Below are 57,671 nucleotides of genomic sequence, written 5' to 3'. Positions count from 1 at the left end.
GAATTGCTCCACGATTCAGATGCTGGTCGCTTTGAAGCCGATCTACGATGCTGTCGGCATCGAGCGAATCAACGTCTGCACCTATCAGGCGGTATCCGGAACCGGAAAAAAGGCCATCGAGGAACTCGGCAAGCAAACCGCTTTATTGCTTAACGGCAAACCGATCAACCCCGAAGTCTATCCGAAGCAGATCGCTTTCAACGCCATCCCCCAGATCGACGTCTTCATGGATAACGGCTACACCAAGGAAGAGATGAAGATGGTATGGGAAACCCGCAAAATCATGGGCGACGACAGTATCCGGGTGAACCCGACTACGGTGCGGGTACCCGTATTTTACGGCCACTCCGAGGCGGTCCATATCGAGACTCGGGAAAAAATCACCGCTGCGCATGCGCGGGAATTGCTCAGCCGTGCTCCGGGAGTGGCGGTGATCGACGAACACAAGCCCGGCGGCTATCCGACTGCGGTTACCGACGCAGCCGGGCACGATGCCGTTTATGTCGGACGCATCCGCGAAGACATTTCCCACCCGCGAGGTTTGGATCTTTGGGTCGTAGCCGACAACGTACGAAAAGGCGCGGCGCTCAACAGCGTACAAATCGCCGAGGTGCTGGCAAAAACATACATCTAGGCTAAGCTTTCCTTCAGCAATCTAGGCAGCTCCCGCCACCATGAATGGCGGGAACGATTGGACAAAGGAGCGGCAATAAGTGCGTAAGTTATCAAAAACCTTGGCGATGATGAGTCTACTGGCCCCAATGGGAGCGAGTGCGCTAGGTATTGGAGACATCAGGCTACGCTCCGCCCTGAATCAGTCGCTAAACGCCGAGATTCCGCTAGTTCTTTCCGGCGGGGATTCCCTGGCGGACGTCAAAATCGCTTTGGCGTCCCCGGAAGCGTTTGCCAAGGCCGGCTTGGAACGGCACTATTTTCTCACCAAACTGCGTTTTACCGCCGTGCAAAAACCCGATGGCAGCTATGCCATCGAGGTGAGTTCGAACGATGTCATGCACGAACCGTTCGTCAGCTTCTTGGTAGAGGTCAATTGGCCGCGCGGGCGCGTAGTACGTGAATATACCGTACTGCTGGACCCGCCTGCCACCTTCTCTGATCGCGCGCTCGTCGACTCACGATCTCCATCGGTATTCGAGCAACCGAACGATGACCACCCGCAAACTGCGGATGCCCAGGTTTCGCCCCGCAAGTCCCAGCCCCGTGCTTCGACGGCAAGCGCTTCATCCGAGTCTGAAAGTCCGATCCAAGGTTCTGAATACGGGCCAGTCAAAAGAGATTCCACGCTTTGGGAAATCGCCAAACAGGTAAATCGCGACCCAAGCATCGCTCAGGAACAAATGGTCGTCGCCCTTTACCGGCACAACCCACATGCGTTTTATGGAGACACGCCGGACACTTTGAAGGCAGGAGAAACGCTGAAAATTCCCGATCGCGAATTTGTTCTGCAATTCACCAGCTCGCAAGCGCGGGATGAGCTTTATCGATCAAGCAGTCGGACTGGGAAAGTCGCAAGCCGCAGTAACAAGGCACAGAGCTTGGGCGCTGTGACGGGCTCCGCGACACAGCCGACGCAAACTCAGCTCAAATTGTTAGCCGCATCCGATACCAAGACGAAAGATGAAGAAGCGGTCGCAGGAAGCACGGATGGCGCCGGGAAATCCAAGGGAGAAATTGCGCTCGAAATCGCAGAGACGCTCAAACAGGAAAACGAGGATCTCCGTTCCCGCCTGACTCAGCTCGAGCAGCAACTGACGGAGATGCATCGTCTCTTGACCCTGAAGAACGAACAGATTGCGCTGCTGCAAGAACCACAGGCACAACAACCTTCGACCGAATCGGCGAAGAAAGAGCCCCCTAATCCGGAACAGCTAACAGCTCAAACGACACCGGCTCCGGAAGCACAGAAGCCGGTGGAGCCATCCACCCAGCCGGCGAATCCGCCGACTTCTCCAGAGACGGTTCCAGAAACGCCTCAAACACCCCAACCCACCGCCGTCCAGACCGAGCAGCCGAAGGTCGAGGCGCCTAAGCCCGTTCCTGCCGCGCCGCCGCAGCCTGAACAGAGCAGCATTTGGGACGACTTGTTCGATCAGCCGACCTATCTCGGTGCCGCAGCAGGAGGTCTGATGTTGCTGGCGGTCATACCATGGCTGCTTGCCCGTCGCCGTGCGGCCATGATCGAAGAGACCGAAAGCATCTTGCTTGCGACCGAGAAAGAAAACCTGCAAAAGGCGAAAAAAGCGGAGTCCAAATTCAACTCCACAATCTCGGAACCGACGACCGCTACAAAAACCTCTTTTCTGAGCGAATTCACGCCGAGCGATTTTGACGCCTTAGGAGCCGAGGCGGACGAAGTCGACCCGATTTCGGAAGCCGATGTATATCTCGCTTACGGCCGTTACAAGCAGGCGGAGGATTTGATCCGGAACGCGATAGAGCAGTACCCCGAACGAGACGAATGCAAGCTCAAGCTTCTGGAAATTCATTACGCCACCGAGAACCGAGAAGCTTTTGAGCGTTTCGCCCAGGAACTCAAAAGACAAGGTAAAGACGGCGATGCCGACTTCTGGGAAAACGTGGTTGAAATGGGACGGGAATTATGTCCCGGAAACTCGCTGTTTAGCGCGTCGCCATCGTCCAGCCGACCTTTGGCTCTTGATGCGAATGCAAGGGATATCCTGGGCTCTATCGATCTTACCGATGAACTCATCGAGGATCTGAAGCGCTTCGATAGCGAGGTGGCCGAAACATCGACATCCGCAGAGGAAAAGCGTGTTTCTCTCGACTTCAATTTCGATGCGCAAAACCCAGATGAAGATCAGGCAATTGCCGCCGAGCACCCCGTCATGGAATTCGATGTCGACGATCTTCGGAGCGAAACCCCTTCCGTCGTCACAGCTCAGCCTGAAGATGAATCTCCAGAACTCGAAAATCTCATCGTCTTTGAGACCGACAAGCCGGGGTCCAATTCCCGAAAAGAACCCATAACACAGGGTTCGGAGAACAGCATTGACGATATCTTGCTCGAGCTAGCGGCCAATGCACAGCACAAAGACAAGCCGGAGTCTGACGACGCCTCATCCGGCAATGAAATGTTTGATTTCGATTTCAGTTCCTTCGGCCTTGAGGACTCTGAAGCCAACTCAAAGGAGCCCGAGAGTGAGCTGCCGAAACTTGACAACCTGATTGCTTTTGACGCGGGCAAACTGAAAGCTCATCCTGAAACTAAAACGCACGAAGAAGCGGATCAATCCATAGACGACCTATTGCATGAGCTGAATAAAAGCAGTGTACCGCAAGATGACGTATCCAAATCGGACCGCGTAGCGTCCATTTCGAATCTCGAAACATCGGATTTCAATTTCGAGCTTGACTTGGCTTCGTCTGTTCAAGCGGAAAGCGAAGCGCTAAACACGGAAAATCTGGAGAATCTTTCAGATGAGAACGAGGATCAGTACGCGCCGTTGACCGACATGGACCAGTTGGAAACCAAACTGGATTTGGCTAAGGCTTATGCGGACATGGATGATAAGCAGTCGGCGCTGGACATGCTCAAGGAAGTTCTGGAAATGGGCAATGAGCAACAGAAAACGGAGGCGAGAGCGCTGATGGGCAGATTAAGCATACAAGACGCTCAGCCGGAACCCATATCTCTCGCTAGCCCTGGCCGCCGGACCTAAAATAGACGCCTAAACCAAGAGTCGACTCCTTCCGGTGGATTCGACAGCCGACCGCATGGCGAAACGTCTGTCGGGGCAGAACCCGCAATAAACGGATAGCGAATCGCACTGGGGCAGCTTTCATCTGATCTCAAGCCATTTGCACGATCGATCCAAACGAAATCGACGTTTTCGGGCGGCTCCAGCTCAAGCGACTCCTTACTCACTTTTTGCATGGTAGATGCCCAAACCGGTAACGCGCCCTGGGCGCCGGTTAGCTTTGCCGGCTGGTTGTCGTCACGCCCGACCCAGACTACGCCCACATAATCGCCGGTAAATCCAGCAAACCAACTATCTCTGAGATCATTGGTCGTTCCAGTTTTTCCGGCGCAGTCGAAATGGGAAGGCAAATAGGCATAGGCAAATTTCCCGGTACCCTCCCGCATGACTTCCTGCAGGATCGTATCGACCAAATAAACTGCCGCTGAATCGATTGACTGCTTGACACTGAGGCCGTATCGCTGCAGGGTCTTCCCCTCTTGTGAAACAACCGCCTGAATCGCCCTTAGCGGAACCACAAAGCCGTCGCTGGCCAGGGTTTGATACATTTGGGCGACTTCAAACGGGGTTAGCGAGGCGGTGCCCAGCAACAGCGACGGAACCAGCTCCACCGACTTCTCAACCCCTAATTTCCGTAAGGTTTCCGCGGTACGGGCAATCCCGACATCCATGCCTAAATTAACTGTCGCCAGATTAAAGGAATGCGCTAAGGCTTTATGCAAAGGAATTATGCCGTGCTCCCGATTATCGTAATTCTTCGGTGTCCACGGCCGGCCGCCGGGATTCCTGATCCGAACCTCCATGTCTTGCAGCGGCGACATCAGCGTGTAGCGTTGCGGATTCTCCAATGCCGTCAAATAAACGACGGGTTTATACAGTGAACCTATTTGGCGTTCTGCGTCCAATGCGCGATTGAACCCGGAATTCTGCGGGTCTCTTGATCCCATTAAAGCGGCTACTTCGCCGGTAGCGCGGCGAGTAAACACAACGGCGGTTTCCAGTTGCGTCGTCCGGGTCTGTTTGTCGAGCTTTTTCAGCGTTGTCTCGACGGCCGATTCAAGATAGTGCTGCGCGAATATGTCGAGTGTCGTGAAAAGCTGGAGCCCTTCCGAGGTCAAGTCTTCGGGACGATATTCCTGCTGCAACTGACGCTTGACCAAATCCAGGAAAGCCGGATAGCGGCTGATGGCTTGGTGCGGATTCTTCACCACATCCAGAGGCTTTGCCTTAGCCTCCTCGGCCTGGCTCGCTGCAATCTGCCCTTGTTCCACCATCTCGTCCAATACCAGGTCCCTACGCTTCCTTGCCTTTTCCGGCCATCTAAACGGGTCGTAATAGGATGGCCCTCGCACCAGAGACACCAACAGAGCAACATGATGCAGTTCCAGCTCTTCCAGCGATCGGCTGAAATAGTACTGGCTGGCCAAACCGAACCCGTGTATCGCTCGGGCACCGTCTTGACCGAGATAAATTTCATTTAGATAAGCTTCCAGAATTTCATCCTTGGAATAACGCGCCTCCAATACCAATGCCATGACCAGCTCGTTAAGCTTGCGCCACCAGGTGCGCTCAGAGCTTAGAAAAAAGTTCTTTACCAGCTGCTGAGTCAAGGTGCTGCCTCCCTGCACGATTCCCCCCGCGCGAATGTTGGCCCACATCGCCCGAAGAATGCCGCGAGGCGAAATTCCGAAATGCTCGTAGAAATCCCGGTCTTCCACCGAGAACAGGGCCTTTAAGAGAAGCTCCGGCGCTTGATTGAGCTTGATCAATATACGATCTTCCTTCAGAGCCGGATAAAACGTCCCGATTTGGACCGGGTCCAAACGAAACAATGCCAGGGGCTTGGCGTCTTCGGGGTCGCTAACCGAACTTATTTGCCCGGCATCGAATCGCACCCGTATGTTGCGAGAGTTTTCTAGTTTGTCCCAGAACCGAAAATCGCGCGTCTTCAGCGTATACTCGGCACCCTTCCTGAAATAAGTACCCTGCGATGACAAGCTCGGATCGTTTCTGTATTTCAGCTGCTCCAATAACCATTCGAGCCGATCGGCACTCATCTCGTAACCGGCGAACAACTCGACGGGGCTGGCGTAAACCCGGGCCGGCAAAGACCAGCGCTTACCCTCGAATTGCTGACGGACCGTGTGGTCCACATAGGCCAGATATCCGACGATGATCGCGATCACGAAGGGAGACAAATACAGTGCGATGCGCCGAAATGACGCGTTCAGAAAAGACAAGATGGACGACCGTTTTTTGCGTGGCGTCTTGCCGCGTCTGGTGTTTTGCATGGGATAAAAAATATGCCCGTCAGGGCTTAATCAACTGGACCGGAAACTAAAAACAGCGGATTCGGCTAGGCAGCTTGAGTCGACTGCGAAGAACCGGCGATCTCGTTAATCGAGATAGTCGTTTTGTCGAGTAGATGGGGTTCCGGCTTACCGATCAGATAACCTTGGACATAATCTATGCCGAGCGTTTTTAAGAGAGAAAGAACCTTCGGGTTTTCCACAAATTCGGCGATGGTCCTTTTTCCCAGCTTCCGAGCGATATCGATCATTGCCTTGACAAGTACCTGGTCTGTTTCATCATGAAGCAGGTTTTTTATGAACTGTCCATCGATTTTCAAATAATCGACTGGAAACTTTTTGATGTAATCGAACGAACTAAAGCCGGCACCAAAGTCATCCAAGGCAAAATGGCATCCCAGCGCCCTTATGCGGGCAATCATTTCCCGAGTTTGCTGATAATTCGCGACAGTCGCGGTTTCGGTAATCTCGAATGCAAGCCGAGACGCGGAGATCCAGGTCATTTCCAATTTTTGTTTAATCAGGGGTAACAAGGACTGATCTTGAAATGCAACACCCGACAAATTTATCGTTAGACTGACATGCGACTGGTGTTCCGGCAGAGAGGCCAGGAAATCGATTGATTTATCGACCACCCACAGGTCGATATGGTGAATCAAACCCATGCGCTCGGCGACCGGAATGAATTCTCCCGGCGAGAATATATCCGAACGCTTGCCCCTCATCCGGATCAAGACCTCGTAGTGCGTAATGGCACCGTCCTTGACCCTGACAACCGGCTGAAAAACCAGAAAAAACCGATTTTCCATCAAGGCTTCCCGGATCAGCGGAACCCATAAGATGTCGCTTCGCCGCGTGCAAGCCTCGGTATCTTTGTCGTTATACAACTGAACCATGTTACGCCCGTTCGCCTTCGCTGCGTAACAGGCCTGATGCGCTTCGGCAATCAGCACACTCGGATGACTGGCCATCCTCCGCGATTCCAGCAGGGCCACACCGATACTGGCCGATATATGATAACTGTCTTGTCCGGTAACGAAGCGAAAACCATCCATGGCTTGGCGGAGCCGTTCAGCGATGGACAATGCCTCCTGCTGTTTGACGTTTTCTAGAAAGATACAAAACTCGTCAGCTCCGATCCTGGCTGCGATGTGGTCCGAATCGAGCGTGCCGTGCAACAGGCTGACCGTCTCCACTAATAAACGATCGCCGGTCTCGTGTCCCTCAAGATCATTGATCATGTTGAACCGATCAAGATCCAGGTACAGCAATGCACCTTCCTGATCGAAGTTCCGGCACCGGTGGATGGCTAGCTGAAGTTTCTTTTCCAAGCTGCGGCGATTTGCAAGGCCGGTCAACTCATCGTGGGCCACGAGATATTTGAATCGGGCCTCCATGATTTTGCGTTCGGAGAGTTCGTTTAAAAGTTGCTCTTCTTGGCTACGTCTCAGGTGACGCTCGTTTCTGAGTATCAAACTCATGTTAACCAAGGGGATAAAATCGCGTCCGCGAATAGGCTTGGTAATTAGACTGACGCCTTGCCTGCTCAGCTGGGTTAGGCGGCGTACTTGCGTGCTGTCCAATTCGACCGATTCTTCAGTAAAAATGATAGCGGGAATGCCGATTCCCTCGTCTATCGAGGAAAAAGACAGGCAAAACTCGTCAATCTGACATTCGGGCAGGCTACTATTAAGAATAATAAGTCCGATTTCTTCAGGGCTCCGCTGGAATTTTCTCAATTGCTCAAGAAGCTCTCTTCCATTAGAGACCGCTACGAAATTCACGAAACCGGCTTCGGATAGGATTAACTCGACTTGGGCACGATGACGCTCATTATGCTCACCGATAATAATTAACTTTTCGCCGAACTGGTTGGTTGGCGTCATAGCACCCGATAAAAACCTGAAGCTCAGTTAGAATAAAGGAGGCAATTGGAACTCGCGTCACATATAAAGTCTTCCATGAACCAACTGCGATATAGATGCCACTTATCGGCGTATCAGTCAAATCAAATTAACGACAGGATAGTATTAGGTATGCGCATCAAGAGCTAAAGCGATGTATGCATTCACCCCGCTTAGCGTCCGCGTAATTTTGAATGGGAACGTGCAATTAGCTTCCCCGCCGGAGTTATTCTTAAAACTGAATGAACTACTGGATAACCCGGGGGCCGATCTGCGCGATGCCGGCACACTGATTGAAAATGATCCTGGTCTCACAGCAAGGCTGCTACGGGTCGTCAATAGCGCCTTTTATGGAATTCCGACCAAAGTCACCTCCATTCATCGTGCACTCAATATCGTCGGCATCCACGAAATTCGGAGTTTGGTATTAACTACTTTAGTGATCGATAAATTTTCATCTTTAACCAATACCTTGATGACAATGAAGGAATTCTGGGCCATGAGCGTGCGCTGTGCGCTATTGGCAAGATTATTCGCGAGTTGTCATCCCTTTGGCGAACGTCTAAAGGCCGTATTTCTATGTGGACTATTACATGAAATAGGGCGATTGGTCGTATATCACCGCCTTCCGGAATTGGCCCGTGCCGCGGCACTTTTAGCGGAATCGGAGAACATAAGCTATCAGGAAGGAGAAAGACGAGTTATCGGATTCGACCATTATCAGGTCGGCGCCGAATTGGCTCGGCTATGGAAGCTGCCGGAGATCATCGCCGTGACTATCGAGCACCACGATACGCCGGAAAATGCCGACGTGTTCAGTTGCGAAGCAGCCCTGGTCGCTCAGGCACAATCCTTTGTTTATTCACGCTATTCTAACCATGCATCACGCGACACCACAGTAACCGACATGGACAAGCCGAGTCTTTTCGGCACTGACATCGCAACTGCGAATGAGTTGGCCCAAAAACTCGACGAACAATTCAATCAAGTATTCAAGCTTATTTATGCCGGTTGAGCGACTTTTTCCTTTTACCGCAAGTGCTCTGTAATCAAACCAGCCAGGACGCGGCCATGTTCCGGACTATCGTTCAGTGCTGGGATTAACCGATACTGGGCACCACCCGCTCTTTCAAAGACCTCCTTGTTGGTAATGCCGATCTCCTCCAAGGTTTCCAAGCAGTCCACGGCAAATCCCGGGCAAACGACATCGACGTCCTTAACGCCCTTTTGCGGCAGTGCTTTTAGCACATCGACGCAATAAGGCTGAAGCCACCGCCCCGGGCCGAAACGGGACTGAAAAACTAACTGCCAAGCATTCTCCGGAAGCTTCAGTTCAGCCGCGATCAGCTTTGCGGTCGTACGACATTGCTCATGGTAAGGATCGCCTAGGGAGCGGCTTCGTTCCGGTAAACCGTGAAATGAAAACAACAAAAAATGAGGTCCGCCATTGTCGCGCCAGAAATCTTCGATTCGGTTCGCCACAGCCCGGATATACGCCGGATAATCATGATAGTCGCTGACGAATCTGGTCTCCGGAACATATCTCCAATTCTTCAACACCGAGGCGACCGCATCGAATACGGTCCCGGTACTCGGTGACGAATACTGGGGATACAACGGCAAAATCAGAAGTCCATCGACCCCGGCGCTATTCAACTTCTCCAATTTTTCCCGAATTCCGGGTTTACCGTAGCGCATCGCCACCTCTACCAGGATTTCCCCAGCCGTTCTCGCCGAGATCTCGGCTTGCACCGATCGAGTCAAATCCGTGCTGAACACCAGTAACGGGGAGCCTCTGTCGGTCCAGATCGACCGATACGCTCGTGCCGACTTGGATGGCCGCACCCGCAAAATCACGCCATGAAGGATCATCCACCAAATTGGCCTCGGCAGTTCCACGACACGGGAGTCCCATAGGAACTCGCCCAGATAGCGTCGGACTGCGGCCGTGGTTGGAGCCTCGGGCGTACCCAGATTGACCAAAAGCACACCCCAACGGTGGGATTTCCCTGCTTCTGTCACGCTATTTTCTGTTGATAAGATCCAGAAACTCCGAACGGGTACTGATTTGTTTGCGGAACAAACCCAGCATGGATGAGGTGGTCATAACCGAGTTTTGTTTCTCGACGCCTCGCATCATCATGCACAGATGCTTGGCTTCGATTACTACGGCAACCCCCGCGGGATCGATCGCGGTCTGAATGGCGTCCGCAATTTGTTTGGTCAATCGCTCCTGGATCTGAAGACGGCGAGCGTACATTTCGACGATGCGCGCGATCTTGGAAAGCCCGATCACCTTACCCTTAGGCAGATAAGCGACATGGCATTTACCGATGAACGGCAGAAGATGGTGCTCGCACAATGAATACAATTCGATGTCCTTCACGATCACCATATCCTCCGTATCCGCCTCGAAAACGGCATTATTGAGGACACGCTCGAGGCGCTGATTGTAGCCGCTATTGAGAAAACGAAAAGCCGCCGCCGCCCGCTTAGGCGTATCCACTAGTCCTTCTCGGGTAATATCCTCCCCAAGAGATTGTATGATTTGGGAAAAAAGATGCTCCATTACGTTTTGCATGATTGATGTCGCTAATAGTGATCGGTAAGTATATCGCGCAGGAATGCGCCATGTCTTTCTCGATCAAACGCATATTGACTCTTCGCAATAGCGGGTGGCTTCGAGAAGCACATCCGCTCCCGCATTTGCTTTCGTCGCATGCTGGCTAAGATGCCGACGCCATGCCCGCCCGCCGGGCATACCGTGATACAACCCTAAAATGTGCCGAGCGATGGCTTGTAAACGTACGCCCCGCCCCAATTCCGTTTCGACATACGGCAACAGCGCTTCGACCACTTGACGCCGGGAGCGGACCGGACGGTCATCGCCGAAAAATCGCCGGTCGGCCTCTGCAAGCAAGTACGGTTGATGGTAGGCCGCTCGTCCTATCATCACACCGTCGAACCGCTCAAGATGCAGCCCCGCCTGATCCAGATCGACGATACCGCCGTTCAGGATGATTTCGAGTGCCGCATAATCGTCTTTGATTCGATCGACCACATCGTATCTTAGCGGTGGTATTTCCCGGTTCTCCTTAGGCGATAAGCCTTTAAGCCACGCTTTTCTGGCATGGATGACAAAGGTGTGACAACCGCCGGACGAGACGATCTCGACGAAGCGCGCGAGATCCTCATAGGAGTCCTGCTCATCGATGCCTATTCGGGTTTTGACTGTGATCGGAAGCGATACGGCACCGGCCATCGCGGCCACGCACTCGGAAACCAACTCGGGGTCGGCCATCAAGCATGCACCGAACCGCCCATTCTGCACCCGATCGCTCGGGCATCCGACATTGAGATTAATCTCATCATATCCATACGCTTCGGCAATTCTCGCACACTCGGCAAGATCCGAAGGGTTGCTGCCGCCTAATTGAAGCGCCAACGGCTTTTCGGCGGGGTGGAAGCCGAGCAAGTGGTCGCGATTCCCGAACAAAATCGCACCGGCGGTGACCATTTCGGTATAAAGCAGCACCCGCCGAGAAATTAGGCGTACAAAATAGCGAAAATGCCGATCCGTCCAATCCAGCATCGGGGCTATGCTCAAAACTCTCTGCATATGGATGGTCGTCTTAAGGAAGTGGAAAACAGGCTGTAGCCTTAAGGATTGATTAGCAAGCGATTACCGGTAGAATGAATCGCGGCTTTTTCGACAAAAATACAATGGGAATTTCTTAGATCGGGACTGTGAAAGCCACTCCTTGTTTCCAGCCAGGACACACTAGACTGTAGCTATTTGTCGCATTCGATGTTCAGAGTATCGTGTCGGAATTTAACTTCTTTGACCTTAACACTTGATAAGTCATGAAATCGCGGCCGGCCGATTTCGAACGGATACTCTCCAATTTGCACGCGTTAAGGCGTTACCCGTCCGAACCTCTTCTTATCGATCATATTCAAAATAGTTTCGAGTCGCTGACCCAAATTCATAACGCGAGGGAAACCCGTTACCGCGCCCTTGTTCAACAACTTCTCCGTTATGTTGAACAGTTGGTTTCCGACAGAAGCCAGTGGCTCGCGCGACGAATCGAGTTTCTCCAAACTCTGCTCAGTCCGTCTTTATCCTTAGCGGAATTAAACACCTTAATTAAAGGCGTTGAAGACCTCAAACATTCTTTGTTCCATTCCAATTTTGCCTTTTCCGATCGAATCATAGGAGACCATGAACCCTCGCCCGACAAACCGGACGTGATTGCACAAAGGGCTAAGGCCACAGAAATCCATGTGAGGACTTCCGAAAAGACATCACATAACATGGACCCCGCGCCGCCGCCTCGCGAAGGACAAAGCGTAGGAATGGCCGAAATCCACAAGTCGTTGACGGCAAGCCTTAACGAAGTTGATGATGCAAATCTACATTCCGGCCAGTTGCTGAAGAATATCGCTCAGGCGTTGAGCCATCCCGAAAATTTTTTGCTCACCGATACGGCGCGATCTGGACTTCTAAAGCAGACCGACGCTTTGTTAAACGAACATCAACATCAGGCCAAACAAATCGACATTATCCGAGCTTATCTCGATTTGCTGGAGACGAATAATCGAAAGACCGATCTGGAATTCACACGAGTTCGCCAACTGAGCCTTACGGATGAATTAACCGGGCTTTCCAATCGGCGAGCCTTCTTGAATCGGCTGGAGGATGAGATCGGACGCGTGCAACGTTACTACACCCCTTTGGCCTTGGCCATGGTGGACCTCGACGGATTCAAGGAAATCAATGACCGTTACGGCCACGCTGCAGGCGATGAAGTTCTCAAAATTTACGCCCAAAAAATCCTTCCTGCATTTCGCCGTCACGACCACGTAGCCCGTTTCGGCGGCGAAGAGTTCATCGTACTGCTTCCCAACACCGAGCTGGATGGCGCTTTATGGGCGCTCAAGAAAATTCAGGCGCAGGTCCACCGAACCACGTTTTCAATTGGCGGCACGGCCATGGCTTTGCCGACTTTCTCCGCCGGCATCACCGTGTACGTGTCAAACGAATCGGCGGATTCCTTCATCAGGCGGGCCGACTCTGCAATGTATCGCGCCAAGGGGATGGGGAAAAACCGGATCGAAGCCGAGCATGTCAAAAAGGGGCATCACGAGAATCGTGACTCGTCGAACACCTAAATATTCCTGAGGTCCAGACCAGGCATCAATCGCCGGGCTTCTTTGCCAGCATCGGAACAGCGGTCATTCCCGAGTGGAGGCGATACGCCCGACTCCGCTGTCTCAACCAATAGCCACTGATGAGAACAGTGGTCGTTGCGAGACTGGCGGCACAAAAGTAAAGCAGGTTCTTTACCTGCAAAACCTCATCCATAAGCTCTTCGTTACGGACTACTCCCGAACCGGATAACCGCCGGAAACGGGAATGCTCGATCTCGGTGTTGTCGAACGCATTGGCTCCGCCGGCTTCGGCATAACCTTCCAACAGCACCAGATCGCTCTTTAATTGTTCAAAGGCCTCGAGATCCGCGGAACTGACCGCTCCCGCCTCAATGTTCTTCTGAAGGGTTTTAAGTCTCATTTCAACCGATTCGGCCAAGAGAATGCCGAACTTGCGTTGCAGCGCTTCCATTTGCTGGTTGATCGCCTTGATCCGGGCGTGACCTTCCGCTGGACCGGCTACCGTGGTTTCAAGACGCGCCGATAAATAATAGAGAATGACCAACGAACAGAGACAAACCGCAAGCAAGGCGACAAGCACTTGCGGAGCTCGCCACCAAGCGGCCGACACTGGATACCGAACCGTAGTCCCGGCGCGCAATGCTGGCGCAGTCGTCGACTCGCTCTGATATCTTTCGTACACCCCATCTCCTCCGCTATGCTGCCCCAGCTATCGCAAACCATCGTTATATTTGATTTGGGCCCCGAGCATTCTCTACACCACGCGCCATCTCGATGACGACGGAATGCGAGAAAGCGGACCAGTTGTTCGATTCGATAGCTGTTCAACTATGGCAGAATAAGCCCTATGGGTCAATTGATAAGCGCGACGATACCATCGCCCGCTTCATCTCGCTCACCGCTCGCTCCAGCCCGACGAACAGCGCCCTCGCCACGATGGAATGCCCGATATTGAGCTCCTCGACTTGGGGAATGCGGCAAATTTCCCCTACGTTGTGATAATTCAATCCATGCCCCGCATTCACTCTGAGGCCGATTCCGGATGCATACTCTGCCGCCCGTGCCAAGCGGTGAAACTCATCTTTACTTTCCTTGTTCGAAGCGGCATCGGCATAGTGGCCGGTATGTAATTCGATCACGGGAGCACCGGTTTTCGCTGCCGCTTCGATCTGCCGAAAATCGGCGTCGATGAACAGGGAGACCTCCACCCCGGCTTCGCCCAGCGTTTCGCAAGCGGCACGAATTCGTTCGAAATTTCCGGACACATCCAGACCACCCTCCGTGGTCAATTCTTCGCGTCGCTCCGGAACCAGGCAGCACGCTTGTGGCCGCACGGTTTTTGCGATAGCGACCATCTCATCGGTTACCGCCATTTCCAGGTTTAGACGGGTCTCGATCATCTCTCGCAACAATCCGATGTCTCTGTCCTGAATATGCCGGCGATCCTCGCGAAGATGAGCGGTAATACCGTCGGCGCCAGCTTGCTCCGCGAGCAAGGCCGCCTGGATCACTTCGGGGTATTTGGTACGCCGAGCCTGTCGAATGGTGGCGATATGATCGATGTTTACGCCGAGTAAGATAGGGCGAGAGGTCGTCATCATGGTCTGCTTTTTGTGACTTGCTTGAAAAAGTCCCGGCTTTTAAGAGATTTTCCGTTGAGATAATAATTGATTACTCGTCGCATCAGATGCTTCGCCTCTTGAAGTTCATCCGGATCGTTCAGCGTCTTCCGCTCCAATGCAAGCAAGGTGGCACCTCCGACCGAATCCGCAGTCCTTTCGTCGTTCTCTACCGGACCTTCCTCGATTCTGTACACATATCTTTTTGCCGGATCGATCGGTTGCCCGGACGTTGCCTCCCGATCAAAGGCCATACCGTAACCCATCTCGCCCAGCAGAGAGACTTCGAACAATCTTAGAATCCGTTCCATGCCGTCATCTGCTGCGAGTTGATCCAAGGTATTCCGATATAGATCGAATACTTCCGGATGAGGATCGCGGGAAGGGAGAAAATTGAGAAGCAACTCGTTCACATAAAATCCGCAGAACAGCTTGGGCCCGCTCAACTTGATGCTGGTTCCTCCGATGGATTCCGCAGCCGTCAAGACTGGTAGATCGCCTTTTCCCGCCCAGGAAAGACGCAATTGAACGAATGGCTGAAGTAGAGAATGCAATCCTCTTTTGCTCTTGCGCGCACCTTTTGCCAGCAGGCGAAGGCGACCGAAATCCAATGTAAATACGTCGAGAAGAAGGCTTGATTCGCGATAAGGTCTACTGTGAAGGACGAATCCGTTCTGCAGCGAGATGCGGCCTTGGAAGTCCCGAGAAGCACCCTTGCTCGCGTCATTCGCTGTAGCCGAGGCTGTGCAAAGCACGCTCGTCATCCGACCAACCTTTCTTGACCTTAACCCAAAGCTCCAGGTAAACCTTGCAATCGAGCAAACGTTCCAGTTCATGCCGCGCCCGCTCGCCGACCTTCTTGAGCACTTCGCCGCTGCGGCCGATGATGATTGCCTTCTGACCCTCGCGCTCGACCCAAATCACCGCACTGATTCGCGTCAATCCGCCCTCGAGCTTGAATTGCTCGATCTCCACCGTCAGCGCATGAGGCACCTCCTGGGACAGCGAACGAAGCAATTTTTCCCGAATGACTTCGGCGGCAAAAAAACGCTCCGGCTTGTCGGTGATTTGATCTTCCGGATAAATCGGTTCGCCCTCCGGCAAGAGTTCGATGATCTTCCGCTCCAAAACGTCCAGATTCGTGCCCTTTAAGGCGGATACCGGAACCAAATCGGCAAACGAGTGGCGAGCCGCCGCCTCTTCCATAAAAGGCAATAAAAGCGCCTTATCCTCGAGCCTGTCGACTTTATTGATGACCAAGATGACAGGCACCCCTGCAGACTTGATCCTCTCCAGGACCAACTCGTCTTCGGAAAGCCACATCGGTCTGTCGATGAGCCAGACAATCACATCGACGTCAAGCAGGGCGGAGACCGCTGCGCGGTTGAGGTAGCGATTCATCGCCCGCTTTTGGCTGGCATGAATGCCCGGAGTATCGACAAAAACAATCTGTCCGTCTCTGGTGGTCTTGATACCGCAAATCCGATGCCGCGTCGTCTGCGGCCGGCGGGACGTGATGCTGATTTTTTGTCCGACCAGATGATTGAGGAGGGTAGATTTACCGACGTTCGGGCGCCCCACGAGCGCGACAAAGCCTGCTTTCATGGTTTGAGCCCCAGTTTTTCCGCCAGCGCAGTCAGCATCTTTTCTGCCGCTTGCTGTTCGGCCTTTTTCCGGGAAGGCCCTACGCCCTCGCAGGAAACCGGGATCAGCGACACGCGGCACTCCACGCAAAAGCTCTGGTCGTGCGGCTGACCGATGACCGTTTTGAGGGTATAGGTAGGCAATTCGAGTCCTCGCGCTTGCATCAATTCTTGTAATCGGGTCTTCGGATCCTTTTTCCAATCCCGCAGCGAAAGACGGTCTATCGGCTCGGCAAAGAGGTTTAAAATCCACTCCCGACAGGCATCCATCCCTTGATCGATAAGCAGAGCGCCAATGACGGCCTCCAGCGCGTCGGACAAAATCGAGTCGCGCCGATATCCGCCGCTCTTCAATTCGCCCGACCCCAGAACTAAGTAATCCCCCAGATTTAATTTACGCGCCAATTCCGCCAAAGAGCTTTGATTCACGAGAGTCGCGCGCAACCGGCTGAGCACGCCTTCGTCCGCCTCCGCGAACTTGTCATAAAGCCTTTCCGCGATCACAAACCCGAGCACGGAGTCGCCCAAAAATTCGAGCCGCTCATTGTTCTCGCTCTCAGCACTCCGATGAGTCAAGGCTCTCTTGACCAAGGCGGGATTCTTGAAATGCAAGCCCAGTTTTTTGGCGATCTTTTCCGGTTCCAAAATCACGAGTCCACCGGCGGGATACGAGTTAAGCACATAACGACCTGTCCGAGTGAGTGACAGCTCGGAGAAACGACCAATTTATGCGGGTCCGCGTCATTTGACGCGGATGGCAAGCACACAGAAAGCAGTAACTAGAAACGCTCTTCATCAATTCGATCCGACCTCGATAAGATCGTTAAAGTGCAGCAAAGCATCCACGTTTCCAAAAAGATGCTCGGCGACGTCATAAGCTATTTCAATCTTTAGATAAGATCCCTCCTTAATGATCTTCACATCTTTGGTCGATACCCGTTCGACCATGTTGATCTCCCAGCGTTTCTGTAGGAGAGTCAAGATTTCGTCTCTGGTTTTCGAAGCGAGATCGTTATCTTTCTTGAGCGATTCAAGCGACGACACGACCTTATAGTGCTCCAGATACACCGGGCCGATCTTGAGTACAAGCAAGGAGAAAAAACCGATTAAGAATAGAACGAACAAAAAGCCGATAAGCGTCAGACCGCTCTGCCGGGAAGGGACATTAGCCATTTTCGCGTACTCCGGGAGTTTTCGGATAGTTTCGGTACTAGAACCACTAATTCAATATAGTACCGAGACGATCAAATGCGATGCCGCCGTTCTCCCAGTCCCAACTCATCCAAATGAAAAACGCTTTTCCGACTAAATGGCTTTCCGGCACGGTACCCCAGTACCGGCTATCGTTGCTGTTGTCGCGATTATCGCCCATGACGAAATACTGACCTTCGGGTACCGTAAATTCCCCCTGCACCGAAGGCTGGCCTTCTCGAATCAGGATGTCGTGATTAACCCCTTTCAAGTCTTCGCTTAAAAGGCGCGCACCGGTCATGGCGTTGCCCTGCCCCACCCCTTGATATTCGGCGATGGTCGTTTGCTTGATGGCTTCTCCGTTTACGTAAAGCTGTTTGTTGTAATACGCGATGCGGTCGCCAGGCAAACCGATAACCCGCTTGATGTAATCCACCTTCGGGTCTTTCGGAAAACGGAATACCACGATATCGCCCCGCTCAGGCTCGCCCATCTCGACGATCTTCGTGTTCAAAACCGGAAGACGAATACCGTAGGTGTATTTATTGACGAGAATGAAATCGCCGATGAGCAGAGTCGGCATCATGGAACCCGAAGGGATACGGAATGGCTCCACCAAGAACGATCGCAGCAAGAGTACGATCAGAACGATCGGAAAAAACGAACGAGCATATTCCACGATAATCGGCTCTTTCGCCGAAGCCGTAGCCGGCTGAAAGCGCCGCAGCAACGCGTAACCGCCCCAAATGATCCCGGTCAGGGCGGTAGCCATGACCAAAAAAAACGAAAAATCGAAATCCATAAGCTGGGTCTTTTGTTGTTTTTCGGTACTAGGTATCTTTGTTTACGCGCAACACCGCCAAAAACGCTTCCTGCGGAATGTCGATCTTCCCTACCTGCTTCATTCTTTTCTTACCGGCTTTCTGCTTTTCCAGCAGCTTCTTCTTACGGGTAATATCGCCGCCGTAACACTTGGCCAGCACGTTCTTGCGCATCGCCTTGACTGTGGACCGAGCGATGATCTTCGAACCAATAGCGGCTTGAATGGCAACTTCGAACATTTGCCTCGGAATAAGATCCTTCATTCGCTCCACGAGATCTCGCCCCCGAGTTTGACTGATGTCCCGATGCACGATCAAAGACAGCGCATCCACACGCTCTCCGTTGATGAGAATGTCCAGTTTGACCAGCGGCGCTGCCTGAAAACGCCTGAACTCATAATCGAACGAAGCGAACCCGCGGCTCACGGATTTAAGACGGTCGAAAAAATCCAATACGATTTCGCTTAGAGGCAACTCGAAGCTGAGGGACACCTGCCCGCCCATGTACTGCATCTTTTTTTGTATGCCGCGCTTTTCGACGCAAAGCGTCATCACCGCGCCCAAATAATCCTGCGGCACAAGAATATTGGCTTCGATGATCGGCTCGCGGACTTCGGCAATTTCGTTGGGCAGCGGCAACTTGGACGGATTGTCGATCAGAATCGTCTCGTCGTCCGTTTTGAGCACCTCGTAAACGACGGTCGGCGCTGTCGTGATCAAATCGAGATCATACTCTCGCTCCAGCCGCTCCTGGATGATCTCCATGTGCAGCATGCCGAGAAACCCGCACCGAAAACCGAACCCTAAAGCCTGCGACGTTTCCGGCTCGTACTGCAGCGCGGCATCGTTGAGATGCAGCTTGTTCAGCGCCTCCCGAAGATTTTCGTAATCGTCGGATTCAACAGGATAGAGCCCTGCGAACACTCTCGGCTGGACTTGCTGGAACCCCGGCAGCGGGGCCTGGCAAGGGCGATCGGCCGCGGTGATCGTGTCCCCCACCGGCGCACCGAAAATATCCTTGATACCGGCCACGACGAACCCTACCTCGCCGGTTTGGAGTGTCTCCTTATCGAAGGACTTTGGGGTAAAGACGCCCAGCTTTTCCACCAAGTGGCTCTTTCCGGTGGACATGATGAGGATCTTCTGTTTCCGGGAGATGGAACCGTTAACCACTCGCACCAGCGAAACGACTCCCAGATAGTTGTCGAACCAGGAGTCGATGATCAGCGCTTGCAAAGGCCCCTCGGGATCTCCCTTGGGCGGAGGCACCTTGCTCACCAGCTGTTCAAGAAGATCATTGACACCGAGGCCGGTTTTCGCGCTGATTTTCAAGGCTTCGTCGGCCGGCAACCCGATAATCTCCTCGATCTCCTTGCAAACCCGCTCGGGTTCGGCTGACGGCAAGTCGATCTTGTTCAGCACGGGAATGACTTCCAGGCCCTGCTCGATCGCCGTATAGCAGTTCGCTACGCTTTGCGCCTCCACCCCCTGCGCTGCGTCGACCACGAGCAAGGCGCCTTCGCAGGCAGCCAATGATCGGGACACTTCGTAGGAGAAGTCCACATGACCGGGCGTATCGATCAAGTTGAGCTGGTAGGTCTCGCCATCCTTGGCCTTATAGTTGAGCGTTACGCTTTGAGCCTTGATGGTGATGCCGCGTTCCCGCTCGATGTCCATCGAGTCGAGCACCTGGTTGAGCATCTCGCGATCGCTAAGTCCTCCGCAAGTCTGGATGAATCGGTCTGCCAAGGTCGACTTGCCATGGTCGATATGAGCGATGATGGAAAAGTTACGAATATGCTGCTGATCAGCCACGGCCTCAATCCTTGAGCTTCAAGGCCAGGAACAATGAGCCGCCGCGTCGCTGGACCAGCACCGCAAGCGATTTGCCTTTTGGCAACTCCTTCACAACCTCATTGAAATGGTTTACGTCTTTGACGACTTGGTCCTGAATACGAAGAATCACATCGCCACGGCGTATACCCGCATCGTAGGCGGGCCCCGGGTTGACCGCTTGTACCAGCACGCCATGCCGCGGAACTTCCAATTGTTCTCGCTGCTCCACCGTCAAATTGGATACGCTAAGCCCCAAACGGTCGAACGTCTGAGCCCCCGGAGCCTCCTCGGCCCCCAAGAGCACTCCCTCATCCTCGGGCAAGGTGCCAATTTTGATCTTTACATCACGGGTAGAACCTTGACGGATGATTTTGACCGCTGCCGTTTCCCCCACTTTGGTCATACCTACCATTGGCGGTAGCGACGACGAACCAACGACCTCCTGTCCGTTGAACTCGATAATGACGTCACCGACCTGAATGCCTCCCGCCTCGGCTGGACTCTTCGACAATACTCTAGATACCAGAGCTCCCTGCGGCTTCTTCATCCCGAAAGATTCGGCCAACTCGCGCGTGACGTCCTGTACCTGCACGCCCAGCCAGCCCCGCGACACATGGCCCTGCGATTTCAATTGTTCGACCACCTGCATGGCGACTTCGATCGGAATAGCGAACGACAATCCCATGAAGCCGCCGGTACGGCTGTAAATCTGAGAGTTGACGCCGACCACCTCGCCCTCGAGATTGAACAAAGGGCCACCGGAGTTGCCCGGATTGATGGCCACGTCGGTCTGAATGAAAGGCACATAGTTATCGCTCGGGAGACTTCGGCCCTTGGCGCTGACGATGCCCGCCGTCACCGAATGATCGAAGCCGAAGGGTGAACCGATAGCCAATACCCATTCACCCACTTTCAGTTTATCGGCCGACCCCATTCTTACGACTGGCAGATGATCAGCCTCTATCTTCAGCAACGCGATATCGCTGCGCTTATCCGATCCGACGACTTTGGCCACCAATTCTCGGCGATCTTGCAATCGCACGACGATTTCGTCGGCATCCTTGACAACGTGGTGATTGGTCAAGACATAACCATCGTCCGAAACGATGAAGCCCGATCCCAAAGATTTCACCTCACTCGGCTGGCCACCACCTTCGCCAAAGAAGCGACGAAAGAAATCGTCAAATGGCGTTCCTTCCGGTATTTCGATCCCTTCCGGCAACTGGGGCTCAGTAGCGCTCACTTTCTGAGAGGTACTAATATTTACGACCGCCGCGCTGTTTTTCTCGACTAAGCCGGTGAAGTCGGGAAGCTGAGCAAGGACTCCCTGAGACGAAAGCCCTATGAGAAGGAAACAAAGCACGAGGGCTATCCACCTGGTTTTAAGCATACGAAACTCCCAAGTCTTCACGGACCTAAGCATGGATTTAAAAGCGGATTTGATATCAGCTAAGTTTACGGAGTATCACGGGGTGCAGTTTTTCGCGAGAAAGAACCCCTGTGAACTTCAAAAGGACAAAAGACAAAATCAGGCCAGTTACGCCTCCGAATGCGCTGGCCCCGTCGCTGGAAATAGCTGGTCTTAGCGAGGACGCGACGATGTCTCCCAATACCGCGCCAAAAAATAAGCCCAACAAAGGAATCAAGTATGCCCATAGGGACCCCTTTACCAGGGCGTCCTCCTGAATTCCGAGCACAACACGATCACCCACATGAACTTCGATTGGGGAAAATACCTGTAACCGAATTTTCGGTGCCCCGAGGTACTCGTCCACCACGCCAGACGCGCATTGCTGCGAACATCCGCCACACGCCGATTTGCGCGGCTTTTCGACCCAAACCTTTTCGGCTTCCGTGTGTAAGACGACTGCTTCTTCCTCAATCATGGGCGTCATTCACTTGAAGATGCACGCCCCCTGCGATGGCTTGCACGGTTTTGGCGGGAACTTCGCCCATCACGGTGACCAGATAGCGATCGATCTTACGAGAATGCGCATTTATGGCACCGACTTTCTTCTGATGTCCCTTGACGATATCGCCTCCTAACTCATCAATGTAAATTGAAACAGAAGAAAAACCGTCACTCAACAAGATATGTTCTACCGGATGCTCTGTCGGCGTACGAATCAGCCGAGTATACGAAATCATTTGAAACCCATCTGGCACGCTTCTAAGCGCCCATTTCAACGACCTGAGCGGCATCGCCTCACGCCGATTAACCTGCCAAGTAAAAGCATCGACCTTTGTGGATGCATTCAGTTCGGAGTCCGGGATGATTTCCTCGATACTCAGCGACGTGAACATCATCTGCTCGACCGCCTGGCCATTTTCGCCGATTAGCTCGAATTTGAGCGGCAACTTGGATTCCAAATCCACCCAAATCCGGCGAGCGTACCGAAAGTCATCTCGCGGCTCAATACTGATGACCTGTGACAAGCGCTGCGCAACGTATTCCTGCGCCTCAAGCTTAAAATCGTAATGTCGTGAAAGTTGTTTCAAGTCCTCTGGCAACTCCAGCAAAACCGAACGTCTTGGCGGTTTATTTTCGACAAAGACCGTTTTGGTGTCGGGAAAGTAGCAAGACACTTTTTCTGCATTTCGGACGACTTCCCGCAAGGGAGTGTTCATCGACACCAACCGTTCGTGCTCCGTACCCCCTGTAAACGCATGAACTAGCTGAAAGCTCTCGACGTGTTTATCTTTGAGATAAGCCACTACTCCCCGATAATTCAACTGAGTCACGGCTTGACGCATATCCATTAGCCAACGGACGGCATCACCGTGACGAGGTTCGCCGGTTCCGCCCAAAGCTTCGGCTGCAAACATCATTAGACAAATCTGCCATGCCAAAACTCGGCGTATGCGGAGCATGTCCACAGAGAGCGCAAAAAGTGAAACCATCAATTCGAACTTAGCGAGAAGAATCGTAGGTCACCAGGCGAGCATAGGGCAACAGACCTGGAGCGCCTGCCAAATAAGCCGTTTCGTAATGCGTAACCAGATAATCCTGGAACTGGGGATCAAGCGCTGAACGAACCTCATCGGGATCGACCAACTCGGTTTGCGCCAACACCTCCGGACCAGGCACCGGAGAATAATCCTTTACGGACTTCCCGACCAAAACCGCAACCACCGCCAAAGAGGCCGCTAATGCGGCCGTTACCGCTTTTTCACGATAGCGGTGCTTCTCCGGTCTTGGCGCAAGAATCGCCGGTTCGTTCGCTATAGTAGCCCGAACCTGATCCACGAAGCGATCATCGACGGGCAGGACCTTTCCCGACCGCATCACCTCGCTGACCAGACGGTAACGATGCCATTGCCTTCGAAGCGTGGCGTCGCTCTCTATACGAGCCATCAATGCCAGCGAATCGCTCTCACTCAACTCTCCGTCTAACAGTAATGACAGCTTTTGTCTCAGATCATCATCCGACATGGACTTGCCCCCTAACCGAGTAAAACTTTTAATTTCTTATCGATGGCTTCGCGCGCACGAAAAATGCGTGAACGCACGGTCCCCACCGGACAATTCATTACCTGAGCGATTTCGTCGTAGCTTAAGCCATCGAACTCTCGCAAGCTTATCGCCGTACGAAGTTCTTCGGGCAGCTCGTCTAGCGCAAATTGGATTACCCGAGCGAGTTCCTCACTTAACACTACTCCCTCAGGGGTTTCTTGATCCTTTAGACGTACGGCGGACTCGAATTGTTCCGCCTCCTCGATTTCGATCTCGTCCTCCGAAGGGCGGCGTGCGCGCATCGCAATGTGATTCTTTGCCGTATTGATCGCGATCCGGTACAGCCATGTGTAAAAAGCGCTCTCGCCGCGAAAGCTCGGCAACGCCCGATAGGCCTTTATGAAGGACTCCTGAGCGACGTCCAGGGCCTCGTGCGGGTCCTTGATATAGCGGTTGATCAGCTGCGCGATTTTGTACTGGTATTTTCGAACGAGAATGTCGAATGCCGTTTTATCGCCTCGCTGTACCCTCCGGACTAATTCCTCATCGAGTTGCTCGCCCATTGCGGGAAACCTTTTTCCCTATTTAACGGCGCACACGCACGACCAAAAGATCTGGGCTCTTATTTGAATACGGCGAGCGAATGAAAAACACGGCTTATTTGAGAGCTTCATTAAGAGTGAGATACGTGGCTTGACAGAAAACACTGTCAAAGACTGCTGCACAATTGCATTAGCTTGATTCTACAGGAAGAATTATCGTAGTTTCGCAAGCGCCATTCAATGCGTATTTCGCCGTATCCGCCACGACCCACACTTTTGACGACTCATCAGCACCGAATCGAGATTCTGCTTTAGGCTGCCATTCCCATGGCTAATTCAACGCCACCTGTTTTAGACAAGATACTTTTACAGTAGGATGGCGAAACCACCACGACACACACACTTCATGCCATCCTCAGTTCACGACGTTTTGATCATCGGCAGCGGCGCAGCCGGCTTAAGCTTGGCGCTACGCATCGCCGATCACGCGAGTGTCGCCGTCCTGTCCAAAACCGCCTTGACCGAAACCAACACGCTTTACGCCCAGGGCGGCATATCGGCCGTGCTGGATGCCGACGACTCGATCGAGTCGCACATACAGGACACACTGAACGCGGGTGCCGGCCTTTGCGATCCGGATATCGTGCGGCTCGTCGTTTCGCTAGGCAAAGAATGCATCGACTGGCTGCTGGAACGAGGTGTTCCGTTCACTGCAGCGGACGCGGAAAGCGGCGGCCACCACCTTCACCTGACTCGGGAAGGCGGACATACCCATCGCCGCGTTGTCCATGCTGCCGATGCCACGGGACGGGCTGTCGAAATCTCGCTGGCGCAACATATCCGCAACCATCCTAATATCGATTTATTCGAATACCATAACGCGATCGATCTGATAACCGAGAAAAAGGTCGGCCGTGACGGGAACCGCGTGCTGGGCGCCTATGTGCTCGATACCCACGACAATAAAGTAAAAACGCTCCGGGCCCGAGTCGTCGTTTTGGCGACCGGTGGCGCCAGCAAAGTTTATCTATATACCAGCAACCCCGACATCGCCACCGGGGATGGCATTGCCATGGCCTGGCGCGCCGGCGCATGCATCGCCAATATGGAATTCATTCAATTCCATCCAACCTGCCTTTACCACCCACATGCCCGCTCGTTCCTGATTTCGGAAGCGGTTCGCGGAGAAGGCGGAAAACTGGTGCTGCCGGACGACTCGCCCTTTATGCACCGATTCGATTCCAGAGAGGAACTGGCTCCCCGCGATATCGTCGCGCGCGCCATCGATCACGAAATGAAGCGCCTGGGCATCGACTGCGTTTACCTGGACATCAGCCACAAACCCTCCGACTTCATCAAGAGCCATTTCCCGACCATTTACGCTCGGTGCCTAGAGCTCAATATTGATATTACGTCGCAACCGATACCGGTCGTCCCGGCCGCTCATTACACCTGCGGAGGCGTGCAAACCGACCGCCACGCGCGCACCGACGTGCCCGGCCTTTACGCCGTCGGAGAAACAGCCTGTACCGGTCTCCACGGAGCCAACCGCATGGCCAGCAATTCCTTGCTCGAATGTCTGGCTTTCGCCAAGCTGGCGGCCGAGGATATCATCAAGGCCCTGCCCGAGATCCCTTCGCCTCCGGACTTGCCCGAATGGGACGAATCCAAGGTCACGGACTCCGACGAGGAAGTCGTCGTCGCCCATAACTGGGACGAAATCCGACGTTTCATGTGGGATTACGTAGGCATCGTCAGGACCAACAAGCGCCTGCAGAGGGCATTGCGCCGTGTCGAGCTGTTAAAGCAGGAAATCGCCGAATATTACGGCAATTTCAGGGTCACCAGCGATTTATTGGAGTTGCGCAATCTGGTCATCGTAGCCGAACTGATCATCCGCTCGGCCTTATTGCGCAAAGAGAGCCGAGGACTCCATTTTACGCTGGACTATCCTCGCACGAACGATGATGAGCCGCCACGAAACACGGCGATCTGTCCCTGATCATCGATCAGCGGCTCATGAACGGCATCCCCCGATCAATCTTCAAGCAACGCGTTAGTGGCGCGTTGCCGCCCGGCGGTACATGCTGACCGGCACGCGCCTGCCGCCCCAATCTTCGGGGCTTTCTTCGAACACGCCTGCGCAAGGCGTGTTGCATGCATTGCAAGCGCCTTGCGGCGTCAAATTCCATTCCGAAAGTTCGTACCAGTCGCGGCCAATGAGCAACTGGCCGCAGTGATGGCAATAAGTGCTGTCAGCCGTTTTATCGTGAACGTTTCCGACATAAACGTATCTAAGACCGTTTTTCATGGCGATGCGCCGAGCTCGAACCAATGTGTCCAGCGGCGTGGAACGCTTATCCATCATCTTCCAGTCGGGATGAAAGGCCGAAAAATGGAGAGGCACGTCCGGCCCCAACTTGTCGGCTACCCATTGAGTCAATGCCTCCAACTCACGATCCGAGTCATTCTCACCGGGAATCAGCAAGGTCGTTATTTCCAGCCACACGGACGTTTCATGCTTGATGTATTGCAGCGTTTCCAATACCGGTTGCAAATGGCCGCCGCAGATCTTGCGGTAAAACTCGTCGGTGAACGCCTTCAAATCGATATTGGCCGCGTCCATCACGCTGTAAAACTCGGCGCGCGGCTCGGCGCACATATAACCGGCCGATACCGCGACCGATTTGACGCCATGCTTTCGGCATTCCTTGGCAACGTCCACGGCGTATTCATGAAAGACAACGGGATCGTTGTAGGTGTAAGCGACGCTGCGACAACCCAGCTCTTTTGCCGCCAGCGCAATGGCTTCGGGGGAAGCCTGATCCATCAGTGAATCCATCTCGCGAGACTTGCTGATATCCCAGTTCTGGCAAAACTTGCACGCGAGATTGCATCCGGCCGTGCCGAACGAAAAGACCGGCGTACCGGGAAGAAAATGATTCAGCGGTTTTTTCTCTATAGGGTCGATGCAGAAGCCGCTAGAGCGCCCGTAGGACAACAATACGATCTTGCCGTCCACATTGCCGCGAACGAAACACAACCCCCGCTGTCCTTCATGCAACTTGCAAAACCGGGGACACATCGTGCATTCCACACGACCGTCCTCCAGCGTACGCCAGTAGCGCGTAGGAAAACCCTGCGCCGTTTCGATGGTCCGATTCATGATCTACACCCCATTCGTCAAATAAAATCGCATTTGTAAAATATGACCCATCGGGTGCCTGTCGACGTTTTGCCGTCGGCCGGCGTCGATCCCACAGAGGACTTTGCAATGAAGAACATACGCCAACCTGCCGTCGCGGGGCTTTTCTACCCGGATGACGAACATCGGCTTCGCGCTATGGTTCGGGATTTTCTGCTGGATGCAAACACAGCCGGGCCGCTGCCGAAGGCCATTATCGCACCTCACGCCGGGTACATTTATTCGGGCCCCATAGCCGCCAGCGCCTATGCCCTGATCAAACAAGGCAGGGATGTCATTCGTCGCGTTGTCTTAATCGGCCCTTCTCATAGAATCGGCTTTCACGGCATCGCCGTCAGTCATGCGGACAGCTTCGCCACTCCCCTGGGCAACATCCCTATAGACTGCGCCGCCATCGAAAAGATTCTCGATTTACCATTCGTCAAAAGGCTCGATGAGGCACACTTGCTCGAGCATAGCCTTGAAGTTCATATGCCTTTTCTGCAGGCGGTCTTGAACCAGTTCGAACTGGTTCCTTTGGTCGTGGGCATTGCCGCACCTTCCGACGTCAGCGCGGTACTCGAGCGGCTTTGGGACGATTCGGGGACTATGACCGTGATCAGCTCGGATTTAAGCCATTACCATGACTATGCCACGGCCAAGCGAATAGATCAGGCCACATCCGTCGCCATCGAAAGGCTTCGGCCGGAGGATATCGGTCATGAATCGGCTTGTGGACGGATAGCCGTCAACGGCTTACTCTACTTCGCCCGCGAGAAGGGTCTAACAGCCCGAACGCTGGACTTACGCAGTTCCGGCGATACGGCTGGCCCGAAAGATCGAGTAGTCGGCTATGGGAGCTATGTCTTTGCGTAACACAAACGGTTTCTTGAACTCAACGCACCGCCGGTTTCTGCTCGCGCTTGCGAAACGATCAATCGAGTACGGCTCGGTCCACGGACGACCGATTCCCGTCGAACAGCAAACGCTAGCACCTGAGCTCATCACCATGAGAGCTACGTTCGTGACGCTCGAAATACTAGGCAAACTCTGCGGATGCATCGGCACGCTTGAAGCCATTCGCTCTTTAGCCGAAGACATCGCTCATAACGCTTACGCCGCCGCATTTAGGGATCCTCGGTTCCCGCCGGTCAGACAGTGGGACATCGAGCGGCTTGATATCCATCTATCGTTGCTGACGCCGGCGGAGCCGGTGTCGTTCACGTCTGAGGACGATTTGCTACAACAATTGGCGGCGGGCGAGGATGGCTTGATCTTGGAAGAAGGGCTCAGGCGCGGAACTTTTCTGCCCTCGGTTTGGGAATCACTGCCGAATCCTCGGGCATTCTTGCAGCATCTGAAATTGAAAGCCGGTCTCCCCAAGGATTACTGGTCCGACTCGATCAGGATCTATCGTTATCGCACGGAAGCAATCGATGGGGATTCGACATAGCTCTTCATCCCGCTTGAAATGGAAGCTTATCGAACACTTCCATGTGATACGGGCAAGCCATGGGCTCGGCAAGTGAAATTGCGGGTTATCTCTCGGGGTTGAAGAGTTTTCGCCACTCACCGGACTGCAAAAACTAATATCCTTCTTTTTCAATAAGATATCTTTGCACAGCCGACTCGTACACCTCGGTCGAAATTTTAGGCCCGTACACCACGGTCTGGCAGTGTTCTTCGACGATGATGCTCAGCAATCGAAAGGCATTCCGAGGCGTCAACTGGCGTACGATGAATTGAGCTTTGCTTTCTCCCTCTTCCTCGAACAGATCCGCCAGTTTGATCGGCGCACTTCCCGGTTTCCGGGAAACGTTCATGCGCTTCTCGATCAGCCGGATCATATTGTCGGCCGACCAATTGATCGACGAAATGGTCTTGATTCGATCGCTCCGATAATACTTCTTGAGATCGTGCAATTCGTACGGCAGGAACAGAATGATGCCAAGATGATCGATCTGGAACAGCTGATCGTCGAGAATAGGCGTTACCAGCTCGCGCATCTTTTCCGGATCGCCCTTGATGCTGGTGGGCTCGTCCACGCGATCGACCAACAGATAAACGCCGGACAGCCCGAAGTATTGGACTAGATCCATGTAGCTCTTGAGCAGCGTGAACCGGTTCTCCGTCATCCTCGGAATACCGTGGAACTCGAACAGACCAGGTCCGATTTCCTGGATGATCTTGAACATGTTCTCCACCGAAACCGGAACGCCGCGGATATTCCGATAAATCTCTCCGGCCAAAAGCTTTGCCTGCTTATTGGAGAAAAAGCTGTTCCGCTTCTTGTAACCGGCAATACTGATCAGTTTCCGAAGCGCGGAGATCTTGTTCGACAGATCATTGGGGGAGAAATAAAGTGCCGTAAGCAATATGAATTTTTCCGCGAACTCCCGGTTGTCCTTGAGCATGTCTTCCTTCTGAGCCTCGGTGATATTGCGGTACAGCTCCTCTATTCCCAATTTGAGAAGGTAATCCAGATGATCGTCGAGGGTGATCTTGCTCTCGCGGATGAGTACCTCTTCCTTTCTTCTCCGAAATAGCTTCGCCAAACCCGGTTTCCTCGGAGAATACTCGGCCGGAAGCTTCCTCACCTTGGTGACTTCGCTGAGCAGTTCGTTGAATTCTACGTATCTGACTACCAGCACCTTGTCCTGATACTGTCTCAGATAGCGCTCGGTGTCGATCCGCATGGAGGATTTTCCGGCTCCTCGGATCGCAAAAATGACGTACGGACTAGGCTTGTCCAGGTTCAGCAACGCCGACCGCAACGACGTGTTCTCTATCATGGCCGCCTGCAGATAAGGATCGCGGTCTGCGTCGAAGATTACGAAGGGATGATGTTCAAACTGCCATACATGCAGCCATTCTTTAATTTCCATCAGGCTCTCGATGAGATCTTATTCGTCGGACTCTGTCGGATAGTTCGCTACCGCCCCGATGCAAATCCCGAAATTAGGAAGGCTCAGATGATCCCGGGATAACCGCACCCTGTGGCTGCCGAACTATAGCACAGTTCGCGTCGATTCCAGCCGCCTCATGTTCTCGGACCGGGTGTTTTACGCTCCACGCCTGACACGCCGAGGGCCAGCCGGATTAGGACGCTGCAAAAATTCAAGACGTTTTCCGTTGGAGCGCCCACACCACCAGTGCTTGAACGGTACGTGAAACGCAGCTACCCTTGCGCAAATCCAGACTAGCCGTCAATAAAACATGAGTGACGTAACAGAGAATTCGAACTCGGACATAGAAAAGTCCGGTACCGATCCCCAACCCGAGCCCAGCTGGAAACCGTTGCTCTGGTTCGGAATCGGCCTGGTCGCCGTGATTGCCTCCGCAGAACTGATCTTCGAATTGATCCTCGACATCATGGAACTGCTTGGGGACGCTATTTTCATTCTCGTGGAAGGCGGCGAGGAAATCCTCATCGAAGACAAGTTGGAGGACTGGTTCGACCTTTCGCCACGCCACGCAGAACTGATTACCGCCTGGACGATAACTCCACTCAAGATCCTGCTCGGCATCGTCACTGTGAGATGGCTCTGGCGATATAGCCGAACCAGGCTTATTCCAGCCTTGATGCGTTGGATTAAAAAACAGCTAAAAATCTTGCGCCTGTCTTGGTCGGCTCTTTGGTGGCCTTGGAAAGGCGTGGTCTTGAGCATGCTGATAGGCAGTTTGTTTGTCTTGATTTAGAGCGGTGCGTGGAAAACCGATATACCGTCAAACCGAGCCTCCAGGCCGAATTACAATCATAAAGACCAGAAACGCTTCTCCGCGGGAACAGCAACGCTCGTTCGCTTGAACGACGGAACAGTCAAAACCGAGTAGGGTAAATACAATGATAAAACCTGTCGCGATTGCGTCCCTCGCGTACCTATTACCCGCCACAGTCTTTGCTTTCGGAGTGAGTCACCACGGCGGAATCATTCTCGATTGCACGCCACCGATTTTCTTTGACGAATCGCCCGCCAAGAAGACCAGCGTCCCGGCACTCCAAAAGTTCTCTTTCGTCGCCTCGGAAAATACCGACCGTGACACCATCAAAGTCTGGGTCAATAACGAGCCCGTCGCCGTCACGATTTCCGAACAGCGTAGCGGGAGACTAGCGGTCGAAGGCGTGCTCTCTCAACCGATCACGGACGGGCGGGCCTGGATCAAAGTTACTGGATACAGCAACGATGGCTGCGATCAACTGCACGTGTGGAACGTGTACTCGGGCAGTCACCCATGAAGCGATTTACATGCATAGCACAGGAGCCGAAGCCAGTCCCCGAGACGTCTGTCTTCGCACGATAACGTCGGCACTGCCTTGCTGAACGGGCAAGATTCATTCGCTATGTCCTCGTATCGCAAGGACACCATAAATTGTATCCCTTCGCTCACCTCCGCCGATCGCATGCGATAAAATCAATACCGCATCGATTTCGCACTTCCGTTAACACGACTTCCTGGATAAGGTACGATTACGCAAGAAACCGAAGGATCGAGGCACGCAAAGTGCATTTCCGAATTTTGGGCTTACCTGGAAGCATTTTTTAAATAGCGAACGATTCAGAGATTTGTCATGTCCGACAATTTACAGCCGATCACAGTTCTGGCTAACCGAAGCGAGCTTGGAGTACAAGAGCCGTCCGCTTTTTTCCTCGGCGACCGACGCATCGAAGTCGTGGAGGTCATCGACCGGTGGCTCGCGTCGGAATATGGATATTTCAAGCTGCTTACCACGGACGGCATTTATATTCTCCGCCACGACAGCGATCAGGACCGCTGGGCACTGACTCTTTACAAACAGTCCGAATTTTTACCGGTTTTAGATGTCGGCAAAAAACCGAGAATTCACTGACGTTTTCTTTGACGGGCACGCAACTTCGCGCTCGGCTTTGCTGTCCCTCGATCAATTTTCGATGCTTGCCATAAACCGACAAAATAGTCCTACCTCACCCGTCAAATTTCCGACAGGCAGTAGCATCGAACGCTTGAATTTCGGGTGCCGAGGACACTGGCATAAATCTCGCTTTAGAAGAGACCTAAGCCATCAGACACCCTTTCGGCGAGAAGAGAAACTGCGCGATGAAAAATAATAAAGCGGAAAATTTAGCCGCGCTGTCGAGCCAAAAGAGCGAGAAAAAAACCGCTCTGGGTGATGGATCCTACTACGAAATGGTCTTAGCTCTTCAGACCACGCTGGACATAGAGCAGCTTCTCGGTTTGTTCAGCACGCACTTGAAGACTATCGTTCCCCATTCCGGCTTGCGCTTTTGCAACGAAAAGCTCGGCATCGAACTTTCGCTGGGCAAGAAAGGACGGCACGTCTGCGCTTACAATCTCGAACTCGAGAACGAGCCGCTCGGCGAATGGCGGATGAGCCGAGACCGGCGCTTCAGTGAACCGGAGTTGGCCCGAGTGGAAGCGCTACTCTGCCGCCTACTCTATCCCTTGCGAAACGGGCTCAAGTATCGCGAAGCCTTGTGTTATGCCCACACGGACCAGTTGACTCAAACCGGGAATCGACCGGCACTGCTCAGTAGTCTGCAGCGGGAACTTGAGCTCGCGCGCCGCTACGGCACCCCCCTTTCGATCATTCTTCTCGACGTCGATCACTTCAAATCGATCAACGACAGTTTCGGGCATGACACAGGCGATGCCGTGTTGCGGTCGGTAGCGCGATCTATCAAGGATTCCGTGCGCGGGAGCGATATCCTGTTCCGTTATGGCGGTGAAGAATTCGTCATTCTGCTTTCCAACACGTCCAAGGACGGCGCGGTAAATCTTGCTGAACGCATTCGTAACACGGTCGAAGGAACATTCTGCGGAGTACGCGATTCGGGCGTCCGCGTTACGCTGAGCTTGGGGGTAGCAACGCTGATTTCCGGAGAAACTCATTTGGACTTGCTGCGCCGCGCCGATCAGGCCATGTATCTGGCAAAACGCGGCGGACGCAATCGGGTTGCGGCTGCAATCGATACGTAGCCAAAAGACCGACGGTTTTAAAAAATCTTGGTTTTTCGGCGGCGGACAGCTTTGTCGCTCGCATGCCGGCGCGCAGGGCGCCGATCCGAAGGCGTTTTTCCGATATCCAGTCCAACCGAACGCATCAATTCGGCGACTTCTTCAGCGGGGAGTTCGTAAGACGCTCCCGCTTTCAATCGGGACGGTAGGGCAATCCCGCCAAACCGCGTCCGCATCAATCGGCTTACCGTAATTCCCTGCGATTCCCAAAGCCTCCGAACGATACGGTTGCGCCCCTCCTTCAAGGTGACGCGAAACCATCGGTTGGCGCCCTCACCGCCCGCCGGTTCTATCGTCTCGAATCGAGCCGGTCCATCTTCCAGCGCAATACCGTTCGACAGCCGAGTCAACATTTCGTCGTTGACGGGGCCAAGAACCCGGACCGCGTACTCCCGCTCCATTTCCCGCGACGGGTGCATGAGACGATTGGCCAGTTCACCATTATTGGTGACCAACAACAGACCTTGGGTATTGATATCGAGACGTCCGACGGCAATCCAGCGCCCGGTCGATGGTTTGGGCAACCGGGTAAAAATTACCGGACGCCCCTCCGGATCGCGCCGGCTGACCACCTCTCCGATCGGCTTGTGATAGATGAGCACACGGGTTGGCGCTTCGGACCTTTTGGCGACATCGACCGGTCGGCCGTTGACGGTGACATGGTCGCCGGTTCTGTAACGATCCCCCAGCTCGGCCGGCTTGCCGTTTATCGATATCCGACCGGCCCTGATCCATTCCTCGATTTCCCGGCGCGAGCCCAGCCCGATCTGAGCGAGAACTTTCTGAATCCGCTCGCCGGCGTCATCCGGTGATGGACGTACATCCGCCGGCGTCTTGGTCTTATTCGATCGATTCGGTATTCGCATTTTCGGTCACTGGCTGGTCTTGCGGCGCCGCTTGCAGCGCCAAGTCGTCTATGAGCTCCTGGAGCGGCGGTAGTTCGCCAAGGCTCTTCAGATTGAAATAGTCCAGGAATTGCTTGGTCGTGGCGAGCAGGGCCGGGCGCCCCGGGACCTCTTTGTGCCCTACCACCTGTACCCATCCCCGCTCCTGAAGCGTTCGCACGATACTCGAACTGACGGCTACGCCGCGAATATCCTCGATTTCACCGCGCGTAACCGGCTGACGGTAAGCAATGATGGCGAGAGTTTCCAAGAAGGCGCGCGAATAACGCCCAGGCCTTTCCTCGAACAGCCGCGAGACCCAGGGGGAAAACGCCTCCCGCACTTGGAGACGGTACCCGCTGGCCACCTGCTTCAATTCGACGGCCCGGCCGCGGCAATCTTCGGCCAACTCCGCCAAAGCGGAGTGTATTTCTGAGGGTTCCGGCCGCTCGTTGTCGGCAAACAGATTTTCGAGTTCGGCGAAGGACAACGGTCTGCCGGCGGCTAACAGCGCCGCCTCGATGATCGTCTTCAGTTCCACGTCAATCGACACCGGAAGCCATCAGAGGCCTAACTTGCAATTCGCCCAACGGTTCTTCCTGAATGATCTCGATCAAACGCTCCTTGCTGAGTTCGAGGATGGCGAGCAACGAAACGACCGCGCCGTGCCGCCCTTCCTTCCGTTCGAACAAGCTGGGAAACGGGATCAATAATTGGGTCCGCAATCGCGCCAGTATACTCGACATGCGCTCGCGCACCGACAATGGCTCGCGCTGGATGTGATGATGCGTCGATCGCTCGGCGCGCCGCAGCACGTCTTGGAAAGCCAAGAGAACTTCTTTCAATTCCACTTCGGGATAAACCTTTTTGACCTTGATGGCACCGGTATCCGCCGACGTTTCGAAAACGTCGCGCTCGCATCGCGGCAGGGCGTCGAGCTCCTGGGCGGCGTGCTTGTAGCGTTCGTACTCCTGGAGGCGGCGCACCAGTTCGGCGCGAGGATCCTCCTCGCCCTGTTCCGGCCCTGTCGGACGCGGCAGCAGCATGCGCGACTTGATCTCGGCGAGAATCGCCGCCATCAGCAGGTATTCGGCGGCAAGCTCGATCCGGAGTTCGCTCATCATCTCGATGTAGGTGATGTACTGGCGGGTGATATCGGCAATGGGGATGTCCACTATGGACAGGTTCTGCCGGCGGATCAAATAAAGCAGAAGATCGAGCGGACCTTCGAACGTTTCCAGGAATACTTCCAGCGCGTCGGGTGGGATGTAGAGGTCTTCCGGCAACTCCGTGAACGGCGCGCCGTTGACGAAAGCCAACGGTGCAGCGGTGACCGCTCCCTCGCTTACAGCTTGTGAATCGACCTGCCGCGCATCTCGTTCCGAATTCGAATCGGTCGCAACGGTCTTTTCACAATCGGCCAGATCAGTCATCTACAGACCGGCAAAACCGAACAACAATTGCAGCATGATATTTAGCGGAAAACCCAAGATTATGGACAGCCATCCTGTGGCAATCAGGGCTAAAAGGATAAAAAAGCCGTAGGGCTCAATTCTGCTGAACTTAATGGAAAGTCTCGTTGGCAACAGGCTAGCGACAATACGCCCGCCGTCTAACGGCAAAATCGGCAGTAGATTTAGCACCATCAACAATATGTTAAATTTTATTCCCGCCTGTCCCATAAACCCGAGAGGCAGGGAGACATACTCCAAATCTAAAGCAACTGCTAAGCGCAAAATAAGAGCCCAACCAATCGCCATGATTAAATTTGCCATTGGCCCTGCAATTGCTACCAGCGCCATATCGCGCCTGGGATGACGTAATTTGCCGAAATCCACCGGCACGGGTTTAGCCCAACCAAAAAGGAAACCCGTCTGTAACATTAGTAAAACCCCTGGCACTAATAAGGTTCCAACTGGATCAACGTGACGCAAGGGGTTCAAGGAAAGCCGGCCGAGACGGGCGGCGGTATTATCACCAAACAACCTGGCAGCCCAGCCGTGGGCTACTTCATGTAAAGTGACTGCAAACAAAACAGGAATTATTGAGCCGGCAATTACCTGAATAAAGTTGAAATTTTCCATTGGAAGATTGTATGGCGGAACGAACAGGATTATTGCAAAGAAGCGACGACGCCCGATCCCTGCCGGACGATCTCCGGCGTGTCTTCGATAAAGCCGATGATAGTGGTCGGCGTATAGGGAACGACTCCGGCATCGATGATCAAATCCACCTCTTTCTCGAGGCGGTCGCGAATGTCTTCTGGGTCGGTCATGGCGTCATCATCGCCGGGGAGAATCAGGGTCGAACTGAACAATGGCTCGTTCAGTTCCGCTACCAGCGCCAGCGTGATCGGATTGTCCGGCAGGCGGATACCGATGGTTTTGCGCTTTGAATGTTGCAGGCGACGCGGCGTTTCGCGGGTCGCTTTGAGAATAAAGGTGAACGGCCCCGGCGTCAGCGATTTGATCAGTCGGAATGCTTCGTTGTTGATCTTCGCGAAAGTCGATATCTGCGACAGATCCCTGCAGACCAAGGTGAAATTGTGATCTTCCTCCAACTGGCGAATTCGGCGGATGCGGTCCAGCCCGGATTTATTATCCATCTGACAGCCGAACGCGTAGGAGGAATCGGTCGGATAAACGATTACGCCCCCTTCGCGAATGATCTCGACGCTTCGGCGAATGAGCCGAGCTTGCGGGTTGTCCGGGTGGATCTGAAAATATTGAGCCATCCCGATAGTTTACTATAGAGGCCCCCTCCTCAGGGATTTTTCCCTTTCTCTGCGTTTTTCGACGGGACCGCTACAAAGATCGATCCGCCTACGTTCGTGAACCCCGCTTTTTAGCGACATTGTCGCGCAGATAAACCGGCAGCGCCTGTTCCGGCTCCACGAAGAAACCGCTGCCGAAAGCATCGGCGCCAAGACGAGCCACCATCGCCGCGCGCGGAAAGCGGTCGGGCAGAATCCTTTTTACGTCGCTGCCCAAACGCTCCTGGAGAACCGAACCGTAGGTCTTCCATCCACTGCCGATACCGACGCCTTCGGCATGATCGGGAAACGAAACGCGTTCGGCCGGCCGTACCGATTCTTCGCCCAAAAGCTCCGCCAACCCCGATTCTCCCCTACGGTAGACCGCCCAGTAGACTTCGCCCATGCGCGCATCGATGCAGGAAAATGCGACCTTTTCCGGAGACTCGATCAAGGCATCCTGCGCCAGGGCCGCCAGCGTCGAAACCGGAACCACCGGCAGATCAACACCGAACGAAATCCCCTGAGCCACGCCCGCCGCGATGCGGACGCCGGTAAAGGAACCGGGCCCCCGTCCGAACGCTAAAGCATCGACTTGCGAAACCCTGACTCCGGCTTCGGCCAGCAAGGAGTCGATCATCGGCAGAATCAGCCGATTATGCTGCTGCGGCGCAAGCTCATAACGTTCGAGAACGGTGTCATCGATCAGCAAGGCGGCCGAACACGCTTCCGTGGCGGTTTCGATGGCCAGAATCTTCATACCGCGATCTCTTTTTCGAATTCACTGGAGAAAAACCGCTGCACATCGGCGAGCGAACGGGTCCTCGGCGTATCCGGCAGGCTGTTCAAAAAAACCTTCCCGTAGGAGCGGGACAAAATCCGCGGATCGCACAGCATCAGCACGCCGCGATCCTCCTGATCCCGGATCAAGCGCCCCACGCCCTGCTTGAGCGCGATGGTTGCGGCCGGAAGCTGATAGGTCGCAAACGGATTCAGTCCGTTGCGGCGGAGGGTTTCGAGCCGAGCATTGAGCACCGGGTCGCTGGGTGAAGCGAACGGCAATTTGTCGATAATGACGCAGGAAAGCGCCGGTCCCGGAACGTCGACCCCCTCCCAAAAGCTCCCGGTGCCCAGGAGAATGCCGTTGCCGGCTTGCTTGAACGCTTCCAGAAGCACCGCTTTGGGCTGGTTGCCCTGAACGAACAGCGGATAATCGAGATGCTGCGCGATCAAAGCCGCAGCCTCCGACAAGGCCTGATGCGAGGTGAACAACATGAATGCCCTGCCCCGGCTGGCCTTCAAAACCGGCAGCGCGGCTCGCACCACGGCCTGGGTGAAGCCGTCGACCGCCGGGTCCGGAAGCCCCGGCGGCAGAAACAACAAGCACCGGTTCCGGTAATCGAACGGGCTTTCCCAAGCCCGGCAATCGGCACCGCCGAGTCCCAGTTGTCCGACGAAATGATCGAACCGGCCGCTCACCGTGAGCGTTGCCGATGCGAAGATCCAGGCGGCCTGACTGTGCTTCCGAAACCGCGCGAATTCGCCGGCGATGGCCAACGGGGTCCGGTTCAGGGAAAAACTGTGCTTATAGACCTCGAACCAGCGTACGGCTTCGCTGCCTTCGTCCTTGTCGAAAGTCTCCAGCCGCACGCCCAAATCCGTACAACGTTTCCAACACGACTCGAGGCCTTTGCTGCGAACGGCGGCTTCTTTCAGGATGGCTTCGAGATCGTGCAAATGCCGGCGCAACTCGGCGAGCTTTTCGGTTACCGCCGAATCGTCCGCCACCTTGTGCCACGCCTCCCGCCGCGAAGGGTCGCCCAAAGCCTGCCGCAGCTCCGCCGTCAATTGCTCGAGCAGTTCCGCTTCTTCGAGCAGCTGCGGCATATCTTTCGCGTTCTTGAGCCGCTCGACCAGGATATCGTCCGCCAACCCGTGGAGCTGGCGGGAGCTGATGCTGAGCCCCAGAAACTGGGCCGCCGATTCGACGAATTGATGAGCCTCGTCCACCACGATCGCTTCGCAGTCGGGCAAAAGCTCGCCGAAGCCGTCGTTCTTCAAGGTCCAGTCGGCCCACAGCAAATGATGATTGATCACCAGAATATCGGCATCCTGAGCACTGCGGCGTGCCTTCACCAAGAAACAGTCTTCGTATTGGGGGCATTCCTGCCCCAGGCAGTTGTCTCCGGTCGAGGTCACCGAAGACCAAAGCACCGAAGATTCCGGCACGTTGACGACTTCGGCGATGTCACCGGTCCGGGTGGTCTTGCTCCAGCGCCGGATCGCCTCCAGGGCGTACGCCTCGCGTGGGCCGTAACCCGCCTTGAATCCCAGGGTGTTTTGCAGACGGTACGGACACAGATAATTGGCTCGCCCTTTCAGAAGTACCGCCTTGAACGGCACGGCCAGCGCTTGCCGGACCATAGGCAGGTCCTTGCGGAAAAGCTGATCCTGGAGAGTCTTGGTGGCGGTCGAAACGATGACTTTCTTGCCGGACAAAGCCGCCGGAACCAAATAGGCCAAGGTCTTGCCCGTGCCGGTACCTGCTTCCGCGACCAGGCAGCTCTTGCCGTCGATTGCTTGTTTGACGGCTTGCGCCATCTCCGCCTGTCCCTGGCGCGGGCGAAACCCCGGCAAGCACCGGGCGAACGGGCCTTCCGCCCCCAAGATCGAAAGCAAATCCGGCAATTCAGTTCCCGGCTTTCTGCTCGGCCATCGCCGCACCGGCCAGGTCGCCTTTCGCCCGGCGCGCCTGCGCAATAATGGACCAGTTCTTTTGGGTCAGCGGCTGGCTTCCCCTCGCAAGCTGGTTCGATTTTTTCGCCAGATCTTCGGCAAGGCCCGGCTGATGCTGCTGGAGCCGAATTTCGGCCAATTGATGCCACAACAGAGGATTGCGCGGCTGAATGCGTATCCCTCTTTCCAGTGCGGAGGCGGCATTGTCCAGTTGCCCGCTTTTGCGGTTGTTTTCGGCCTCGCTCAACAAGGCCAGAACTGCAGGCGATGAAGCGACGGGCTCGCTTCTGACGGGTGGTTTCGCTCTCCATGACGGAGCGGGGGTTTCTCTCGCGCCTGCCTGTGGAGTACCCGGCTGGCGCTCGGCCGTGGACTCGCCCGGTATCTGGCCAGGTTGGTAAATCCCGCGAGGCTGATTCGAAACGCTGACACAGGCGGCTTGCAAAAGAAGCGTTGCAACGAAAATCGGACGATAGGCTTTGCTCATGTTGAAATGAAGACCTCGATACAAGGGGCTGAAACTGCTAATGGTAGAACAAGACGCATAGTCGTAGGTCGGCAATCCTTTGCCGACAGCCACGTCGGGAAGGGATTCCCGACCTACAGCCGGGGCACTACACTAAACCGGGAAATGCTCTAGCCTCGAAAGATGAGGGAGAATACAGGACATCGTCATTGGGCTCCAGTTCGCCATTCCTTGCTCCATTGGACCAACGACCCGGTGAAATTACTGACAGCCGCACGAGTCATTACTGAAATAAGGTTTCTCGGCTCCGGTGTTAGAATTCAGCCATTGCCCTCAGGAAAACGACCATGCCCCTCATCCGCCCCTTCTCCGCTCTCCGTCCGGCGCCCGGTCGCGCCGCGGAGGTTATCTCACCGCCCTACGACGTGTTGAATACCGAAGAAGCCAGAACGCTGGCGGCGGGCCGTCCGTGGAGCTTTCTGCACATTTCCAAACCGGAAATCGATTTGCCGCCCGGAACCGACGCTTACGCTCCGGAGGTTTATGCCAAGGCCGCGGACAATCTGAAGCGGATGCTGAATTCCGGCATCCTGAAGCGGGACGACCGGTCGCTCTATTATGCCTATCGCCTCGTCATGGGCGACCATACGCAACTGGGCCTGGTCGCGACGGCCAGTGTCGCCGCTTACGACGCCAACCGCATCCGAAAACACGAGTTCACCTGCCCCGACAAGGAGGACGACCGGGTACGCCAGATCGTGGCGTTGAACGCTCAGACCGGTCCGGTGCTGTTGGCGTATCCCGATGCGCCCGAGATCGACAGCCTGTTGGCGAAAACCGCCGAGCAACCGTCCGAAGCCGACGCGGTAGCGGAGTCCGGCGTGCGGCATACGTTCTGGAGCATTCGCGATGAAGATACCATCGCCCGGCTCACCGAACTTTTCGATGCGCTGCCGGCACTGTATATCGCCGACGGGCATCACCGTTCCGCCGCGGCTTCGCGGGTTGCGGCCTCGCGCCGGCAATCCGATCCCGGCCATACCGGCGATGAAAGCTACGAATACTTTCTGTCGGTGATATTTCCCAAGAGCCAGATGCGGATCATGGATTACAACCGGTTGGTCAAGGATTTGAACGGTTTGAGCGAAGCGGAGTTTCTGAGCCGGGTGTCCGAGCGCTTTGCCATAGAATCGGCCGACAATCCGGTGAAACCGGAAAATCCCGGCCAGTTCGGCGTGTATCTCGGCGGACACTGGCGCAAGCTGACCATAAGACCCGAGTTGATCCCCGCGGACCCGGTGGCGCGGCTCGACGTCAGTCTCTTGCAGGACAATCTCATTTCGCCGGTCCTCGGCATCGCCGATCCCCGCCGCGACCGGCGGATCGACTTCGTCGGCGGCGTCCGCGGCTTATGCGAACTGGAGCGCCGCGTCGATTCCGGAGAAATGGCCGTGGCGTTTTCGGTGCACCCTACCCGCATGGAAGACTTGATGGCTGTGGCCGATGCGGGAAAGGTCATGCCCCCGAAATCGACCTGGTTCGAGCCCAAGCTGGCGGACGGGTTGGCGTCCCACGTGCTGGATTAGCCCGGATCGACCGAATGGCGGATGCGCGGACCGGCGGCCCTCTATCCGGTTCCGCACGGTACCGCCGCATATCCGGCCGTTCCCTATAAGCTCGGCGAAGTGGCGGCGTGGGTATGCTCGTATCGCTCCTGGCAATCGTGGCACCTCAGCGCCGCGGGATTTACCTTCAGCCGAGGATAGCCGATCTCCCCTTCGCACTCGATACAGATACCGTACTCGTTGTTGGCGATTCTGAGCAGGGCTGCGTCTATCGCCTGAAGCTCCCGAATGTGCCGGTCGATGATGGCCAGGTTGAGGTCCACCAGTAAGTCCGCGACGGATTCCTCCTCCATGTCGTGAACCTGACCGGCGAGATCGATGTATTGCTCGTTATCCGAAGACAAGAGTTCCTGACGGATTTCTTCCCTGAGATCTCGATAGCGGCTCTTGAGCGCCAGTTTCAGCTCGTTGATCTGGGCATCCGATAATTTTACAGTCATGGTCGTTCTCCATCCGTATTCGTTCGTTCGATCGATGCGCGTCACGGATTCGCGCTCCGGTTCGATCATCGAGTCTCCTGTGAGCGGCACGAAGGCCACATCCAAAATGCTCCGGGTTTCGATTTGGCCTTGCTTGTCCTTCTCCACCAGCATCAGTTCCTGGTGGCGATAAGGCAGCCCGATAGGGATCACCATCCTGCCTCCGGGCCTGAGCTGATCGAGCAAGGCTTTCGGCAGGTACGGGGCGGCCGCCGTGACGATGATGCCGTCATAGGGCGCATGTTCCGGCCAACCGTGATAGCCGTCGCCGGCACGGACCTCCACGTTGGCGTAGCAGAGGCGCATCAGCCGCTCCCTCGCCTGCTCGGCCAGCTCCGCTATGATTTCCACCGTGTAAACCCGCTTAACCAACAGCGACAGGACCGCCGCCTGATAGCAGGAACCGGTGCCGATTTCCAGAACGATGTCGTCCGGTTCTGGATCGAGGAGATCGGTCATCAAGGCCACGATGTAGGGCTGGGAGATGGTTTGACCGTAACCGATGGGCACGGGCCCGTTCTCATAAGCGTAAGCCTTGGACTCGGAAGGCACGAAACGGTCACGAGGGACTTTTCGCATCGCGTCCAGCACCCTCGGATTCAGCGTGTCTTTGCCGATGAGATGCCGGGTGAGGGTAACCTCCTCCTCGATCTCGCGCATCATTCGAGACAATCTAGTCATAAGACCTCGTTTGGTCCGAGCGGCGGAATAGGCTTATCTTACGCTTTAACCGACGGCTAAGGTTAAACATGATTACCCGATTTATCTGTGCCGGGAGCTTGAACGCGGATCTCACGTTTCCGGTCGAGCGCCTGCCGGAAGAACACCAAAAACTGCGCTGCCGAAAATGCGCTTTGAACTACGGCGGATCGGCCGCCAATACGGCCTATTGGCTGGCGCGGCTCAACCAGTCTGTACGAATGCTCGGGTGCGTGGGCGACGACCCCTTCGGCACGCTTGCCATCGCGGCGCTGGCCGAAGCTGGGACGGATACGAGCCTGATTCAGCGCACCAGCCGGAGTCTTACCGGAATGGCCGCCATTTTCGCGACTCCCGGCAGCAAGCGCATGGTCACTTCGGGCGGGGCGAACGCTTGCTTCGATCCGGCGGAGATCGATGGCCGGATTTTTTACCCTGGCGCGCACTTGCACGTGGCGACCTCTCTGCACGAGCTCGCGTTGCCCTTGATCCGCCTCGCCAAGGAACGGGGCGCCACCGTCTCCTGCGATCTGGATGAAGGGCCAACGGAAGAAATGATCCCCCGGCTGGATTTGATCTTCATGAACCAAACCGAGCTGCGCCGCTGGACCGGTTCGACCGATCCGCGCGAAGCGCGGAAGCGTCTCTCGCCTTCAAGCTTTTTGGTCGTTACCCAGGGCGCCCGAGGGGCGGTGGCGTTGGGACCGAGCGGCGAATACGCCCATCCCGCGTTCCCGGCGACAGAGGCCGATCGAACCGGCGGTGGCGACGCCTTCGACGCCGGCTTTCTGTACGGACTTGCACAAGGGGCCGCCCCCGAAACCTGTCTGCGCTTCGGCTTGCTTCTCGCTGCCCGTGTGATCGCGAGCGAAGGAAGCCGTCCACGGTCGGTCGACGCGGCAAGGGTTCTCCGGGCCTCTCTGCGGACTCCCTGAATGTTCGGCGTTGCGCGAACCCTTGATTCAAAAGGACGCAACGGTGACGGACCAGGAAGCTAAATGGGTGGATTTCTTGCAATGGGCCTTGCCGCGCCTGGAACTGCGCTGGCCGGGGTTCCGCAAAGTCCGGCGTCAGGTGATCAGGCGCATCGCTCGACGTATGGCGGAATTGCAGATGGATGATCTCGACGCTTATCGCCGCCACCTCGAAACTCACGCGGAGGAATGGCCGCGGCTCGATAGTTTCTGCCGAATTACGATCTCCCGCTTTTACCGCGACCGCCGGGTCTTCGATATTCTCGCCCGCGACGGATTGCCGGAGCTGATTCGCTTCTGCCGAACCCGCGGTGAACGCCGTATCTGCAGCTGGAGCGCAGGCTGCGGCGCCGGCGAGGAGGCGTACACGCTGACTTTGATCTGGGCGCTGCAAATCGCGCCGCAGGTTCCGGATATCGCGTTTGAACTGACCGCCACTGATGCCGATCCGGATCAGATTGCCCGAGCCCGGCGCGGCTGCTATCCGCCGAGCAGTTTCAAGGAATTGCCGCCGCCTTGGCGCGACCTAGCCTTCACGGAAAATCAGGGACGGTACTGCATCAAACCGGAATATCGCGGACCGGTGAGCTGGGCCGTGCAGGATCTGCGCAAAACCTTGCCGGACGGCCCCTTCGATCTCATTCTCTGCCGCAACCTCGCATTTACCTACTTCTCGATCGCCCTGCAGCGGGACATCCTGCACGGTCTCGACGCTCGCCTGTCGACCGGAGGGCTTCTCGTGATCGGTGCGCACGAATCGCTGCCCGAAATGCCGCCCGAATGGAATCCTTGGCGACCAGGACTGCCCATCTACCGCAAAGGTCGATAATCCGTTTCGCGATCAAGCATCCGACTGGGGCGGCGCGGCATTCAAATCGGCTCCGAACGCCCGCTGCAAGCGCCACGCTCGCCGCACCAAATACATCCCGACTAGCATCGCCGGAATACTCAGCCATTGGCCCATGGTAATCGTCCAGCCGGACTCGAAAGCGGCCTGGCCCTCCTTGAAGAATTCCAGGACGAAGCGGGTACCGAATACCAGGATGAAAAAGCGACCGAACATATAACCCTCGGGCACGCTATTCCCACGCCTGAGATAAAAGCGAAACTGGACCAGAAAAATCAACAAGTAACAGAAAGCCTCGTAAAGCTGTACCGGGTGGCGCGGCAGCAAATCGACCCGGGCGAAGACAATCGCCCAGGGAACGTCGGCGGGGTGGCCCAGGATTTCCGAGTTGAAGAAATTGCCGATGCGGATCAGGCATCCGGACAAAGGTACGGTAACGCCGATGCGATCGCACACCCAGAGGAACGATTGATTGGTCGCCCGACGGGAATATAGCCAGACCGCGATCAGAATGCCGACCACCGCGCCGTGGCTCGCGAGCCCGCCTTCCCACACCGCGAGGATTTTCCACGGATGCGTCAGATAAAAACCCGGATTGTAAAACAGCACGTGGCCCAAGCGGGCTCCGATCACGGTTCCGGCAAGGACGAACAGCACCAGATCGTAAACCTCGTCCTCCGGCCGTCCCTCACGCCGAAACAAGTAACGGAAGACGAACAGACCGTAGACGAAAGTCGACGCGAAGAAAAGTCCGTACCAGTGGACCGGAAGCTGGAAAGCGCCTATGGAAATGGTGAAGGCGACGGGCGAAATATCCCACAGCATGACGAACATGTCCTTCGGTGGTTGCGGTTGATGAAAAGTTCTCTGATCGGCTGACCGTTGAGGTTTAAGAATTTCTTCTGCTATGTGAGCTTTGTCAATTTAGAGCGTTTGCACGCCCGATCGATGATCCGGCGACGGCTCTCGGCCGTTTCGTCCAATTTAAACTTCCATCTGCTTTGCAGACCTAAAGGATGGACAGACTCAATTTCGATTCGGCTAGCTTACCGGCCGAGCGTTCCTTAGGGTATCCGAGCCGCTCGCCGGTAGAACGAGATCTCGGTGTATAAGACGAGGGCATAACGATGAATTCTGAAGCGGATCCTATTGTCGGCAATTGGTACCAACATCTGGACAAGGGTCAAGCCTTCCAGGTCGTCTTCGTGGATGAGGAGGCGGATTTGGTGGAGATCCAGCATTTCGACGGAGATGTGGAAGAGATGGATTTCGATGCCTGGTACCGGCTCGAGATTCAGCCTATCGAGGCGCCGGAAAACTGGAGCGGGCCTCTGGACGTCTCGGAAGTGGACGATCTCACGGGTACCGAAGTCTCCGATACGCCGCCCGAAGATTGGGTCGAGCCTCTGAAGGAAATCGAAAAGTCCCAGGAGCGGCCGACCGGTACAAGCCCGGAAGAAGGCGGAGACGAGTGGGGCGAGGGATTTCCGGAAGAAGAGCCCTTGGAACAGGAACCCTCGGCGGGAACTCCGGAAGAGCCCGGCGAGAAAAAGTCGCGGCAAGGAAGCGGTGAACCTTGGTCGGAGGAATGATCGAGCCTTTTCGAGCAGAAAATTGCTGGCGCTTGGACAGCGGTATGGCTAATCCCCCAAAAGCTTCTAAAATCAAGGCGCTTTATCAAAGGAGGCGCCAAGATGAAAACTATGCCATACCGAAAATGGGTCGATTATGTCATAGGCTTTTTGGGTCTCGTCGCCTGGATCACGCTGTTCGGTTCAGGACTGCTGATTTCGTCACGCCCCTATCGCGACCATCTCGCGGCATCGTTCAATTGGCACGATTTCATCATCGCAGCTTCTCTTTACACCTACACCAACGTCGCCATACTGACATGCCTCTCCGGCGTGATAGGTGGAGTATCGAGCCGGTTGACATTCAAGGGGTATCAAGCAGGGACCGAAGACCAGGATCAACCCGCAGACTCCGACCAGGCATTGGCTCCCGTAAGCATGGCCTACCGGGTAGAATCTCCATTGGCCAGCATGTGCCGCAGCTTTCTGGTTTATCTGCTGTACATCGCCGGTTTGGCCATCGGAATTCCCGGCGGAACGACGGAAGCGATCAGCGAGACCAATGCCGCCCAGTATCTCAGGATGGCGGGACTATTATCCTTGCTGGGATTTGCTGTCGGTTACGATCCGACCTTGTTTCACGCATTCTTGGCCAACATACCTTCGCCGATTCGGAAGAAAACAGGCGAACATAGCTAATTCCATTCGGCATTCGAGTGAACATTCATCGTAGATGGTGAGTTAGCCCCTAGTCTCCGCTCGGGACAGGCCCTTCGACAGGCTCAGGACAGGCTCCGCGTAACCTACCGATCCGAGGTCGCTCTCCCGGTGATCAGCCGGAAATTCTGCTTCTTGTGAACGGAAGAATCGAGATATAAGGATGCACGGCAGCGACTCAGAGAAACGTCTGTTCCGAATCCTTACGCAACTCACCCCAAAGGGCGCCCAGAGGCAGATCGAACAGCGAATAAGCGCGAGGCTTCAAACCGGGCAGCGCACGGGCCGCCGCCAGCATCATTTGAGCGCTCAGGGCGGCCTCGGAAAGGCGCGCTTCGAACATCAGATACTGGTGTTTGGTTTGACCGGCCGAACCGTGGCGTTGCAGCAGTACGCCGTGCTCGTCCTCGAGCGCCGCCATACTCTCGACCTGAAATACGGTGGTGATGTCGCCCCCGAACAGCGGGTCAGCGGCAACGGCCGCTTTCACTTCTTCCAGTCTCGCGCCGTCCGCCAATTCGACATAGACATAGCGCTCCATCTGCCCGTCGGCGTTCCGGTGTTCCGTCGAAAGCGCCCCCTTAACTCCCGGTACGGAGCCGGCCAGCGTGGTGTGATGCAGGCTGATGCCGGGCCTATGACTGATGTCGGTGTGTCCTTTCGGCGTGAGCAGAGCGAACAAATCCCGCATCAAGGACAGCGCCCCAGGGTCCCAGCCGGCGCCCACGACAGCGGGCCGCTCGAAGCGGATCGCCCAGCGATCTATGGCCTGCTTGTGCTCAAGAACAGCCTCGCCATGAAATCTTGCGCACTCGACGACGGGCAGACCCAGTTGGAGCAAATCGTGTACGCAGCCCCTAACCCACTCCGCTGGGATACAGACCAACACCGCATCGAGACCGGACAATTCGCGGATATGGGAAACGACACGAATCCGATCGAAGGGAGCGGGCAGGATCTGCGCCGACTCCGGTCGGCGCACGACACCGGCCAAGACAATCTGTTCGTCGTTCCGTGCCGCTTCGGCACACGCCAAACCGAGTCTGCCGAAACCGACGATGGCAATGTGCAAACGTCGCATGGTTCACTCCCTGAATGATCAAAACCGTCAATCGGCACGGTGCCGTTCCAGGATACAAGGGGGATCGCTCTCGCCGCCGGCGTCTCTTGGAGGGTATGTGGGAAGCCTCGCGGGCAGCCCAAGAGCGTGCCCGTCCTAGGCTCAGTCGAAAGGGCCTCTATGGGACGCGAGTAGCTTCTCGCATAACCTCTTAGCGCGGCTTTCCGATGGGCACCAAATATAGGATCTTCTCCTCCGCTGGAAGGTCCAGAACTTGCGCCGACCACTCGTCATCGAATGCCCCGACCGGCGTACCGCCAAGTCCCAGGGCTACCGCCTGAAGCAAAACGTTCTGCGCCGCATGCCCGGCTTCCGCATGGACGTAGGCGCGGCCGCGGGAGCCGTACTTCGCGGTCGTTCGCTCCTCCACGGCAGCGAATACCAGGATTGCCGCGCTGTCTTTCAGCCAATCCTGATGCATTGCCGCGGCGGCGAGATCGGCCCGAAAATCGCCGCGACGGATCACCTCCAGCCGGTGCCGTTGAGGGAGATACCGGTAAATGCCTGCCGGCAGATTGAGAACGTCGCCGCCCACTAGGTACAGCTCCAACGGATAAAGCGCACCGGCCGAAGGGGCGGTGCGGAGCTGATCGTCGTGGGTGATTCCCTGAGCGGCCCATAAGAGCTGAGATACGTCTTCCAACGACATCGGCGTCCCGAGAAACTCCCTAACCGAATCGCGCCTGTGCAAGGCCTCTTCCAATGACATGGAACCCGCGGTATGCGGCGCGGGCAGAACAATGATCTCGGCGGCTATCACGCGGTGTCTCCCGGTATCGACCGATCTCGCGGAGAGTAAAGACGCATAGGCCGTAAGAGCACTTGCCAAGATAATTCGAAGCACGAAAAACCGGGGGGCGCAGCGTCCGTAGAAAGCCTTCCGCATCGTCTATCTCCTTTACTAGAACAATAACCGGCTTTTCGGTCGAAGCCCAAGAATCCGAACAGGTTACAGCCATGCCCGAACACCGGGACAACGACAATCCAGTCGTACATGCCGGCTTCCTACAAGGATACGCTTTAATCTTTGATAGACCATAGTGCGCGGCCTTCGTTTGCGAAAAAATCTTGGGGCCCACGAATGGTCGACCAACTGCCGTCAGCACGAGACTCACGAGTGCGGTGGTCCAGGCGGAACTAGGCCACGGGCTGTCCGATCGAATATTTCGATGACGGTCGAAATTGGCTCGGGGCCGAGTCGCCTGGTTGTTCAAGTTCGATGGCCGACGCGATTAGTGCTTTCCGGTGCTCGTTATGTCCAACGTTCTCCCGGGGCACACTCGACGATGCGCTTACCGGGCGTTGCTCGTCGGCCTCGAAGCGCAATGATCTGACGATCGGCGTTGGATGACGAGGAAACCCATGAAAAAGCTCTCCGCTTTGTTGACGGCATCGGTTTTTGCATTAACCGCATGGGGATTGCCGGCAGCCGCGAAAACGCCCGCAACCGAAAGCCAGCCGCGCGCCATGGACAGCGCGCATGGCGCCAAGCTGCGCAAGCTATTGGAAAGCTTGCAAGAAGGCGGATTGCGGGCGCATGAAAGCTATGAAAACGTGATGCTTCGCCACGTCAACGAGCTCAAGCTGTCCGACGAACAAATCGGCAAGATCGTGCGGATACACCAAGACAATCAGCAAAAGATCAAGGAAATCGGCAAGAAACTTCGTGAAACCCAACGATCGGCCTATCGCCTCTTTCTGAACCCGGCGAGCGACGAGGCGGCTATCCGTATTGCGGCAAAAAATCACACGGCGGCTTTCGACGCATTGGTGAACACGGCTTTGAGTTCCCGCGCGGCGATCAATGCCGTATTGACTCCGGAGCAATTTAATCAACTGAAATCGCTTGGGGCTGAACCGTAGCATCGATCCCCATGCTCAAGAGTCCGACCAGTCGCAGGCGTATATCTTTGGGTTTACTGGCAACCGGGGGAGTGCTGTTTCTGCTTGCTCCGGAGAACGCCTGGATCGGCCTGGTTTTTCTAGGATTCGGGGTATTGCTGGAAACCCTCGGGTTCTTGTTGGGACATTCCGGGCACTCATGAACGGTGCCGGAGACATCGGACTTCTGGACCGGCACCGTTCAAGACGTGGTTGACGCGCTGCACGGAATGCGTCCATGCGGCATGCCGCTATCGACGGCAAGTCGATTACCCCCCCCCGACTGGACACGGAAAAATTCAAATCATAAAGTGGCTCGGTGTCGCGGCGGATATCGACGAGCCAAAAGGACTCGGATTGCCGTTCGGAGGATTGATAAGGGAGCCGCCGCATAGTAGCTCGGAAGGCCATTACCACGGAGACTACTCCCCACAAAGCGAACGAAGTTCGCATAACCGGGGTCTCAGTCGCAGCAAAACCCGCTTTTCACCGGAGCAGCAATGATCACCGACACACACGGGCAGTACGACAGACTCGGCCCGGGAGCCTCGCAGGCCGGAGCAAGCGAACTGTTGAAATCCCATTATGCTGAGCGCGGCTTTCTACCAGAACAGGACCCCCTCACGGCCTTCCCTTACGATTCCCGCTACGCCGTAATCGACGAGGTCGGCCGTGATTTGCCGAGCCTTCTGCATGACGTAGGATTTCGCGCTTATGCGCGGGAGCTCGATATCCCGAGCTGGGAGGAACCGGTCACTGCCGAAACGCTGCCGCAGCTTCGGCTGTACTACCTACGGATCGGTTTTCTCGCCTCCGCTTATGTCAATCAGGTCGGGATGGAACCGGCGCGAATGCTGCCGCGCAACATCGCCGTACCGCTGGCAAAAGCCTGCCTGCTGTTGGGGCGTCCGCCGATTTTGAGCTACGACGGCTATGCCTTGTATAACTGGAAGCGCTTCCGCAAAGACCAGCCGATTCGGTTGGGGAACATCGACACGATCCAGAATTTCGTTCACATGTACGATGAACACTGGTTCATTCTGGTACATGTGGAAATCGAGGCGATTGCCGCAGACATTCTGGCCGCCATTGCTTCGGTCAAACGGAAATTCGCCGTCGATCCGAATTCCGACATCGGCACCGAACTGTGGCAAATCGAAAGTGCAGTGCGACGCCAAGTCGAAGTGCTCAAACGGATACCCGAGAAAATGGATGCACGCCTGTATTACAAGACTTTTAGGCCGTATATCCGATTTTTCGACGGCGTGACTTATGAGTGCGTGGACCAAGCGCCTATCCGATTCCGCGGCGAGACCGGCGCGCAGAGCAGTATCATGCCGACTTTGGTTGCGTTCCTGAAGATTCCGCACCAGCGTTCGGCTTTGACCGATCATTTGGCCGACATGCGGAACTACATGCCTATCGAACATCGCCGGCTCATCGAGGAGGTCGAGGCCATGCCGAACGTCCGACACCCCCGCTACAAAGAATCTTTTAATGCCATACTCGAGGCGATTGCCTCTTTCCGCCGTGTCCATTACGGCTGGGCGCAGGAATATATCAATCGCTGGACCGGCGACCCGAGGGGAACCGGCGGAACCCCGTATATGGAATGGCTCCGGCAAATGATTTTGGAGACCGAAGCCTATCAGCAAAGGTAGACCGTCCCTGGTCCGGTTTGGTGCGACACCTGATGCACCAAGATCCTCGGCTTATATCTTCTCGATAAATTGTTTCCGGCTGATGACAAGCTGCGGACGGCCTGTACCACCTGCCGAACTTCAGGCAGTGAAAACAGAGCGGCGTTCACATCGGCGAAAGCGCAGCTATCGGCGAGCCCCGCGTTTAGGACAAACTCAAAGAAACTTCCACCAAATATCGCGTAAGGCTCTAAAATCATGGAAACCAGGACGGGTTTGAATAGGTCAAACCGCGATGAATAACCACACCCCGGTACCGAGACGCGCAGTGCTCCCGCGAATGCATCCCGATAGCAACTCATTCTCGGCGGTCTTTAATGGTCCATCGGTCTCCGATTGCGTCGATGCCATAAGGAGACACTAACGTTCAGGGAGCGGAAGAAGTAAACTCCGCCGTCCCAGCGTGCAGCATCATGAAACAGATCAATCCCTGCTCTTTTGAAACTCTCTGGGATCGCGCGAAGCCCAAGCCGAGCGAAGCAATATCGCCCGAGAATCAAACGCTGTGTCAGGCTCTTTTCGAAGCCTTGCCGGATGCTATCGCGGTCGTCGATTCTCAAGGCCGCATCCGGCAAATCAACGCGGAGCTGGAGCGATTGTTCGGCTACGATCGAGAAGATTTACTGGGTCGACCAATCGAGAGCTTGATTCCGGAGCGTTATAGAGCACGTCATATCGATCACCGGCAGCACTACCGCGCAGCGCCTTATCGGCTCAAGATGAGCCAGCGCCCCGAACTCTACGGCCTGCGACGGGACGGCAGCGAGTTTCCCGTGGACGTCCATCTGGCGCCCATCAAGGCGGAGGAAGGTACCTTAACCATAAGCGTCATACGCGATATCACTCCCCACAAGACTGCCGAGGCCGAAATCCAGGAGCACGCGCACCGCAAGGCTATTCTCGCCGATCTGAGCCAATCGGCCCTGGCCGGCACCAGTCTTGATCGGCTGATGAAGCACGCCGTGGAACAGATCGCCCAGTGTCTCGACATCGAGTACACGAAAATCCTGGAGCTTCTTCCCGATGGTCGGGCCTTACGATTGAAGGCGGGTGTGGGCTGGCGAGAAGGATTGGTTGGAGAAGCAACGGTCAGCGCCGGTTTGGAGTCTCAAGCAGGTTACACGCTGCTAATCTCCAAACCGGCCGACGAGAGCACCCTGATCGCCGGCGAACCGGTCATCGTCGACGACCTTCGCAGCGAGACGCGCTTCAGCGGTCCGCCTCTGCTCTTCGAGCACGGCGTCGTGAGTGGCATGAGCATCACCATTCCCGGGTATGCGCGGCCCTACGGCGTGTTGGGCGTGCATACCAAAAAGCACCGCGCTTTTACCGAGGATGATGCCCAATTCCTGCGCGCCGTTGCCTATACGCTGGCTTTGGCCATCGAGCGCCGGCAAACCGAAGAGGCCTTGCGCGAAAGCGAAATGCGCGCCCGGCGCTTGGTGGAAGCCAATATCATCGGAGTGTTTGAGGGAATCGAAGACCAGATCTGCAATGCCAACCAGATCTTCCTCGATATGTTGGGTTACAGCCGTGAGGATCTGCAGGCGGGAAGATTACGCTGGCCGGAGATGACGCCGCCCGAATACCAAGCCTTGGATGAAGCGGCTCGGAACCAGTTATTGGATCACGGCGCGATCACGCCTTTCGAGAAAGAATTCATCCGTAAGAACGGCACTCGGGTGCCGATCCTGATCTGCGCCACTGCGCTGGAACGCTCACCATTCACCTGGATCGCGTTCATCGTCGATTTAAGCGAGTACAAGCGGCTGGAAGACTCGTTGCGGCGCCGAGCGGCCGAGCTTGCCGATGCTGACCGCCGCAAAGACGAATTCCTGGCGATGCTGGCCCATGAGCTTCGGAATCCTCTGGCGCCGATCCGTAACGCCGTCCATATCCTGCATCGCCAAGTGCCGCTACTGCCCGAGAGTCAACGGCCGCTCGAAATGATCGAGAGGCAGACCCAGCACCTGGCTCGGCTGGTGGACGACCTTCTCGATGTTTCAAGGGTCACGCGCGGCAAAATCAACCTGCACAAACTGCCCGTGGATCTCGTGGCCTTAACCGCTCGGGTCGTGGAAAACCACCGGCCCAGCGCATCGGCGCATCAGCATACCGTCACGCTGACTTTGCCGCCCTGTCCTCTTTATGTCGAGGGCGATGATGTTCGATTAACGCAGGTACTCGACAATCTTCTCAATAACGCCAACAAGTACACTCCGGACGGCGGACACATCTGGGTGACCGTCAAGGACCGGAAGGACGAAGTCCTCGTCTCGATTCGAGACAGCGGTATCGGAATTGCCGAGAACGATCTGTCCGAAGTCTTCGACCTCTTCGCCCAAGTCGATCCGGGGATCGACCGTGCCCGCGGAGGATTGGGCATCGGGCTCTCACTGGTCAAACGGCTGGTGGAAATGCACGGGGGCTATGTCGAAGCGCGCAGCGACGGACCTGGAAAAGGCAGCGAGTTCATTATCTACCTCCCGCTTTTGTCTGCAAAAACCGAGCTGGTTTCCCACTCTTGGAGCGCTCTACCGGCGTCCGAAGCACCGCCCGTGCTACGGGTTCTGGTGGTGGACGACAATTACGACGCGGCGGAATCGATGGCCCTGCTGGTGAAGCTGTGGGGACATGAAACACGCATCGTCCATGACGGCCGGTCCGCAGTGGATATATGCCAGACGTATAAGCCGGATGTGGTTTTGCTCGATCTCGGTTTGCCGGGAATGAGCGGCTATGAAGTCGCTCAGCACTTACGAAAGGAATACGGAGACTCGATGACGCTTTTCGCCCTGACGGGGTACGGACAAGCCGAAGACCGACAGCGAAGCGCAGCGGCCGGTTTCAATCATCATCTGGTCAAGCCGATCGACCCCGGTATCCTCAAGACCTTGCTCGCCTCACGCGAGGTAAGGCCAGCCTAAAGCCAGGGCATCGTCGCGGCACGGTGTTGCCCATCGAGACGGTGCATCCTCAGCCGAGTGCCCTCAATGGCGAAGCTGCTTCTCCCACTTCGACAGAACCGTCGCGGCCACTGCATTGCCCAGAACATTGGTGGCGGAACGTCCCATGTCCAGGAAATGGTCGATAGGCAAGAGCAGTAGCAGCCCCGCTTCCGGGATATCGAACATCGATAGTGCGCCGGTAATGATGACCAGTGACGCCCGCGGCACGGCCGCGATGCCTTTGCTGGTAAGCATCAGCGTAAGCAGCATGATGATTTGCTGGTGAAGCGATAAATCGATGCCGTACGCCTGGGCGATGAACAAGGTCGCGAAGGTCATGTACATCATCGAGCCATCCAGATTGAAGGAATAACCCAAGGGAAGCACGAAACTGGCAATGCGGTTGGGACAACCGAACCGCTCCAGTTCCTGCAGCGTCTTCGGAAATGCGGCCTCGCTGCTGGCCGTACTGAAAGCCAGCAAGAACGGTCCGCCAAGCCGCGAAAGCAAGTTTTTTATCCGCGTCCCAATCACCAGAAATCCCACGCAAATCAGCATTCCCCAGAGCAGTACCAGCGCCAGATAGAACTCGATCATCAGCGTACCGTAGGTTGAGATAATACCTGTTCCCTTCTGGGCAATAATCCCCGCGGCCGCCCCGAACACGGCTAATGGCGCCAACAGCATGACGTAGCCGGTCACCCGCAGCATCACGTGCCCCAGGGCATCCAGCGCGGCGATAATGGGTTCGCCCCGATCTCCAGTTGTTGCCGCCGCCACCCCAAAAAACGATGCGAACACGACGATTTGCAAGATCTCGTTGTTCCCCATGGCTTCCACTACATTTTGCGGAATCACGTGGTGGAGGAGCGTCTTCAGGTCAAAGTGGTTTGCAGGCAGAGCAGCATGTACGGCGTCCTGAGAGACAGGCAGATGGAGCTGAACGCCCGGTTGTGCCAGATTGACCAGGACCATGCCGAGCGAGAGCGAAGCGAGGCTCGCAACGAAGAAATAGAACAGGGCTTTTCCGCCCAGTCGACCGATCGCCTTGACATCGCCCAGCTTGGCGATTCCGACCACCAGAGTCGAGAACACGAGCGGGGCGATGATCGCTTTGATGAGGCGCATGAAAACCTCGGTCAAGAGCGAAACATTACTGACGAACGTTTTGATTTCGTCCGGATCGGGAACGAAACGGCGGACCAGTTCTCCGCAGGCCACACCCAGCACGAGAGCGGCAAGAATGGAGATCGTCAGAATATTTTTTGGCATCTCGCTGAATCAAGCAATGTTCCGGCAAAGCCCGATGGCCGATCCATCTGGCCGAAAAGCATGTCAACCGGCGTTGAAAGTGGAAGAGGACGACGTTAAATGCTGATGTAAGGATCAGCCGCCTTCATTTTCATGGTATCGGCCGATCGATGAATATGAAAGGCGCCGCCCAATTCGGCTCGCCTTATTCGATGATGCGCTTAATTAGGCACCGTATCGGAACTTAGTATAACTATCAGCCGAGGTCCGAGGCTACTTGCAAACACTTCAAGTAGTAAATCGCGGCCATACCTGAACATGAGCGTGGCCGGAAGCAGAAATGCGAGGGGGGGTGCGCGCCTCAACCGGACAGGCTGGGGAAGAGCAGTCAACCGCTAACGGTTGCGTTCGGAATTATCCGACAACGGCACGCCAGCAGGATTTTCGAGCCTTACCATATTGCCAATCACTTACCAAGGAAAAAGCGGTCCGCGTAGGGTGGCGCTTCGCACTTCCTCGGGTACCAGAATGAACACTACGAAGGCAACGGTGGCCAGCAAAGACGTGGCGGATACCGCAAGGCCCACAAAGAAGAATCTGGCAAAGCAACTGATCTGTTGTTTAGACTCTAGAAGAAACATGCAAAAGACTCTTTTGTCAGTTACGTCGATGGTGATCATAGACCCGCTAGAGCACAAGAGTCGTCAGGAAACGGTCAGTTCTCGGTTACGATTCACCCGCAGTTCTTATCGGTGCAAGCGGCTCGCCGTGGAAAATCTCGGGTCAATAGCGGAAAACCACCTCGGCCGGAAGATCCCGAAGTAAGAATCGGCCATTGGTCAACGTCTGCGCCTTGCCGTTCACTTCGATCCGGCGCGGCGCCTGCGGCAGGGGCAGATCGATGATGATGTTTTCCGGCGGGATCGTCAGACCCTCATCGATCCGGATCCGGGTTTCGCCGGGGGCAGGCACTTCGGCATGATAACTCAGTATTCCATAGGACGTTTTCAGCCCCGCGACTCCCACGCCCCCCGCCGCTTCCACCCAATGGCGCGGCAAACCGGCACCGATCACCAGGCGCCGATCGGTCTCTTCGTAAGCAAACAGGGTCAGGAAAGCCTGGATGAATTCCGCCCCGATCCACGAATGAGGCATATCGCCGATGAAACGCGGCGCGAGGGGATCGCGCCAGACGATCTCGGCCCACTGATTCCACGCAGCCGGGCGTCTTCCTTGGAAAAGAAACTGTAGCGTCCTGAACGCCGCATCCCGTTTTCCGAGCCGAACCAGGGCGCCGACATTGCGGAATTCGTAAGGCGCATAGGCCTGCTCATCGAGCTCGCGTCTTATCCGGGCCTCGACATCGCCGGCATAACGACCGAAAGTCCGCTGAAAAACCGGAGCCAGGGGTCCCGTTGCCTCGCCGCCGATCGAAAGGGCGATCGCCGTGGAGGTCGGATCGTAGTCGCCGAGCTCCGCGGAACCGGGAACAAAGTCGATGCCGAACTTGCGTCGAGTCAAGCCGATCGAGCTGTGGACATCGGCGCGCAGAGCATCCCGCAATTCGGCATAGCGGGCCGCTCGTTCGCGATCG

At 55.5% G+C, this 57,671-nt stretch carries 54 protein-coding genes (2 of these 54 cut by a window edge); 20 read left to right on the top strand and 34 right to left on the bottom strand.

All coding sequences use genetic code 11. The features are described 5' to 3' along the window. Window positions 1-634 carry the 3' portion of an aspartate-semialdehyde dehydrogenase gene (locus ACR2R1_RS00525; protein ID WP_077729205.1) on the top strand. 389 nt of this gene lie to the left of the window's left edge, so 634 of the gene's 1,023 nt are visible here — the last part of the coding sequence; the start codon falls outside the window, past its left edge; its stop codon occupies window positions 632-634. Between the two features lie 283 nt (window positions 635-917). Next, a complete protein-coding gene (locus ACR2R1_RS00520) occupies window positions 918-3,698 on the top strand; it encodes a FimV/HubP family polar landmark protein (protein WP_434112175.1) in 2,781 nt (926 codons plus the stop codon). On the opposite strand, the gene mrcB is transcribed toward ACR2R1_RS00520, so the two are convergent. After that, window positions 3,695-6,028: a penicillin-binding protein 1B gene (mrcB, locus tag ACR2R1_RS00515; RefSeq protein WP_086135436.1), complete on the bottom strand. Its 2,334-nt coding sequence runs from the start codon at window positions 6,026-6,028 to the stop codon at window positions 3,695-3,697. The two genes, ACR2R1_RS00520 and mrcB, sit on opposite strands and share 4 nt — an antisense overlap. A gap of 65 nt (window positions 6,029-6,093) precedes the next feature. Continuing rightward, window positions 6,094-7,932 carry a putative bifunctional diguanylate cyclase/phosphodiesterase gene (locus ACR2R1_RS00510; protein ID WP_077729208.1) on the bottom strand — a complete coding sequence of 613 codons (1,839 nt, stop codon included), beginning with the start codon at window positions 7,930-7,932 and terminating at the stop codon, window positions 6,094-6,096. A 172-nt stretch (window positions 7,933-8,104) separates the two neighbouring features. Between ACR2R1_RS00510 and ACR2R1_RS00505 the strand changes: the two genes are divergently transcribed. Continuing rightward, complete coding sequence (locus tag ACR2R1_RS00505; protein ID WP_077729209.1) at window positions 8,105-8,965, top strand: HDOD domain-containing protein; 861 nt, start codon at window positions 8,105-8,107, stop codon at window positions 8,963-8,965. A gap of 14 nt (window positions 8,966-8,979) precedes the next feature. On the opposite strand, the gene hemH is transcribed toward ACR2R1_RS00505, so the two are convergent. The 3 genes from hemH to dusA form a co-directional block, all read right to left on the bottom strand. Then, window positions 8,980-9,972, bottom strand: coding sequence for a ferrochelatase (gene hemH / locus ACR2R1_RS00500; RefSeq protein ID WP_347257523.1), 993 nt, complete (start codon window positions 9,970-9,972; stop codon window positions 8,980-8,982). Between the two features lies 1 nt (window position 9,973). Further along, window positions 9,974-10,531, bottom strand: a complete 558-nt coding sequence (gene folE / locus ACR2R1_RS00495; protein WP_077729211.1) for a GTP cyclohydrolase I FolE — start codon at window positions 10,529-10,531, stop codon at window positions 9,974-9,976. 63 nt (window positions 10,532-10,594) lie between these two features. Beyond that, window positions 10,595-11,569, bottom strand: a complete 975-nt coding sequence (gene dusA / locus ACR2R1_RS00490; protein WP_077729212.1) for a tRNA dihydrouridine(20/20a) synthase DusA — start codon at window positions 11,567-11,569, stop codon at window positions 10,595-10,597. A gap of 245 nt (window positions 11,570-11,814) precedes the next feature. Between dusA and ACR2R1_RS00485 the strand changes: the two genes are divergently transcribed. Next, window positions 11,815-13,122, top strand: coding sequence for a GGDEF domain-containing protein (locus tag ACR2R1_RS00485; protein ID WP_077729213.1), 1,308 nt, complete (start codon window positions 11,815-11,817; stop codon window positions 13,120-13,122). 25 nt (window positions 13,123-13,147) lie between these two features. Here the strand turns inward: ACR2R1_RS00485 and ACR2R1_RS00480 are convergent, their stop codons facing one another. From ACR2R1_RS00480 to rpoE, 13 genes are all read right to left on the bottom strand, one after another. Next, window positions 13,148-13,804, bottom strand: coding sequence for a hypothetical protein (locus tag ACR2R1_RS00480; protein WP_434112171.1), 657 nt, complete (start codon window positions 13,802-13,804; stop codon window positions 13,148-13,150). A 163-nt stretch (window positions 13,805-13,967) separates the two neighbouring features. Continuing rightward, window positions 13,968-14,720 carry a pyridoxine 5'-phosphate synthase gene (pdxJ, locus tag ACR2R1_RS00475; RefSeq protein WP_086135516.1) on the bottom strand — a complete coding sequence of 251 codons (753 nt, stop codon included), beginning with the start codon at window positions 14,718-14,720 and terminating at the stop codon, window positions 13,968-13,970. Then, window positions 14,720-15,505, bottom strand: coding sequence for a DNA repair protein RecO (gene recO, locus ACR2R1_RS00470; RefSeq protein ID WP_210023806.1), 786 nt, complete (start codon window positions 15,503-15,505; stop codon window positions 14,720-14,722). Before recO ends, pdxJ begins: the two co-directional genes overlap by 1 nt. Next, complete coding sequence (gene era, locus ACR2R1_RS00465) at window positions 15,465-16,346, bottom strand: GTPase Era (RefSeq protein WP_086135433.1); 882 nt, start codon at window positions 16,344-16,346, stop codon at window positions 15,465-15,467. Before era ends, recO begins: the two co-directional genes overlap by 41 nt. After that, entirely contained in the window at window positions 16,343-17,035 is a 693-nt protein-coding gene (rnc, locus tag ACR2R1_RS00460; RefSeq protein WP_077729268.1) for a ribonuclease III, read from the bottom strand. The genes era and rnc overlap by 4 nt, the downstream gene beginning before the upstream one ends. A gap of 144 nt (window positions 17,036-17,179) precedes the next feature. Continuing rightward, the gene (locus ACR2R1_RS00455; RefSeq protein ID WP_086135432.1) at window positions 17,180-17,557 is read right to left on the bottom strand and encodes a DUF4845 domain-containing protein; all 378 of its coding nucleotides are present in this window, start codon (window positions 17,555-17,557) and stop codon (window positions 17,180-17,182) included. A 46-nt stretch (window positions 17,558-17,603) separates the two neighbouring features. After that, the gene (gene lepB / locus ACR2R1_RS00450) at window positions 17,604-18,377 is read right to left on the bottom strand and encodes a signal peptidase I (RefSeq protein WP_086135431.1); all 774 of its coding nucleotides are present in this window, start codon (window positions 18,375-18,377) and stop codon (window positions 17,604-17,606) included. A gap of 28 nt (window positions 18,378-18,405) precedes the next feature. Next, window positions 18,406-20,211 (bottom strand): translation elongation factor 4, encoded by a 1,806-nt coding sequence (gene lepA / locus ACR2R1_RS00445; protein WP_086135430.1) that lies wholly within the window; start codon window positions 20,209-20,211, stop codon window positions 18,406-18,408. 4 nt (window positions 20,212-20,215) lie between these two features. Beyond that, entirely contained in the window at window positions 20,216-21,622 is a 1,407-nt protein-coding gene (locus ACR2R1_RS00440; protein ID WP_077729220.1) for a DegQ family serine endoprotease, read from the bottom strand. Window positions 21,623-21,677: 55 nt separating this feature from the next. Further along, window positions 21,678-22,118 (bottom strand): SoxR reducing system RseC family protein, encoded by a 441-nt coding sequence (locus tag ACR2R1_RS00435; protein ID WP_168175369.1) that lies wholly within the window; start codon window positions 22,116-22,118, stop codon window positions 21,678-21,680. Continuing rightward, complete coding sequence (locus ACR2R1_RS00430) at window positions 22,111-23,061, bottom strand: MucB/RseB C-terminal domain-containing protein (RefSeq protein ID WP_168175370.1); 951 nt, start codon at window positions 23,059-23,061, stop codon at window positions 22,111-22,113. The genes ACR2R1_RS00435 and ACR2R1_RS00430 overlap by 8 nt, the downstream gene beginning before the upstream one ends. 82 nt (window positions 23,062-23,143) lie before the next feature. After that, window positions 23,144-23,665 carry a sigma-E factor negative regulatory protein gene (locus ACR2R1_RS00425; RefSeq protein WP_077729223.1) on the bottom strand — a complete coding sequence of 174 codons (522 nt, stop codon included), beginning with the start codon at window positions 23,663-23,665 and terminating at the stop codon, window positions 23,144-23,146. An 11-nt stretch (window positions 23,666-23,676) separates the two neighbouring features. Next, complete coding sequence (rpoE, locus tag ACR2R1_RS00420) at window positions 23,677-24,249, bottom strand: RNA polymerase sigma factor RpoE (RefSeq protein ID WP_077729224.1); 573 nt, start codon at window positions 24,247-24,249, stop codon at window positions 23,677-23,679. Between the two features lie 385 nt (window positions 24,250-24,634). On the opposite strand from rpoE, the gene nadB reads away from it, so the two are divergent. Next, complete coding sequence (nadB, locus tag ACR2R1_RS00415) at window positions 24,635-26,230, top strand: L-aspartate oxidase (RefSeq protein ID WP_434112167.1); 1,596 nt, start codon at window positions 24,635-24,637, stop codon at window positions 26,228-26,230. Between the two features lie 54 nt (window positions 26,231-26,284). On the opposite strand, the gene amrS is transcribed toward nadB, so the two are convergent. Continuing rightward, window positions 26,285-27,394 (bottom strand): AmmeMemoRadiSam system radical SAM enzyme, encoded by a 1,110-nt coding sequence (gene amrS / locus ACR2R1_RS00410; RefSeq protein ID WP_434112165.1) that lies wholly within the window; start codon window positions 27,392-27,394, stop codon window positions 26,285-26,287. 108 nt (window positions 27,395-27,502) lie between these two features. Here amrS and amrB point away from each other — a divergent pair, with 108 nt between their 5' ends. Then, window positions 27,503-28,288 (top strand): AmmeMemoRadiSam system protein B, encoded by a 786-nt coding sequence (amrB, locus tag ACR2R1_RS00405; protein ID WP_077729269.1) that lies wholly within the window; start codon window positions 27,503-27,505, stop codon window positions 28,286-28,288. Beyond that, complete coding sequence (amrA, locus tag ACR2R1_RS00400) at window positions 28,266-28,865, top strand: AmmeMemoRadiSam system protein A (RefSeq protein ID WP_434112163.1); 600 nt, start codon at window positions 28,266-28,268, stop codon at window positions 28,863-28,865. Before amrB ends, amrA begins: the two co-directional genes overlap by 23 nt. Before the next feature lie 133 nt (window positions 28,866-28,998). On the opposite strand, the gene ACR2R1_RS00395 is transcribed toward amrA, so the two are convergent. After that, on the bottom strand, window positions 28,999-30,297 hold the full coding sequence (locus ACR2R1_RS00395) for a hypothetical protein (protein WP_077729228.1): 1,299 nt from the start codon (window positions 30,295-30,297) through the stop codon (window positions 28,999-29,001). Between the two features lie 331 nt (window positions 30,298-30,628). Here ACR2R1_RS00395 and ACR2R1_RS00390 point away from each other — a divergent pair, with 331 nt between their 5' ends. From ACR2R1_RS00390 to ACR2R1_RS00375, 4 genes are all read left to right on the top strand, one after another. Continuing rightward, a complete protein-coding gene (locus ACR2R1_RS00390; protein WP_077729229.1) occupies window positions 30,629-31,111 on the top strand; it encodes a hypothetical protein in 483 nt (160 codons plus the stop codon). A gap of 145 nt (window positions 31,112-31,256) precedes the next feature. After that, window positions 31,257-31,649, top strand: coding sequence for a hypothetical protein (locus ACR2R1_RS00385; RefSeq protein WP_156879364.1), 393 nt, complete (start codon window positions 31,257-31,259; stop codon window positions 31,647-31,649). Window positions 31,650-31,982: 333 nt separating this feature from the next. After that, the gene (locus tag ACR2R1_RS00380) at window positions 31,983-32,261 is read left to right on the top strand and encodes a hypothetical protein (protein WP_077729231.1); all 279 of its coding nucleotides are present in this window, start codon (window positions 31,983-31,985) and stop codon (window positions 32,259-32,261) included. 227 nt (window positions 32,262-32,488) lie between these two features. After that, window positions 32,489-33,388, top strand: a complete 900-nt coding sequence (locus ACR2R1_RS00375; protein WP_347258839.1) for a GGDEF domain-containing protein — start codon at window positions 32,489-32,491, stop codon at window positions 33,386-33,388. Between the two features lie 17 nt (window positions 33,389-33,405). Here the strand turns inward: ACR2R1_RS00375 and rluB are convergent, their stop codons facing one another. From rluB to ACR2R1_RS00335, 8 genes are all read right to left on the bottom strand, one after another. Next, on the bottom strand, window positions 33,406-34,293 hold the full coding sequence (rluB, locus tag ACR2R1_RS00370) for a 23S rRNA pseudouridine(2605) synthase RluB (protein ID WP_077729233.1): 888 nt from the start codon (window positions 34,291-34,293) through the stop codon (window positions 33,406-33,408). Further along, the gene (scpB, locus tag ACR2R1_RS00365) at window positions 34,268-34,852 is read right to left on the bottom strand and encodes an SMC-Scp complex subunit ScpB (RefSeq protein ID WP_077729270.1); all 585 of its coding nucleotides are present in this window, start codon (window positions 34,850-34,852) and stop codon (window positions 34,268-34,270) included. Before scpB ends, rluB begins: the two co-directional genes overlap by 26 nt. 1 nt (window position 34,853) lies before the next feature. Beyond that, complete coding sequence (locus tag ACR2R1_RS00360) at window positions 34,854-35,744, bottom strand: segregation and condensation protein A (protein WP_434112159.1); 891 nt, start codon at window positions 35,742-35,744, stop codon at window positions 34,854-34,856. Further along, window positions 35,745-36,395: a site-2 protease family protein gene (locus ACR2R1_RS00355; protein WP_086135421.1), complete on the bottom strand. Its 651-nt coding sequence runs from the start codon at window positions 36,393-36,395 to the stop codon at window positions 35,745-35,747. Window positions 36,396-36,424: 29 nt separating this feature from the next. Beyond that, window positions 36,425-37,045 (bottom strand): L-threonylcarbamoyladenylate synthase, encoded by a 621-nt coding sequence (locus ACR2R1_RS00350; RefSeq protein WP_156879361.1) that lies wholly within the window; start codon window positions 37,043-37,045, stop codon window positions 36,425-36,427. Window positions 37,046-37,133: 88 nt separating this feature from the next. Next, window positions 37,134-37,823, bottom strand: a complete 690-nt coding sequence (tsaB, locus tag ACR2R1_RS00345; protein WP_156879360.1) for a tRNA (adenosine(37)-N6)-threonylcarbamoyltransferase complex dimerization subunit type 1 TsaB — start codon at window positions 37,821-37,823, stop codon at window positions 37,134-37,136. Further along, a complete protein-coding gene (locus ACR2R1_RS00340) occupies window positions 37,820-39,751 on the bottom strand; it encodes an ATP-dependent DNA helicase (protein ID WP_434112156.1) in 1,932 nt (643 codons plus the stop codon). Before ACR2R1_RS00340 ends, tsaB begins: the two co-directional genes overlap by 4 nt. A gap of 1 nt (window position 39,752) precedes the next feature. Continuing rightward, a complete protein-coding gene (locus ACR2R1_RS00335) occupies window positions 39,753-40,286 on the bottom strand; it encodes a tetratricopeptide repeat protein (protein WP_077729238.1) in 534 nt (177 codons plus the stop codon). A 326-nt stretch (window positions 40,287-40,612) separates the two neighbouring features. Here ACR2R1_RS00335 and ACR2R1_RS00330 point away from each other — a divergent pair, with 326 nt between their 5' ends. Further along, window positions 40,613-41,851 (top strand): DUF1015 domain-containing protein, encoded by a 1,239-nt coding sequence (locus ACR2R1_RS00330; RefSeq protein ID WP_434112154.1) that lies wholly within the window; start codon window positions 40,613-40,615, stop codon window positions 41,849-41,851. Window positions 41,852-41,934: 83 nt separating this feature from the next. Here the strand turns inward: ACR2R1_RS00330 and ACR2R1_RS00325 are convergent, their stop codons facing one another. After that, complete coding sequence (locus ACR2R1_RS00325) at window positions 41,935-43,050, bottom strand: protein-L-isoaspartate(D-aspartate) O-methyltransferase (RefSeq protein WP_434112152.1); 1,116 nt, start codon at window positions 43,048-43,050, stop codon at window positions 41,935-41,937. Between the two features lie 68 nt (window positions 43,051-43,118). On the opposite strand from ACR2R1_RS00325, the gene ACR2R1_RS00320 reads away from it, so the two are divergent. Together ACR2R1_RS00320 and ACR2R1_RS00315 are read left to right on the top strand one after the other, a co-directional pair. After that, window positions 43,119-44,003, top strand: coding sequence for a carbohydrate kinase family protein (locus ACR2R1_RS00320; protein WP_434112150.1), 885 nt, complete (start codon window positions 43,119-43,121; stop codon window positions 44,001-44,003). Window positions 44,004-44,046: 43 nt separating this feature from the next. After that, window positions 44,047-44,871, top strand: a complete 825-nt coding sequence (locus tag ACR2R1_RS00315; RefSeq protein WP_434112148.1) for a CheR family methyltransferase — start codon at window positions 44,047-44,049, stop codon at window positions 44,869-44,871. Window positions 44,872-44,883: 12 nt separating this feature from the next. Here ACR2R1_RS00315 and lgt read toward each other — a convergent pair whose 3' ends face one another. After that, window positions 44,884-45,714, bottom strand: a complete 831-nt coding sequence (gene lgt, locus ACR2R1_RS00310; protein ID WP_205780692.1) for a prolipoprotein diacylglyceryl transferase — start codon at window positions 45,712-45,714, stop codon at window positions 44,884-44,886. Window positions 45,715-46,016: 302 nt separating this feature from the next. Between lgt and ACR2R1_RS00305 the strand changes: the two genes are divergently transcribed. Both ACR2R1_RS00305 and ACR2R1_RS00300 read left to right on the top strand, forming a co-directional pair. Continuing rightward, the gene (locus ACR2R1_RS00305; RefSeq protein ID WP_086135415.1) at window positions 46,017-46,481 is read left to right on the top strand and encodes a DUF6763 family protein; all 465 of its coding nucleotides are present in this window, start codon (window positions 46,017-46,019) and stop codon (window positions 46,479-46,481) included. A gap of 102 nt (window positions 46,482-46,583) precedes the next feature. Beyond that, a complete protein-coding gene (locus tag ACR2R1_RS00300; protein ID WP_139841163.1) occupies window positions 46,584-47,159 on the top strand; it encodes a hypothetical protein in 576 nt (191 codons plus the stop codon). Window positions 47,160-47,355: 196 nt separating this feature from the next. Here the strand turns inward: ACR2R1_RS00300 and ACR2R1_RS00295 are convergent, their stop codons facing one another. Continuing rightward, window positions 47,356-48,258: a diaminopimelate dehydrogenase gene (locus ACR2R1_RS00295; protein ID WP_077729246.1), complete on the bottom strand. Its 903-nt coding sequence runs from the start codon at window positions 48,256-48,258 to the stop codon at window positions 47,356-47,358. A 190-nt stretch (window positions 48,259-48,448) separates the two neighbouring features. Continuing rightward, a complete protein-coding gene (locus tag ACR2R1_RS00290) occupies window positions 48,449-49,183 on the bottom strand; it encodes a SagB/ThcOx family dehydrogenase (protein ID WP_077729247.1) in 735 nt (244 codons plus the stop codon). A gap of 476 nt (window positions 49,184-49,659) precedes the next feature. On the opposite strand from ACR2R1_RS00290, the gene ACR2R1_RS00285 reads away from it, so the two are divergent. The 4 genes from ACR2R1_RS00285 to ACR2R1_RS00270 all read left to right on the top strand — a co-directional run bounded on the left by ACR2R1_RS00285 (window position 49,660) and on the right by ACR2R1_RS00270 (window position 54,805). After that, entirely contained in the window at window positions 49,660-50,160 is a 501-nt protein-coding gene (locus ACR2R1_RS00285; RefSeq protein ID WP_347257704.1) for a Spy/CpxP family protein refolding chaperone, read from the top strand. A 47-nt stretch (window positions 50,161-50,207) separates the two neighbouring features. Then, entirely contained in the window at window positions 50,208-50,342 is a 135-nt protein-coding gene (locus tag ACR2R1_RS00280; RefSeq protein WP_347257703.1) for a hypothetical protein, read from the top strand. Window positions 50,343-50,678: 336 nt separating this feature from the next. Further along, window positions 50,679-51,839, top strand: coding sequence for a hypothetical protein (locus tag ACR2R1_RS00275; protein WP_086135412.1), 1,161 nt, complete (start codon window positions 50,679-50,681; stop codon window positions 51,837-51,839). A gap of 452 nt (window positions 51,840-52,291) precedes the next feature. After that, window positions 52,292-54,805: a PAS domain S-box protein gene (locus ACR2R1_RS00270; protein ID WP_077729250.1), complete on the top strand. Its 2,514-nt coding sequence runs from the start codon at window positions 52,292-52,294 to the stop codon at window positions 54,803-54,805. A gap of 63 nt (window positions 54,806-54,868) precedes the next feature. On the opposite strand, the gene ACR2R1_RS00265 is transcribed toward ACR2R1_RS00270, so the two are convergent. After that, window positions 54,869-56,098 carry a dicarboxylate/amino acid:cation symporter gene (locus ACR2R1_RS00265; protein WP_077729251.1) on the bottom strand — a complete coding sequence of 410 codons (1,230 nt, stop codon included), beginning with the start codon at window positions 56,096-56,098 and terminating at the stop codon, window positions 54,869-54,871. A gap of 762 nt (window positions 56,099-56,860) precedes the next feature. After that, window positions 56,861-57,671 carry the end of a discoidin domain-containing protein gene (locus tag ACR2R1_RS00260; protein WP_434112143.1) on the bottom strand. Its footprint extends 2,357 nt past the window's final position, so only the last 811 of its 3,168 coding nucleotides appear in the window; the start codon falls outside the window, past its right edge; the stop codon is at window positions 56,861-56,863.

The organism is Methylocaldum sp. GT1TLB (assembly GCF_051027445.1).
In the GTDB taxonomy this organism is placed as follows: Bacteria; Pseudomonadota; Gammaproteobacteria; order Methylococcales; family Methylococcaceae; genus Methylocaldum.
This window is presented reverse-complemented; position numbering and strand designations above follow the sequence as displayed.

What these genes read in the sequence shown, in the direction of transcription:
- nadB (WP_434112167.1), top strand. Translation starts at nt 24,635, where the DNA reads ATGCCATCCTCAGTTCACGACGTTTTGATCATCGGCAGCGGCGCAGCC.
- ACR2R1_RS00335 (WP_077729238.1), bottom strand. Translation starts at nt 40,286, where the DNA reads ATGAGCAAAGCCTATCGTCCGATTTTCGTTGCAACGCTTCTTTTGCAA.
- ACR2R1_RS00380 (WP_077729231.1), top strand. Translation starts at nt 31,983, where the DNA reads ATGTCCGACAATTTACAGCCGATCACAGTTCTGGCTAACCGAAGCGAG.
- ACR2R1_RS00330 (WP_434112154.1), top strand. Translation starts at nt 40,613, where the DNA reads ATGCCCCTCATCCGCCCCTTCTCCGCTCTCCGTCCGGCGCCCGGTCGC.
- amrA (WP_434112163.1), top strand. Translation starts at nt 28,266, where the DNA reads ATGGGAGCTATGTCTTTGCGTAACACAAACGGTTTCTTGAACTCAACG.
- ACR2R1_RS00285 (WP_347257704.1), top strand. Translation starts at nt 49,660, where the DNA reads ATGAAAAAGCTCTCCGCTTTGTTGACGGCATCGGTTTTTGCATTAACC.
- rluB (WP_077729233.1), bottom strand. Translation starts at nt 34,293, where the DNA reads ATGCGAATACCGAATCGATCGAATAAGACCAAGACGCCGGCGGATGTA.
- ACR2R1_RS00325 (WP_434112152.1), bottom strand. Translation starts at nt 43,050, where the DNA reads ATGACTAGATTGTCTCGAATGATGCGCGAGATCGAGGAGGAGGTTACC.
- tsaB (WP_156879360.1), bottom strand. Translation starts at nt 37,823, where the DNA reads ATGAAGATTCTGGCCATCGAAACCGCCACGGAAGCGTGTTCGGCCGCC.
- ACR2R1_RS00430 (WP_168175370.1), bottom strand. Translation starts at nt 23,061, where the DNA reads ATGATGTTTGCAGCCGAAGCTTTGGGCGGAACCGGCGAACCTCGTCAC.
- dusA (WP_077729212.1), bottom strand. Translation starts at nt 11,569, where the DNA reads ATGCAGAGAGTTTTGAGCATAGCCCCGATGCTGGATTGGACGGATCGG.
- ACR2R1_RS00485 (WP_077729213.1), top strand. Translation starts at nt 11,815, where the DNA reads ATGAAATCGCGGCCGGCCGATTTCGAACGGATACTCTCCAATTTGCAC.
- ACR2R1_RS00270 (WP_077729250.1), top strand. Translation starts at nt 52,292, where the DNA reads ATGAAACAGATCAATCCCTGCTCTTTTGAAACTCTCTGGGATCGCGCG.
- ACR2R1_RS00355 (WP_086135421.1), bottom strand. Translation starts at nt 36,395, where the DNA reads ATGGAAAATTTCAACTTTATTCAGGTAATTGCCGGCTCAATAATTCCT.
- ACR2R1_RS00320 (WP_434112150.1), top strand. Translation starts at nt 43,119, where the DNA reads ATGATTACCCGATTTATCTGTGCCGGGAGCTTGAACGCGGATCTCACG.
- ACR2R1_RS00510 (WP_077729208.1), bottom strand. Translation starts at nt 7,932, where the DNA reads ATGACGCCAACCAACCAGTTCGGCGAAAAGTTAATTATTATCGGTGAG.
- ACR2R1_RS00455 (WP_086135432.1), bottom strand. Translation starts at nt 17,557, where the DNA reads ATGGCTAATGTCCCTTCCCGGCAGAGCGGTCTGACGCTTATCGGCTTT.
- ACR2R1_RS00385 (WP_156879364.1), top strand. Translation starts at nt 31,257, where the DNA reads ATGATAAAACCTGTCGCGATTGCGTCCCTCGCGTACCTATTACCCGCC.
- ACR2R1_RS00395 (WP_077729228.1), bottom strand. Translation starts at nt 30,297, where the DNA reads ATGGAAATTAAAGAATGGCTGCATGTATGGCAGTTTGAACATCATCCC.
- amrB (WP_077729269.1), top strand. Translation starts at nt 27,503, where the DNA reads ATGAAGAACATACGCCAACCTGCCGTCGCGGGGCTTTTCTACCCGGAT.
- lepB (WP_086135431.1), bottom strand. Translation starts at nt 18,377, where the DNA reads ATGGATTTCGATTTTTCGTTTTTTTTGGTCATGGCTACCGCCCTGACC.
- ACR2R1_RS00350 (WP_156879361.1), bottom strand. Translation starts at nt 37,045, where the DNA reads ATGGCTCAATATTTTCAGATCCACCCGGACAACCCGCAAGCTCGGCTC.
- ACR2R1_RS00290 (WP_077729247.1), bottom strand. Translation starts at nt 49,183, where the DNA reads ATGCGGAAGGCTTTCTACGGACGCTGCGCCCCCCGGTTTTTCGTGCTT.
- ACR2R1_RS00435 (WP_168175369.1), bottom strand. Translation starts at nt 22,118, where the DNA reads ATGATTGAGGAAGAAGCAGTCGTCTTACACACGGAAGCCGAAAAGGTT.
- ACR2R1_RS00295 (WP_077729246.1), bottom strand. Translation starts at nt 48,258, where the DNA reads ATGCGACGTTTGCACATTGCCATCGTCGGTTTCGGCAGACTCGGTTTG.
- mrcB (WP_086135436.1), bottom strand. Translation starts at nt 6,028, where the DNA reads ATGCAAAACACCAGACGCGGCAAGACGCCACGCAAAAAACGGTCGTCC.
- ACR2R1_RS00375 (WP_347258839.1), top strand. Translation starts at nt 32,489, where the DNA reads ATGAAAAATAATAAAGCGGAAAATTTAGCCGCGCTGTCGAGCCAAAAG.
- pdxJ (WP_086135516.1), bottom strand. Translation starts at nt 14,720, where the DNA reads ATGACGACCTCTCGCCCTATCTTACTCGGCGTAAACATCGATCATATC.
- recO (WP_210023806.1), bottom strand. Translation starts at nt 15,505, where the DNA reads ATGACGAGCGTGCTTTGCACAGCCTCGGCTACAGCGAATGACGCGAGC.
- ACR2R1_RS00505 (WP_077729209.1), top strand. Translation starts at nt 8,105, where the DNA reads ATGTATGCATTCACCCCGCTTAGCGTCCGCGTAATTTTGAATGGGAAC.
- ACR2R1_RS00300 (WP_139841163.1), top strand. Translation starts at nt 46,584, where the DNA reads ATGAAAACTATGCCATACCGAAAATGGGTCGATTATGTCATAGGCTTT.
- ACR2R1_RS00440 (WP_077729220.1), bottom strand. Translation starts at nt 21,622, where the DNA reads ATGCTTAAAACCAGGTGGATAGCCCTCGTGCTTTGTTTCCTTCTCATA.
- rpoE (WP_077729224.1), bottom strand. Translation starts at nt 24,249, where the DNA reads ATGGGCGAGCAACTCGATGAGGAATTAGTCCGGAGGGTACAGCGAGGC.
- ACR2R1_RS00305 (WP_086135415.1), top strand. Translation starts at nt 46,017, where the DNA reads ATGAATTCTGAAGCGGATCCTATTGTCGGCAATTGGTACCAACATCTG.
- era (WP_086135433.1), bottom strand. Translation starts at nt 16,346, where the DNA reads ATGAAAGCAGGCTTTGTCGCGCTCGTGGGGCGCCCGAACGTCGGTAAA.
- lgt (WP_205780692.1), bottom strand. Translation starts at nt 45,714, where the DNA reads ATGCTGTGGGATATTTCGCCCGTCGCCTTCACCATTTCCATAGGCGCT.
- ACR2R1_RS00425 (WP_077729223.1), bottom strand. Translation starts at nt 23,665, where the DNA reads ATGTCGGATGATGATCTGAGACAAAAGCTGTCATTACTGTTAGACGGA.
- ACR2R1_RS00390 (WP_077729229.1), top strand. Translation starts at nt 30,629, where the DNA reads ATGAGTGACGTAACAGAGAATTCGAACTCGGACATAGAAAAGTCCGGT.
- folE (WP_077729211.1), bottom strand. Translation starts at nt 10,531, where the DNA reads ATGCAAAACGTAATGGAGCATCTTTTTTCCCAAATCATACAATCTCTT.
- amrS (WP_434112165.1), bottom strand. Translation starts at nt 27,394, where the DNA reads ATGAATCGGACCATCGAAACGGCGCAGGGTTTTCCTACGCGCTACTGG.
- ACR2R1_RS00265 (WP_077729251.1), bottom strand. Translation starts at nt 56,098, where the DNA reads ATGCCAAAAAATATTCTGACGATCTCCATTCTTGCCGCTCTCGTGCTG.
- ACR2R1_RS00275 (WP_086135412.1), top strand. Translation starts at nt 50,679, where the DNA reads ATGATCACCGACACACACGGGCAGTACGACAGACTCGGCCCGGGAGCC.
- ACR2R1_RS00360 (WP_434112159.1), bottom strand. Translation starts at nt 35,744, where the DNA reads ATGACTGATCTGGCCGATTGTGAAAAGACCGTTGCGACCGATTCGAAT.